The sequence below is a fragment of the Streptomyces sp. NPDC111656 genome, assembly GCF_055656965.1.
Genome location: NZ_JBVKCA010000039.1, coordinates 8,062 through 64,276, shown reverse-complemented (window position 1 = coordinate 64,276; position 56,215 = coordinate 8,062). Strand labels below are relative to the sequence as shown.

The window sequence follows — 56,215 nt, the reverse complement described above, 5'->3', positions numbered from 1 at the left end:
GACCTACGAATGCGACGCCTGCGGCCTGGCCCTCGACCGGGACGCCAACGCCGCACACAACCTCGCCGCCCTCGCGGCGGCCGCAGCAACAGGTACCGGAGTGGCCGGAGACCTGGACACCCCAGCGGTGTCGAAACCTCGTGGAGCCGACCGGAAGACCCGCACCACCCCACTCAGCCGCAAAGCCGGGCGGGGACGGGCAGGTGGCACAACCCTGCCGCACCAGCGGCAGACAGAAACGAGAGACCGTCCTCAAGCCGAAGCCCTCACGCTTTGGTGACGTAACGGACCTTCCAGGCCGAAATGCCCGGAATATTGAGAGCCGCTGAGACTCAAAGCAACGGAATGCACGCGCGCACCGGAGCCGGTGCCCGGGCGGCTGGCGGGCCGGCGCCCGGGGGGCGGGGTGCGTATCCCTCCGGGGGTTGGGCGGGATACGCACCCGAGGCAGACTCGACCAGGCGGACCAGGGCCCCCGGGGAGGGGATGGCTCCCGGGAGCGGGGCCATCCCCTCCCGGCGTGCGGGAGTCGGTCCTGCGGCGGAGCGGGGTCATTCCTTCTACGGACGGGTCACCCCCTCGGGGTGGCGGTGAGCGCCCCGGACGCGGGGCCAGGAGCCCCGGGCCGGGGATCCGGCACCCAGGACCGGGGCCGGACACCCGCAGACCAAGGGGCAGGCCTCCGGGGCCGGGGATCCGGCGCCCGGGTCCGGGGCCGGGCACCCGCGGGCCAGGGGGCAGGCCTCCGGGGCCGGGGTGGGGGTCAGGTCGTGAACTGCGGGAGGCGGGTGGCGGTTTCGGTGGGGGCGGGCATGGAGGCGATCTCGGTGGCGACCTTGCGGGCCGCGTCGCGGTAGGTCTCGTCGCCCAGGATGCGGCGGGCCTGTGCGGTGACCGCGCCGGCCGTCAGGTCGGCGGCGTGGACCAGCTCGCCCGCGCCCGCGTCGCGTACGGCGGCGGCGTTGGCGGGTCCGTCGGCGCCCTGCGGGAGGATCAGCTGGGGCAGTCCGGCCGCGAGCGCGGCCAGGGTGGTGCCGGCGCCGCCGTGCTGGACGACCAGGGCCGCCCGCTTCAGTGCCTCGGGCTGGGCCACCCACGCGGCCGCCACCACCCGCTCGGGCAGTTCGCCCAGGTCGGCGACGTCCACCACCGGGCCGGTGGCCACCAGGACCGGCATCTCGAGCGGCAGCAGCCCCTCGATGACCGTGCGCAGGACGTCCACCGAGCCCAGTGCGGTGCCCAGGGTCAGGTAGACGAAGGGGCCGTCCGCGTCCCGGATGGCCGCGGGCAGTTCGCCCGGCTCGCCGTAGGCGACGGGGCGCTGCTCGACGCGGGGCAGCGGGGCGGCCAGGAAGCCGCGGTCCTGGAGGGAGGGCGGGCAGATGTCGATGTAGGTGCGGGCCAGAGCCAGCAGCTGGCCGCCGGGCACGTGCACGCCCAGGTCGGCGGCGGTGGCCAGCAGTTCCTCCTGGATGCGGGCCTCCTCGGGGCCCATCGCCATCACGCCCACGCCGTGCGCGACGGCGGGCACGCCCGCCAGGTGCGCGGCGAAGGCGGCGCCGGGGTTGAGTGCCTCGTAGACGACGAGGTCGAAGCTCCCGCCGGCCAGGACGGGGGCGAGGTCGGCGGCCACCCAGCGGGGCAGCACCGAGCCGAACACCTTCACGTGCAGGTCGGCCAGTACCTCGGGCGGCACGTCCTGGGCGCCCAGGTCGCCGTCGCCCTCGCCGTGTTCGAGGCCGGCACTGCCGCGTACTGCTTCCATGAACGCCTCGGGAACCGAGCGGCCCGCCGCCACCGGCTCGAGGCCGGCCGCCCGCAGGGCCGGGTGCAGCTGCTCGCCGGTGGCGAAAGCGACCTCGTGGCCCGCGGCGCGCGCGGCCTTCGCCAAGGGAAGCAGGGGATACACGTGCCCGAAGTTGCCCGCGCTGGCAAAGAGGATTCTCATACCGCCCCACGGTAGGGACGCCCCCACCCTTTGTCTAGCAGTGACAGGAGACATAGCAGCGGCAGGTACGGGGGGTCGAGCGGGCGTGCGGGGCGTTTCGAGGCGCTCTCCAGTCACGGCCGATCGCCCTGGCGGATCGTCGTGGCGGCGGCCTGGCCCCGGGCGCGCGGCACACGGCGAAGGAGACTGATGACCATCACCCAGGCGGTGCCCCCGGGCACCCTCACCCGTCCGGGGCGGCGCTTCACGCTGTCGGCCCAGACCCTGGACAGCCCGGTGACGCCCAATCCGGTCTTCCGCGAATGGTTCGCCGAACAGCGCCGCACCAACCGCTACGAGGTGCGGCGCATCCCCTTCCGCGACCTGGCCGGCTGGCACTTTTCGGACTCCACCGGCAACCTCGTGCACGACAGCGGCCGGTTCTTCTCCGTGGAGGGCCTGCAGGTGCGCGCCGAGTGGGAGGGGCACGCCGCGTCCTGGTCGCAGCCGATCATCAACCAGCCCGAGATCGGCATCCTGGGCATCGTCGTCAAGGAGTTCGACGGCGTCCTGCACTGCCTGATGCAGGCCAAGATGGAACCGGGCAACCTCGAGACCGTGCAGCTGTCGCCCACCGTGCAGGCCACCCGCAGCAACTACACCGGCGTGCACAAGGGCGCCCGGGTGAACTACATCGAGTACTTCGCCCCGCCGCGGACCAGCTCCCGGGTGCTGTTCGACTCCCTGCAGTCCGAACAGGGCTCCTGGTTCCTGCGCAAACGCAACCGGAACATGGTGGTCGAGGCCCTCGGCCCGGTCCCCGCGCACGAGGACTTCGTCTGGCTGACCCTCGGCCAGATCCACCAGCTGCTGCGCGAGTCGAACGTGGTCAACATGGACGCCCGCACCGTGCTGTCACTGATCCCCTCGTACGCCGACGAAGGACCCCCGCTGCACAGCATGGAGCACCTCCTCAACCGGCTCACCGAGATCAAGGCCCACCGCGAACTCGTGCAGACCAGCATGCCGCTGGCCGCCGTGCGGAACTGGCGGCGCACCGAGGACGCCATCGCCCACGACAGCGGCCACCACTTCACCGTCATCGCCGCGTCCGTGGCCGCCGCCAACCGCGAGGTCACCCGCTGGACCCAGCCCCTGCTCGCACCGGCCGAACAGGGCCTGTCGGCGTTCCTGGTGCGCCGCATCGGCGGCGTGCCGCACCTGCTCGCCCACGCCCGCTCCGAGGCCGGCGTCCTGGACGTGGCCGAACTCGGCCCCACCGTGCAGTGCCAGCCCGGCCGCGCCCTGACCCTGCCGCTGCCCCGCCGGCCCCGCTACCTCGACCTCGTCCTGCGCGCCGATCCCGGCACGCTGCTGTACGACACCGTGCAGTCCGAGGAGGGCGGCCGCTTCCACCACGCCGGCAACCGCTACGTCCTGATGGAAGTGGGCGGCGAGTTCCCCGTCGACGTACCCGGGGACTTCCTGTGGGTGACCGCCGGCCAGCTGTCCGACCTGCTGCGGCACAGCAACTACCTCAACATCGAGGCCCGGACCCTGCTGAGCGCACTGCGCGCGGCCTGGGCCCGCGGCGGGGCGTACGCCCGGTGAACGGGCCCGTGCGCACACAGCGAGCGGGCGTGCTGCGGATCGGGGTGCTGGGCTGCGCGGACATCGCCGAGCGGCGCATGCTGCCCTCGATGGCCCGCCAGCCGCTCGTCGAGGTGACCGCGATCGCCAGCCGCAGCCTCGCGAAGGCGCGGGCGTTCACCGGCCGGTTCGGCGGCACGCCGGTGGCCGGCTACGCCGGGCTGCTGGAGCGCGACGACGTGGACGCCGTCTACCTGCCGCTGCCGCCCGAACTGCACGTGGAGTGGACCCTGCGGGCGCTTCAGGCCGGCAAGCACGTGCTGTGCGAGAAGCCGTTCGCCGCCCGCCTCGCGGACGCGGACAAGGCGGTGTCCCTCGCCCGCGAGCACGGCCTGCTGCTGATGGAGAGCTTCATGTTCCTCCACCACTCCCAGCACGCCCGCGTCCGGCAGCTGCTCGACGACGGGCTGATCGGCGAACTGCGCCTGTTCGGCTCCGAGTTCGGCATCCCGCTGCGCCGCGACACCGACGGCACCCCGCGGCGGGCCAGCACCCTGCCCGAGGTCGCCGCCTACCCGCTGCGCGCCGCCCAGCTCTTCCTCGGCCCGCACCTGCGGGTGGCCGGCGCCCACGTGAGCCCCGCCACCGCGCACGGGCCGGCGCCCGCCGGCGGCGCCCTGCTGACCGCCGCCTGCGGGGCCACCGCTCAGCTCGCCTACGGCGTCGAACACGCCTACCGCAGCGGCTACGACCTGTGGGGCAGCCAGGGACGGCTGCGCCTGGAACGCGCCTTCAGCACCCCCGACGAGCACGTCCCCGTCCTGCACGTCGAACAGGGCGGCGCCGTCCGCGAGATCCGCCTCGCCCCGGACACCCACTTCACCCACATCGCCGGCGTCTTCGCCCGGGCCGTCCTTAACCGCGAGGACTTCACCCCGCACACCGAGGCCCTCCTCGCCCACGCCCGGCTCACCGACGCCGTCGAACAGGCCGCGGCCCGCCCCGGCCCCGTAGAGCCGCGACCCGCCCCGGTCCCGTAGAGACGACACACGGACGGCCCGGCCCCGTACCAGCTCACGGACGGGCTCACGCACGGGCGGCCCGGCGCGCACACGGTGCGCGCCGGGCCGCCCGCCCGCGTCCGACGACGGCTACCGGCCGTCCTGGCCGGCGTGGATGTCGACGCCGAGCTGGCGGAACAGCCCCGCCATGTCCAGCTGGTCCCAGTGCTCGGCCAGCAGGCCGTCCTCGACCCGCCAGAAGTCGATCGACTGGAAGTTCAGCGGCCGCCCGGTGGCCCCGACGCCGAAGAACGTGCCCTGGTGGGTGCCCGAGTACTCGAAACGCCCGGCGATGCGGTCCCCCTCCACGACCAGGTCGTGGACGGTGACCTTGACATCGGGGAACGCGGCGAAGATCTGCTCCCAGAACGCCGTGTTCGCCTCGATGCCGTCCTCCACAACGGGGTTGTGGTCGATGTGCCCGGGCGCGGTGTGCTCGCTCATGGTGCTCACGTCATGAGCGTTGATCATGTCGACGAAGCGCTGGACGAGTTCACGGTGGTTGTCTGCCATGCCTCAAGCCTTCCTGGGCTCGCGTCACCGAAGCGGGCAGGCGCAGCCGCCCGCCCCGCCGTGTCACCCGAGGATCCCCACCGCCTCTCGAGCCGCCCTGGAGGGGGCCTGTGGGCGCGGCCCATCCCCCATCCCCGCTCAAGCGCCCACTCCTAGCCTCACCTCCATGAAGGCTCTCGTACTCTCCGGCGGGGCCGGAACCCGCCTGCGCCCCCTCACCCACACATCCGCCAAGCAGCTGGTGCCCGTGGCCAACAAGCCGGTGCTCTTCTACGGCCTGGAAGCGATCGCGGACGCGGGCATCACCGAGGTCGGGATCGTCGTCGGGGACACCGCCGACGAGATCAAGCAAGCCGTCGGCGACGGCTCCAAGTTCGGCCTCACCGTCACCTACATCCCCCAGGACGCGCCGCTGGGCCTGGCCCACGCCGTCCTCATCGCCCGCGACTTCCTCGCCGACGACGACTTCGTCATGTACCTGGGCGACAACTTCATCGTGGGCGGCATCTCCTCCCTCGTCGACGCCTTCCGCGCGCAGCGGCCCGCCGCCCAGATCCTGCTCACCCAGGTCCCCGACCCGCGCCAGTTCGGGGTCGCCGAATTCGGCGCGGACGGACGGGTCACAGGGCTGGAGGAGAAGCCCGAGGCCCCCAAGAGCGACCTCGCGCTGGTCGGCGTCTACCTGTTCACCCCGGCCGTGCACGAGGCCGTCCGCGCCATCACGCCCTCCTGGCGCGGCGAACTGGAGATCACCCACGCCCTGCAGTGGCTCATCGACCAGCAGCGCGACGTGCGCTCCACGACGATCTCCGGCTACTGGAAGGACACCGGGAACGTCGGCGACATGCTGGAGGTCAACCGCTCCGTCCTGGAGCACACCGAGCCGCGCATCGAGGGCGACGTCGACGACACCAGTGAGATCATCGGGCGGGTGCAGATCGACGAGGGCGCCCGGGTGAGCGGCTCGCGCATCGTGGGCCCGGCCGTCATCGGCACCGGCAGCGTGATCGCCGGCTCCTACGTCGGCCCGTTCACCTCCATCTCCCACGACTGCCGCATCACCGACAGCGAGATCGAGTTCTCCATCGTCCTGGACGGCTCCTCGGTACGCGGCGCCCGCCGCGTGGAGGCCTCGATCATCGGACGCAACGTGGAGGTGACCCCCGCACCCCGGGTCCCCGCCGCCCACCGGCTCATCCTCGGCGACCACAGCAAGGTGCAGATTTCCTCATGACCACCACACGCATCCTCGTCACCGGCGGAGCGGGGTTCATCGGCTCGCACTACGTACGCACCCTGCTCGGCCCGGCAGGCCCCGGCGACGTCGAAATCACCGTCCTGGACAAACTCACCTACGCCGGCAACCCCGCCAACCTCGACCCGGTCCGCTCCCACCCCGCCTTCCGCTTCGTGCACGGCGACATCTGCGACACCCGCCTCGTGGCCGAACTCGCCGCCGGCCACGAGCAGATCGTGCACTTCGCCGCGGAGTCCCACGTCGACCGCTCCATCCTCGGCGCCGCCGAGTTCATCACCACCAACGTGCTGGGCACCCAGACCCTGCTGGACGCCGCGCTGCGCCGGCCCGGCGGCCCGGCCCGCTTCCTGCACGTCTCCACCGACGAGGTCTACGGCTCCCTCGCCGAGGGCTCCTGGCCCGAGAGCGACCCGCTGCGCCCCAACTCCCCCTACGCCGCCTCCAAGGCCTCCTCCGACCTCGTCGCCCTCTCCTACCACCGCACCCACGGCCTGGACGTCCGGGTGACCCGCTGCTCCAACAACTACGGCCACCACCACTTCCCCGAGAAGGTCATCCCCCTGTTCGTCACCAACCTCCTCGACGGACACCGCGTCCCGCTGTACGGGCAGGGGCTCAACGTCCGGGACTGGCTGCACATCGACGACCACGTGCAGGGCCTGGAACTGGTGCGCACCGGCGGCCGGCCGGGCGAGGTGTACAACATCGGCGGCGGCACCGAGCTGAGCAACAAGGAACTGACCACCCTCCTGCTCGACCTCGCCGGGGCGGCCTGGGACAGCGTCGAGCACGTGCCCGACCGGCTCGGCCACGACCTGCGCTACTCGGTGGACTGCACGAAGATCTCCCGCGAGCTCGGCTACCGCCCCCGCAAGGACTTCGCCCAGGGCCTGGCCGAGACCTTCGCCTGGTACCGCGACCACCGCGCCTGGTGGGAGCCCCTGAAGCACAAGGCCGCGCTGTGAGCCGGTGAGCGCGCCCCGGGGGCGCGACCGGGCCCGGAGAAGACGCGTTCCCTTGCGTTCCTGTCACATCCTGGCGGGCCGGTCCGTCAGGAAGGTGTAACCACCGGCAACGGCACAGGAGCTCACCATGGACGCCCGCTTGAACCTCTTCGGCAACCCGGTCGCAGGCAAGGCCCTGCGGCACATCAACTCGGCAGGCAAGGCGGTCTCTGACTCGGCGCTGCCGGCCGCGACGCAGGAACTGGTGAAGATCCGCGCCAGCCAGATCAACGGCTGCGGTTTCTGCACCGACATGCACACCAAGGACGCCACGCACGCCGGGGAGACCCCGCAGCGCCTCCACCTGGTCGCGGCCTGGCGCGAGGCCACGGTCTTCACCGACGCCGAGCGCGCCGCCCTGGAACTGACCGAGCAGGGCACCCGCATCGCGGACGCGGCCGGCGGGGTCACGGACGAGGCCTGGGCGAACGCCGCCAAGCACTACGACGAGGACCAGCTCGCCGCGCTGGTCTCGCTCATCGCCCTCATCAACGCCTACAACCGCGTGAACGTCCTCGTCCGGCAGCCCGCCGGCGACTACCAGCCCGGCCAGTTCGGATAACCGACCCCAAGACTCCGGCAGACACGCCCGCGCCTCAAAGGCGCGGGCGTGTCACGTGCCCCGGCGGTCAGGCTAGGAGGTCTTGGTCGGCTTGGCGGTCATCGTCGGGTGCGCCGTCTTCGACGGCTTCGGCTTCGGCGTGTACTTGTGGGTCTTCGACGGAGTCGGCTTCGGCTTCGGCGTGTACTTGTGCGTCTTCGACGGAGTCGGCTTCGGCTTCGGCGTGTACTTGTGCGTCTTCGACGGAGTCGGCTTCGGCGAATGCTTGGTGGTCTTCGTCGGCGACGGTTTCGGCGAATGCTTGGTGGTCGTCGTAGGCGACGGCTTGGTGGTCGTCGTCGGCGCGGTGGTCGTCGTCTTCGACGTCTCCGGCGCCGATGCCGAAGGTGTCGCTGCGGGTGCGGCCGGATGCTGGGATCCGGCGGCCGCTATCGCGGTACCGCCCGCTGTTCCCCCGGACAGCAGGGCCGCTGTCAGGGTTCCTACGGCGAAGGTGCGCCCCCAGTGGCTGCGGAATGTGTCATTCACGATGTTCTCCCATCTTGAACAACTGCCCCATTGGTCACTGTCGGCCTCAACCGAGGTTAGGTCGGCACCCCCCGATCGGCGACCGGAGCACATCGGTTCGCACGTTCAACAGAAGTGGCGGGTGCCCGTGCGCGGCCGCACTCCCCGGGCGGGCAGGAGTTGACGCCCTCCTCGCCTCCCGCCTGCGGAACTGCGGCCGCCACCGCAGCGTGCGGGGTCCGTGCCTGATCGGCCGGCCGGATGCTGATCAGCCTGGTTCTCCGCGCGGAGGAGGGGCCCGGGGCGGCATCGGCCTCGCGTTTCCTTCGCCGAGCTCGCTCCAACCTGCGGGCAGGGCAGGCCGGTTCACACCCGGCGGCCGTCGGCGGCCGAGCTCCTGGCGCAGGGGTTCCCGGTGCCGGCCGCCGAACTCAGCGTGCCGGATCTGCCAGGGCGGCCAGGTCGGTCCCGGCCGTCACCGCGTCGCGCAGCAGTGCGGCGATCTCCTGCGGCTCCAGGCTGAGGGCGTCGAGCGCCTGGATGCTCAGCGGGACTTCCTCGAGCCGGTACTCGCCGCGGTCCGGGTCGGCGAACTCCGGTCCGGTGCGGTCCGCCTCGGACCAGGACCGGATGCGGGCCAGGTAGAAGTACTGGCGCTGGTGTGCGTCGGCCAGTACGTGCAGCAGGCCTGTGATCTGCGGCTCGGCGCCGGTCTCTTCGCGTATCTCACGGACCAGGGCCGCGCGCAGGCCCGGATCGTCCGGTTCGACGTGCCCGCCGGGAAAGACCCGGTAGGGCGTGGCGCCCGGCCAGGTGCGGCGGATCAGCAGCAGCCGGCCGGCGGGCGTGAGCAGTACCGCCCGGACACACTCGATCACCGCACCTCCCGCTGCCGGCGCCACCACCCGTCAGGTTACGGGCGCCGGCCGGCGGGGGCCGCGGGCTGGTAGGAGGCGAGGGCCTGTTCGTAGGTGGGCAGCAGGCCGCGGGCCGCGGCCTCGGAGAGGCTGGGGGCGTGGGTGTCCTTGTCGGAGCGGATGAGTTGTCCGGTGGTGTTCCAGGGGATGCCGATGTCGGGGTCGAGGGCCTGGATGTCGACCATGGTGCCGGGCACGTACTCCTCGGAGCACAGGTAGTTCATGCAGGTGTCGTCGCTCAGGGCGAGGAAGGCGTGGCCGAGGCCGTCGGCGAGGTAGACGCCGATGCCGGAGCCGGCTTCCTGCAGGGTGGTGTCGAACATGCCGAACGTCGGGGAGCCGACGCGCAGGTCGACGACCACGTCCAGGGCGGCGCCGCGCACGCAGGTCACCAGTTTCGCCTGGCCCGGCGGCAGGGTGGTGCCGTGGATGCCGCGCAGCGTGCCCCGCCGGGAGACGGAGAAGTTGACCTGCCGGACGGTGAACGGCTGGCCGCTCGCCGCCGTCAGGCCGCCCAGCCGCCAGGCCTCGAAGAACAGGCCCCGGTTGTCCGGCAGCTGCGACGGTGTGATCCGGAAGGCGTCGCGGACCTTCATCTCCTCAATGGCCATGCGTCCTCGGTTCGTCGGGGCGCCGGGGCGCCGGTTCGTGGGACGGCGCCGGGGCCGGCGCCACCCCCACGGGTGGCGCCGGCCCCGGCGTCAGGTCAGTGCAGGGGGGCCGGGGCGCTCTCCTGCGCGGGGGCGGCCTTGGCGACGGGGGTGCTCGCGGCGGCCCGCCGGCGGGAGGGGGCCCCCAGCATGGCGAAGGTGGCGAGGGCCACCGCGGTGGCGCCCACCCACATCGCGGGCACCAGGCCGTCGACGAAGTTGCGCGGTGAGGCGTAGCCGCCGTTGGCGCTGAAGATGGAGGCGAGCAGGGCCACGCCGAGGGCGGCGCCGACCTCGCGGGTGGCGGCGGTGACGCCGGAGGCGATGCCCTGTTCGTGTTCGGCGACCGAGCCCATGGTGAGGTTCATCAGCGGGGCGTAGAACAGGGCCATGCCGGCGCCGCAGATCATCAGGGAGGGCAGCTGGGCGGCGTAGGAGACGTCCGGCTTGAGGACGAAGGCCCAATAGACCATGCCGGCGGTCATCATGGCGAGGCCGAGGGTGACCACGGGTTTGCCGCCGATGCGGTCGGAGACCATGCCGCCGATGGGGGCGACGACCATCGGCATGGCGGTCCAGGCCAGCAGCCGTACGCCGGCCTGCATGGCGGTGTAGCCCTGGATGTTCTGCAGGAACTGGGTCATCAGGAAGATCGCGCCGAACATGCCGACCGACATGAGGGCGCCGGCCAGGTTGATCGCGGTGAAGGCGCGGTTGCGGAACATCCGCATCGGCACCATCGGGTGTTCGGTGCGGTTCTCCCACACCACGAACAGGGCCATCACGGCAGCACCGCCGATCAGTGCGCCCAGGACCTGGGGGGATGTCCAGCCGTCGCCGTGGCCCTTGATGAGGCCCAGCACGATGCCGAACAGGCCGAGGCTGGCCAGGGCGGTGCCGACGGCGTCCAGGCGGGAGTGGGCGATGCGGCTCTCGGCGAGCTTGCGGAAGGACAGCGGGGCGAGCGCCAGGCCGATCGGCACGTTCAGCCAGAAGATCCACTGCCAGGACAGGTGCTCGACGATGGCGCCGCCCACCAGCGGGCCGGCGGCGATGGACAGTCCGTTGACGGCGCCCCAGATGCCCAGGGCCGCGCCGCGTTTCTCGGCGGGCACGGCGGCGGTCAGCAGGGTCACCGACAGCGGCATGATGATGGCCGCGCCGACGCCCTGGACGGCGCGGGCGGCGACGAGTTCGTTGATGCCGGGCGCGAGGGCGGCGGCCGCGGAGGCGGCGGTGAACAGCAGCAGGCCCAGGCTGAAGACCTTGCGGCGGCCGAAGCGGTCGCCGAGGGCGGCGCCGAACATCATCAGGACCGCGAAGGACAGGGTGTAGGCGTTGACCGTCCATTCCAGGTCGGTGAGGCTGCCGCCGAGTTTCTCGCGGATGGTGGGCAGCGCCGTGATGATGACGAGGTTGTCCAGTCCCGCCATGAACGAGGCGAGGCTGGTGGTGAGGATGGCCCAGAAGACCACCCTCTTGGTTTCACCGCCCGGGGATGGGGGGTTGACGGTGCTCATCGAGCATCCTTTCTGGAGGCTGGTCAGTGCGAGATGCTCATCGCCGTGACCGGTCCGGCCCGCGGCGCCCTGGTGCCCGCGCCCGCGCGCGGGCCGGTGGGGCGCCGTCGACGCTACGGACGCCTGCTCAAGTCCTCCTCGAGCCCCGCTCGGCACCCGGGCGCGGGCACGGCGGGGCCCGGGTACCGGCCGCACCGGTATCCGGGCCCCGCCGTGCCGTGCCGCGCCCGTGGAAGGGGGGGTCAGGCGAGCTGGCGCTGGAAGGTGGCGATGTCGAAGTAGAGGGTCTCGTCGATCAGGACGTCGCCGTCGAAGTGGAAGAAGACGGCGACGGGGGCGTCGATGGACTTGCCGCGGTTGGGGATGCCGCGCCAGTCGGCCTCCTGCCTGCCGCGGGCCTGTGCCTCGAGGATCACCGCGGTGGGCGTGTGGTGCACGTGGTGCAGTTCGTGCTCGAGGCCGGGGAAGGCCGCCCTGAGGTCGGCGAAATAGCCCTTCTTGATGGCTTCTTCGCCGATCAGCGGGCCCTCTTCGAAGGCCTGGATGCGGTAGACGCCACCGCGCGGGAAGGTGGCCAGCACGCCGTCGATGTCCCAGGCGATCTCGGCGACCGTGTGCTGCAGGACGACCGCCTCGCGCTTCTTGCGCAATTCGGCGTCGGGCTGCGGGAGATCCGCGCCGGGCAGGGTGAATTCGTGTGCTTCGGTGGCCATGACCATTCCTCCACGCATCGGCCGTATGTCGGTTGGGGCCGACGCTAGGGCGCACGGCTCGCTGCGCCCTTGGGTCCGGCTCGAACTCCGGGCCTTTGCCGGTGTGTTCAGGCGGTGGGCTGGAGGGCCGCGGTGTTCTGGGGCGGGCGGTAGGTGGGGCGGTAGCCGCAGGCCAGGGAGAGCGGGGAGAGCAGCAGGCACAGGGCCGTGTCGAGGGGGTAGGGGCGGCCGGTGACGACGCGGTACTCGTCGCGGAAGGCGAGGGCGAGCAGCGGCATCTGCAGGCGGGGGGTGCCGTCGGGGCGCAGCCGGCCTTCGTTGGTCAGGCCCCAGAGGGTCTCGAAGACGGTTTCGGTCCGGTAGGCGGGGGTGGTGCGCCAGATGACCCGGGTGGGTTCGGGGCCGGGGTTCCACATGGAGTGGACGGCGCCCGGCGGGATGTAGAAGTCGGCGCCTTGTTCGTACTCGTGCAGGACGCCGTCGAGCTGGAGGCTCAGGCGGCCGCTTTGAAGGCGCATGTGTTCGGTCTGGCGGGGGTGGTAGTGCTGGGGCGGTTTGATGACGGCGGGGGCGTATTCGACTTCGACTTCGACGAAGGCGCCGTCGGTTTCGGCGGCGGTGGTCAGGAAGGTGAGCTTGTCCTTGCCGAGGTGGAGGGTGTCTCCGGGGCGTGCCATGGGCCTCTCCGTGTTTGTTGGGGGGCTGGGGGGTTGGGGGGTGGTCAGGCGGTGCGGGGGCCGGCCGGGGCGGGGGCGCCCTGGTGGCGGGGCAGTGCGAAGTAGGCGGTGAGCAGGTTGAGGACGCCGATGCCGGTGGCGATCCAGAAGCCGAGGTGGAGGCCGTCCAGCCAGGCCAGGGCGGGGGCGGTGTGGTGGGTGAGTTCGTGGGTGGTGCGGGTCAGGGCGCTGGTGGCGACGGTGGCCACGCCGAGGGAGGCGCCGACCTGGAAGGCGGCGACCAGGACGCCGGAGGCGATGCCCTGCTGGCGGGCGGGGATGTCGGAGACGCCGTGCACGTTGACGGGGATGCCGCAGCACTGCATGGACGCGCCGAGGATGAGCAGGGCGGGCAGCAGGTGCAGCAGGTAGGTGCCGTCCTGCGGGGCCTGGGTGAGCAGGAGGAGGCCGAGGACGGAGCCGGCGGCGCCGGCGAGGTAGACGGGGCGGGGGCCGGCCTTGTGCATGATGCGGGTGGCGGGGGCGGTGACGAGGATGGCGACGACGCCCAGCGGCAGGAACGCGAACCCGGACCTGAGGGTGGAGTAGCCCAGGGTGCGCTGCAGGTAGTAGCTGCACAGGAAGAGCACGGACGCCTGTACGCCGCTGGTCAGGACGCGGCCCAGGCCGGCGGTGGCCAGGGAGCGGGTGGCGAACAGGTGCAGTGGCATCAGCGGGTCCAGGGTGCGGCGTTCGATCAGGACGAACGCGGCGAGCAGGGCGAGGGAGGCGGCGGCCGGGGCCAGGACGTAGGGCGTGGAGGCGGCGCCGTGGTCCTGGATGTTGACGATGGCGTAGACGAGGGCGGCCAGGCCCGTGGTGACGGTGGCGGCGCCGGCGATGTCGGGGCGCGAGCCGCGGATGCGGGTCTCGGGGCGGCCCCGGGACAGCAGCAGGACGCCGGCGACGGCGACGATCCCGAAGGGCAGGTTGATGTAGAAGATCCAGCGCCAGCTGAGGCTGTCGGTGATCAGGCCGCCGGCGATGACGCCGAGGGTGCCCCCGAGGCCGGCCAGCGCGGCCCACACGGCGAGCGCGGTGGTGCGTTCGCGGCCCTTGGGGAAGGTGGTGGTGACCAGGGACATCGCGGCCGGTGAGAGGAAGGCGGCGCCGCAGCCCTGCAGGGCGCGGGCGGCGATCAGCAGGCCGGCGCCCTGGGCGAGTCCGCACAGCAGGGAGGCGGCGGTGAACAGCAGGGCGCCGAGCAGGAAGGTGCGCCGCCTGCCCCAGCGGTCGGCGGTGCGGCCGCCGAGCAGCATGAGGCCGCCGAAGCACAGGATGTAGGCGGTCAGCACCCATTCGACGGCGGTGGCGCCGGCCTTGAGGTCGGCCTGGATGGCGGGCAGGGCGAGGTTCACCACGGTGGTGTCGAGGAGCACCATGAACTGGGCGAGGGCGACGAAGACGAGCAGGCGCCAGCGGCGGGGATCCGCTGCTGCGCCGGCGGGTGCGGTGTCCGTCGTGCGGGGGGCGGTGTGGTCGGTGGTCATCGTTCCCTCTCGGATGGATCTGCCTCCCGCCCCTCTGCCCCCTTCTTCTTCCGCTGAGGGGTGGGGGCGGGAGGGGCGGCCCGGTCAGGCGGCGGGTGCCTCGATGTAGCTGAGGGCGTTGTAGATGGTGCGGTCGGGGTCGGTGATGGCGCGCCGGCCGTGCATGACGCGGGTGTTGTCGATGACGGCGGCATCTCCGTCCTGCCAGTCGAGGTTCTCGGTGAGGCGGGCGGTGACCTCTTCGACCTCGGCCAGCAGCTGCGGGGACAGGGCGGTGCCGTCGGCGAAGGTGATGGTGGGCTTCTCGTAGTTGAAGGAGGGGCCCAGGATGCTGTTGGCGAAGGAGGGGCGCGGCCCGAACACGGTGGTGCCGGCAGCGGGGGTGGTGAAGGAGTAGCGCACCCCGCCGTCGTCCTGCGGCACGATCTCGGTGCCCGGCAACTGGCCTGCCAGCGCGAGGAGTTCTTCGACGCCGATCTCGTCGGCGGGCTTGGTGCGGCCCAGCAGGTGGTGGGCCATCGCCCGCCACTGCGGCTCGGCGACGTAGCGGCTGTAGACGATGTCCTGGGCCGCGAATGCCGTACGGGCCTTAGGGCTGAGGGCGTCCCAGACGCGGTAGCCGTCGCAGACGGTGGTCTGGGAGCCGGAGGAGGCGGCCTTCTCGCAGAAGAACCAGGCGAGGTGGGAGCGGAAGGGGCTGTTGCCGTTCTCGGTGTGCAGGCCCACCTCGTCGAGGCCCGCGTCGACCTTCTGGGCGACCTCGGAGTAGAAGTCGCGGGCGGGGTCGAGGGTGGTGGAGGTGGAGGTGTGCTGCACCAGGGCGGTGAAGGCGTCCATGTCCGCGCCGAAGCCGCGCAGCAGCAGGAAGCCGGCCTGGGAGAGCAGGTCGCGCAGTTCCTTGGGGTCGACGCCGTCGAGGCCGCCGGGGCCTGCGGCCTCGACCAGCAGGCCGCTGCCGGTGCCGTAGGGGGTGGTCTTCACAGCCGTGCTCATGCCTTCTCCTGGGTCTCGGGGGCCGCGGCCGCGGCGGGGGTGCGGGGCTGGTCGAGGACGTGTGCGCGCACGACGTCGCGGCGGGGGCGTCCGGTGACGGTGAAGCAGGTGGCGTAGGCGGGGTCGTCCTCGGACATGAGGTGGACGACGGCGGCGCGTTCGATGCCGGAGAGTTTGTGCCGGCCGAAGTCGGTGATCTCGCGGCGGGCGGTGTCGTGGTCGAGGGCGGCGTCGATGACGAACAGGCCGTGGACCTGGTCGAGGCCGTCGGCGACGACGGCGGCCTCGCGGACGAAGCCGAGTTCGCGGTAGCGGGCCTCGACCCATTCGGGGGCCACGTTGCGGCCGCCCGCGGTGATGACGAGGTTCTTCTTGCGTCCGGTGATCCGCAGGTAGCCGTCGGCGTCGATCTCGGCGAGGTCGCCGGTGTGCAGGCGGCCCTGGTCGTCGACGACGACGCTGGAGGGGTCCTCGCGGGTGTAGCCGGCGAACAGGGAGGTGCTGCGGATGAGGAGTTCGCCGTCGTCGGCGAGTTCGGCGTGCACGTGGTCCAGGGGGCGGCCGACGGTGCCGAAGCGGACGGCGCCGGGGAAGTTCCAGGACACCACGGAGGAGTTCTCGCTCAGCCCGTAGCCCTCGTGGACGGTCAGTCCGTGGGCGTCGAGGCGCTGGAGGAGCTCCGGGGGGACGGGGGCGCCGCCGCAGGCGATGAAGACCGGCCCGTCGTGTCCGAAGATCCGCCGGTGGCGCTCGGGGACGCTCTCGGCGGGCTGCGCCTCGCACAGGGCGAGGAAGAGGCCGGCGACGGTGGGCGGCACGACCAGGGCGGTGGGGCGGGCCGCCCGCAGCAGGGTGAGCATGCGGGGGGCGGCGTCGGCGGCGGTGCCGACCAGGGCGGTGCCCGGCGGCAGGAAGGACACCGAACCGCCTGCCAGGAAGGGCATGTAGAGGCCGGCGACCTGCTCGATGAGGAGGCTGAGCGGGACGATGGACAGATAGCGCTCGAAGATCTCCGGGCGGGTGCGGGCGCGCAGTGAGGTGAGGAGTTCGTCCAGGCCGTGCCGGCGGATCTGTACGCCTTTGGGGGCGGAGGTGGTGCCGGAGGTGTGGATGACCTTGACGATCTGGTCGTGTGCGGGGATCTGCGGGGGCGCGGCGGAGCGGGGTGCGCGGGCCAGGGCGGGCAGGTCGAGGGGAAGGGCGGGGCAGCCGTCGGGCAGGACGCTCTGGGGGGTGCCGGCGTGCCAGCGGGCCAGGGCTGCTTCGCCTGCGGCGTCGGTGAGGCACAGGTCGGCGCTGTGCAGGAGGGAGGCGGCCTGCTGGGCGGTGAAGGCGGTCGGGACGGGGATCTCGACGGCGCCGGCGAACAGGGCGGCCAGGTCGGCCACGACCCATTCGGGCGAGTTCTCCGCGAGCAGTCCCACCCGGGCCGGCCGGCCCAGTACCTGGGCCTGTTCCTGGAGCCGGGCGGCCAGCGCGAGGGCGGCGCCGGTCAGGTCGCGGTAGCTGAAGGCGGCGGGCGCCGAGCCGTCGGCGGCCAGCACGCGGACCATGACGGCGTCGCTGCCGGCCCGTTCCAGGAGCCCCTGGGCGAGAGAGAGACGGGCGGGGGTGTCAGGCGGCACGGGTGAGCACCCCCTGCTGCGGGCGGTTGCTCAGCAGCCGCATGTCGACCGAGGTGAAGCAGTAGCGGCCGATGGCGGCCAGCAGCAGGGTGGACTGCTCGGCGGCCTCGGCGTAGCCGACGACGGGCCGGGTGTCGTAGTAGGAGCCCCAGGCGGCCCGTTCGCTTTCGGGCAGGCGCTGCGCGCTGGCGTCGGCGAGGGGGTGGAAGACGCAGCCCAGGCGCTGCATGAGGGCGGCGAGCCGGCCGGTCATGGTCATCACCGCGTACGGGCGGCCCAGGCAGGCCATGATCAGCGGGATCGCCTTGATGATCTCGGCGCCGGCGGCGGCGCGTACCGAGGCGATGGAGCCGATCTGCAGGACCTGGGAGCGTTTGACGGGGGCGCCCACGGCCCGGGTGATGACGTCTTCGACGGGGGCGTCGAGGTAGCGCTCGAGCAGGATGCTCTCTTCCTCGGGGAAGGACAGGCCCGCGCAGGCGAGGACTTCCTCCTGGCCGTCGGCGGCGGTCTCGAAGAAGGCGAGGAAGCCGTCCGGGTCGGGCGAGATGCTCGCCTGGTACTGCTTGGCGAACACCAGCCGGGCCAGGTCCGCGGCGGTCTGCCAGTCCGGGGTGCCGCGCTCGGACAGGGTGATTCTCATGTGCTGCGCTCCCTAACAGGGTGGGGTGAAACGCGAAGGGGGACTCATCGCCCGAGCGCTGGGGAACGGTGTGCCGCCGGGCGGGCGTTCACGGCGAGTCGGGCGGCCCGCAGGGCGCTGTTGATGGAGGTCTCGGCGAGGATGCCGGGGGCGGCGACGCTGTCGCCGGCCAGGAACACGCCGTCCCCGCGGTCGACGGCGGGCCGGTCCCGCCAGCTGAGGCCGGGCAGGTCCAGGGCGCCGGTGCGGCCGCGGGAGACGCCTTCGCGGCGCCACAGGAGGCGGGTGCGCCAGCCGGGGGTGGTCAGGTCGAAGAGTTTCTCCAGCCGGGCCAGGGCGTCGGCCTTCGACTCGCCGGGCCTAAGCGGCATCTGTCCCTGGAACAGGGCCTGGCCCTGCGGGGCGAGGGAGGGGTCGTGGTCGGAGTACTGGGAGGTGAAGCCGCCCTCGTCCATGTCGAAGGAGACGTTGCCGTCCTTCTTGGAGTGGGTGACGGCCATGTCCAGCAGGGCGGCGGTGCCGCTGGGCCACTCGAGGCCGGGGTCGCCGAGCAGGCTGCGCGCGGAGGCCAGCGAGGTCGCCACGATCACCGGTCCGCCGGCGGGCAGTTCGCTCAGCCGTGAGCCGGTCTCGATGACCACGCCGCGGGCGCGGGCGACGCGTTCCATGCGGGCGATCAGCGCGCCCCAGCCGCCGAGGAAGTAGCGGCTGGGCAGCGGGAAGCGGGGGGTGCCCACGCGCAGCAGCCGCTCCCACACGAAGGCCGCCGACAGCCGTCCGGGGTCGCCGTCGAAGAGGATCGGGCCGAGGAAGCCGAGGGCCTCGTTCACGGTCTGCTGGGCGAAGCGTTCGCCGGCCCAGTCCTGGAAGGAGCGGTCGACGGGGACCTCGATGCCGCGGTGGCGCCAGGTCATCTTCATGTAGCCGGACGGCAGGGTCATCCGCAGCCGGCCCTGGTGACGGAAGCGCATCCGGGTCCACTCGTGGAAGGACAGCCGTACGTAGCGGCCGGCCAGTCCGCGCTGCAGCAGCCAGTGCCAGGCGTCGCCGTTGTCGAAGAAGGTGTGCGGCCCGTCGTTGGTGACGTAGGGGCCGGCGGCCGAGCGGGCGCGGCCGCCGGTGTGGGAGTGGGCCTCGTGGACGGTGACGCGGGCGCCCTGTTCGGCGGCGGAGATCGCCGCGGTCAGGCCGGCCAGTCCGCCGCCGATGATCGTGATGTTCGCCATGGTTATCGCACTCACTTCGCCTTCGAGGGCCCGCGGGCCGGGGTCGGGGGTCAGCCGTCGAGGGTGGCCATGGCACCGACGGGGTAGCGGTCGCCCGCCGTGGAGCCGTGGGGGGCGATCTCGTCGAGGGCGGCGAGGTCGGCCGCGTTCAGCTCGACGGCGCAGGCGGCGAGGTTCTCTTCCAGGTAGGTGACGCGTTTGGTGCCGGGGATGGCGACGACGTCGTCGCCCTGGGCGAGCACCCAGGCCAGCGCGAGCTGTCCGGCGGTGATGTTCTTGGCGGCGGCCAGCGTCTGCAGCCGCTCCACGACGTGCAGGTTCGTCTCGAGGTTGCCCTGCTGGAAGCGGGGCACGACGCGGCGGAAGTCGTGTGCGGCGAGGGCGTCGAGGCTGCGGATGGCTCCGGTGAGCAGGCCGCGGCCCAGCGGGCTGTAGCCGACGAAGCCGATGCCCAGTTCGCGGACGGCCGCAAGGACGCCGTTGGCCTCGACGTCGCGGGTGGACAGGGAGTACTCGGTCTGTACGGCGGTGAGCGGGTGCACGGCGTGGGCGCGGCGGATGGTGGCGGCGGACGCCTCGCAGATGCCGAGGTGGCGGACCTTGCCGGCGGTGACGAGGTCGGCGAGTGCGCCGGTGGATTCCTCGACGGGGACGGCGGGGTCGACGCGGTGCAGGTAGTACAGGTCGAGGCGGTCGGTGCCCAGCCGGCGCAGGGTGGCGTCGATGGAGGTGCGGATGTAGTCGGGGCGGCCGTTGAGGCGGCCGGTGATGGTGCCGTCGGCGGTGACCTCGTTGCCGACCTTGGAGGAGACGGTGATGCTGTCGCGGCGGCCGGCGATGACGCGGGCGACGAACTCCTCGTTGCTGTGCGGGCCGTAGAAGTCCGCGGTGTCCAGGAGGTTCACGCCCAGTTCCAGGGCGCGGTGCGCGGTGCGCAGGGCTTCCTGGTCGTCGGCGGGCCCGTAGGCGAAGGTCATGCCCATGCAGCCGAGTCCCTGCTCGGAGACCTCCAGCCCCTGGCTGCCGAGTTTTCGTTGCCGCATCATCGGTTCCTTCCTGAGCCGTGCACGGGGCGGTTGTCGTCTGGCAGTGGCTGTCCAGCAGTGCCGTCTAGCAGTGACAGTGTCGGTGTCCTTGCTAGAGAAGTGGTGGGGTGCCGGTCCCCCGGTGCTCGGACGGCGGTCAGCCGGCGGTGGTCAGTTCGCTGGTGACGGACATCCAGGTGTGGTCCGGCCGGGCGGCGCCGGCGGCCAGGTGGGTCCACGGGTCGGTGCCCAGCACCGCGGCCGCTTCCTGGCGCAGCCAGGCGTCGAAGGGGTCGGCGGAGGCCGCGAGGCGGCGTGCGGCGCCCTGCGGGTCGCGGGCCTCGATCCGGTGGACCAGCACGTCCTGGCCGCCCAGCACCTGGAGGGCGAAGGACTCCTGGAGGATGCCCGCGCGGCGCCGGGAGGCCTCGTAGGCGCGCAGCCGCGCTCCGGCGAGCTCGGCCTGGAGGGCGTGCCAGGCGCCGGCGGCGCCGGGCGGCAGCGGCAGCAGGGCGCCGGCGCTCGTGACGGTGCGGCGGGCCGCGGTGCGGGCGGCGTTGCGGGCGGCGGGGGCGAGCCGGCGCAGGCCGAGGACGGCCAGCATGTTGGACTCCACGCCGATGCCCCAGCGTTCGGCGATCAGGCCGTCGGCCAGCAGCCGCCACACCACGACGCCGGTGAACTCGATGGCCTGTCCGGTGGGCGGCGCGCCGAGGAAGTCGCCGAGGTGGGTGCCGCGCCAGGTGTTGTGGATGACGACGTGGTCACCGTGGGCGCTCATGTCCTCGATGGTCACGTGCAGGTCGGGGAAGCCCTCGCGCAGGCCGGCGATGGTGTAGCGGACGCCTTCGAGGCCTTCGGGGGCGCCGGGCAGCGGCTGGTGGTCGACCATGTGGGGGCTGTAGATCTCGTCGACGACGGAGAAGTCGCCCTGGTTGACGAAGGCGTCGAAGACCCGGCGGATGGTCTTCTTGTTGCGTTCCTCCACGCTGCGGGCGGTGCGCTCCGTCTCTTGTATCGACACGTTCTCTCGTCCTCTCGTCCTTCGGTCTCGGCGTCCCGCGGGTGCGGGGGCGCAAGGTCACAGGGGCGGCGGGCGGCTGCCCGGGCGGGTGTCCGGGGCGGTCAGTGGCCGGGGAAGGGGGCGTCCCAGGTGAGGGTGAGGCCCGCGTACAGGTAGCGGCTGGCCTCGATGGCCAGCAGCAGGACCGTGTCGCCGGGGCGGATGCGGCCCTCGCGCCAGCCGGCGTCCAGGGCGAGGGGGACGGCGGCGGAGCCGGTGGCGCCGACGTCGGTGAGGTTTTCCACGATGGTCTTGCTCAGGGTGGCCTGGTCGGCGGGCGAGAGCCCGGCGGCGGCGTACTCGCTCGCGAAGTACTCGGCGTTGCCCTCGGGCAGCACGCACGCGTCGAGGTCGGCCAGGGCCAGGCCGGAGCGGGTGAGCAGGTCGTGGATGCCCTCGACGAAGACGCGGGGGCCGAACTGGGCGGTGCCGGGGATGTCGAGGCGGATGTCCATCAGGCGGGGGCGGCGCTGCTGTTCGGCGAGGGGGGCGTCGGTGCCGCCGCCGACGATGAGCATGCCGGGTTTGCGGGCGCCGCCCAGGGAGCGGGTGGCGAAGACGGGGCGCGGGCGGCCGTGGGCGGAGCCCTCCTCGCCGGCGCGCAGCACCAGGGCGCCGGCGCCGTCGCCGAAGGTGTAGACGGTCAGCCGGTCGCGCATCCGTACGCGTTCGGGGTCGCGGCCCAAAAAGACGGGGGCCAGCAGCGGGGAGACGGCCTCGGCGCCGATGACCAGGGCGGTGGTGTAGGTGCCGTCGGCGAGCAGGCGGCGGGCGATGTCGTGGGCCTGGACGGCGCCCACGCAGCCGGCGCGGACCTCGATGACCGCGCAGTCCTGAAGGCCGAGCTGCTGCTGGACGTAGGTCGCGGCGACGGGCAGGAGGTAGTCGGGGCTGGCGGTGGACAGGACGATCAGGTCGATCTCGCCCGCCTGGACTCCGGCCCGCTCCAGGGCCTGGCGGGCGGCGGCGGTGGCCATCCGCGAGGTGCTGGTGGTGTGGGCGCCGGTGGCCGGGTCGACCATCCAGTGCCGGCGCTGGACCTGGATGCCGTCCAGGACGTCGGCGGGCAGCGGGCCGCAGAAGCGGGCCAGGGCGTCGTTGTCGAGGGCCTCGCCCGGCAGGTGGGCGCCGGTGGCCAGGACCGAGACATGGCGTGCGCGGGGTCCGGCGGGCGGGGCGGTGGTGGTGTGGGGCATGGTCAGTTCTCCGTTGCGGGACGCAGGACGAGGCTGATGTGGGTGCCGCCGAGCGAGGAGCTGTTGATGAGCACCGGCCCCGCCGCCACCCCGCTTCCCGGGGTGGTCCAGGCGGTGAGGGCGAGGAGGGCGGCCAGCTGGGCGCCCGCGCCGACCGGTTCGCCCAGGGTCTGTTTGGGGGTGTGCACCGGGCAGCCGGCCTCGGCGGCCAGCCGGCCGGTGGCAAGGGCTTCGGGGGCGTCCGCGCGGGTGAGGCCGGCGGCGTTGGCCCAGATGCCGGTCAGCTCGCCGGGGGTGAGGCCGGCGTGGGTGAGGGCGGCGCGCATGGCGCGCTCGACGCCCTCGCCCTCGCCGTTCCAGCGGCCGATGCCGGCCGCGTCGCCGGCGGCAGCGTGGCCGGCGAACTCGGCCAGGATGCGGGCGCCGCGGGCGCGGGCGCTGGATTCGCGTTCCAGGACGAGGGCGATGCCGGCCTCGGCCAGGGTGTAGCGGGCGTCGCCGAACAGCGGCAGCTGGCGGTAGGCGGCCAGCACGCCCGGGGAGAGGTCCTCGACCGCCGGGCACAGCACCGCCTCGGCGCGGTGCTGCAGCAGCAGGTCGTGGGCGACGGTCAGGGCGGAGGCGCCGGCGGCGTGGCCGGTGGTGACGGTGGAGGTGGGGCCCTTGGCGCCGACGTGCATGGCGACCTGGCCGGCGGCGGCGTTGAAGACGGTGTTGGGGAAGACGGCGGGGCTGCCGTGGGCGGGGCAGCCGCCCAGCACCGGCAGCAGGAAGTCCTCGATGCTGCGCATCGGGCCCAGTCCGGTGCCCAGGACGACCCCGGTGTGCTCGTCGGCCTTCAGGCCGGCGTGGGCGAGGGCGGCGCGGCAGGAGGCGACGGCGAGCTGGGAGAGGCGGTCCATGCGGCGCCGGTCGCGGGCGCCGATGTGGGCGCCCGCGTCGAAGACGGCGCGGGCCACGCGCAGGCCGTCCTCGTCGGTGCCCAGGCGCCGCCCCTGCCGCCAGGCCTCCCACAGCGCCTTCAGGCCTTCGCCGGCGGGGGTGAGGGCGGCGCCCCCGGTGATGACGACCTTCTCGGCGGCGGGCGGGGCGGGGACGGTGAAGCGCCGTCCCGAGGGCCAGCCGAAGGCGACGCAGGCATTCGCGCCGGCGAAGGCGAAGTTGTTGGACAGGGCGGCGTTCATGGCCAGTTCGCGGCCGGTGTCGGGGACCGCGTCCAGCCCGCACTTGGGGTCGGTGCCGGTGAAGTTGGCGGTCGGCGGGGCGATCTGTTCGACCAGGGCCTTGACGGTGACGATGGCCTCGACCGCGCCGGCCGCACCGAGCAGGTGGCCGATCATCGACTTGGAGCTGCTCAGGGCGGTCTTCTGGGCGGCCTCGCCGAACGCGGCGCGCACCGCGTTGGACTCGGCGGAGTCGTTCTTGGGGGTGCCGGTGCCGTGGCCGTTGATGTAGCCGACGTCCCCCGGGGTGATGCCGGCGGCCTTCAGGGCGCCGCGGATGGCGCGGGCGGCGCCCTCGCCCTCGGGGTGCGGGGCGGTGGCGTGGTAGCCGTCGGCGGACAGGCCGTAGCCGAGGACCTCCGCCAGGACGGGGGCGCCCGCGGCGCGGGCCACCGACTCCTCGGCCAGCACCAGCATGCCCGCGCCCTCGCCCAGGGACAGCCCGTCGCGGTCCTTGGAGTAGGGGGCGGCGGGTTTGGCGGACAGCGACTGGAGGCTGGTGAAGCCGGCGAACGCGGTCTCGGTGAAGGCGTCGCTGCCGCCGGCGAGCATCGCGTCCGCGCGGCCCGCGGCGATCGCCTCGGCGGCGTGCGCGATGGCGTGCGCGCCCGAGGCGCAGGCGGTGTTGACGGACAGGGCCGGCCCCTTGAGAGCGAAGGCGGCGCTGAGTGCCTCGGCGATGGCCTGCGGCGGGACCAGCAGGTAGTGCAGGGCGTCGCCCTGCAGGGTGGTGCCCTCGCGGCTGCGGCGGGCGAGTTTCTCGGCGCTGCGCAGGCCGCCGTTGCAGGAGCCGAACGCCACCCCCCAGCGTTCGGCGGGCAGGCCCGCGAGGCCCGCCTGATGGAGGGCTTCGGCGGCGGCGGTCAGCGCGAAGTCGGCGGCCGGTTCCCGCTCGCTGCCGCCGAAGGCGGCCAGGTAGTCGTAGGCGGGCCGGGGCAGGGGGGGCACTTCGCCGCCGATGGCCGTGCCGTAGCCGTCCATCGGCATGCCGGTGACCGGGCCGATGGCCGAATGCCCGGCCCGGATGCCCTCCCACAGCGCGGCGGCGCCCTCGCCCTGGGCGGTCACGGCGCCGACACCGCAGACCACCACGGTCCGGGGCCGTGCCCCGGTGTCCGGCCGTACGGCGCGGTCGTGGACGTCGGTCATGGCCGCACTCCTTTCGGATAGGGCGGGTGTTGCGGGTGTGTCGGTCATGAGGTCCGTCCCAGGGCGAGGGCGACGGCCTGGCCCTCCAGGCCGCGGGCCAGGGCCAGGGCGCTGTCGGGCCGGGTGTGGCGGGGGGTGAGGGGGACGTAGTCGAGGTCGCACTCGGCGGCGGGGTGGTGGAGGTTGAGGGTGGCGGGCACGGTGCCGCTGTCCAGGGCGAGGGCGGCGACGGCCGCGTTCAGCGCGCCGGCGCCGCCGACGAGGTGTCCGGTCTGCGGTTTGACGCTGCTGATCTGGGCGGACTTGGCGGCCGTGCCGAGGGCGTCGTGCAGGGCGACGGTCTCGCTGGCGTCGCCCTGCAGGGTGGCGCAGCCGTGCGCGGCGATGTAGCTGCCGTCGGGGAAGGGCCGCCCGGCATCGGTGAGGGCGCGGCCGATGGCGCGGGCCAGGCCGCGGGCGCGGGGCTGGGGGCTGGGCGGGCGGACGCAGTCGTTGCCGGCGCCGAAGCCGGTGATCTCGGCGTAGCAGCGGGCGCCGCGGGCCAGGGCGTGTTCGCGTTCCTCCAGGACCAGGAGGGCGGCGCCCTCGCCGAAGACCGAGCCGGAGCGGTCGCGGTCGAAGGGCCTGAAGGCCTCGGCGCCCAGGTCGGTGCGGGTGCTCAGGACGCCCAGGCCGTCCATCTTGGACATCGCCCACCAGCCGGTGGCGTCGTCGTAGCCGCCCGCGAGCACGAGGTCGGCCTCGCCGCGGCGTACGGTGCGCATGCCCCGGCCGATCGCCATCGCGCCGGAGTCGGCGGTGCCGGCGAAGTAGGCGTTGGCGCCGCGGATGCCGTACTTCTCGGAGATGTGGAAGGCGGCGGCGGGCTGCAGTCCCTCGACGAAGAACAGCGGGGCGATCACCGAGGAGGCGCTCTGCCCCAGCCGGTGCAGGTCGGGGGTGCCGTCGTCGGCGCGGACGGCCTGCAGCTGGGCGATGAGTTCGTCCATGCGGGGCATTTCCTTGTTGCTGCCCAGGAACAGGCCCGTGCGCTGTCCCAGGTCGCTCCCGTCGTCCAGGCCCGCGTCCTGCAGGGCGAGGGTGGCGCCGGCCAGGGCGAGCTGGTCGCCGCGGCACAGCATGCGCAGGGTGCGCCGCGAGGCCCACTGGGCGGGGGTGAAGGAGGGGATCTCGGCGCCGATGCCGGTGCGCAGCGGGGCGGGGTCGTAGGCGCGCAGCGGTCCGATGCCGCAGCGGCCCTCCAGCAGGCTGTGCCAGGTCTCGGCGGCGCTCTGGCCGATCGCGGTCATCAGGCCGATGCCGGTGACCATCACGCGGCGGCGCTGCTCGCTCATGCTGTGCCCTCCCGGGTCGTCTCGTCGCTGACCAGGGCCAGGACGCGGGCGGTGGCGACCACCCGGCCGCCGGCCCGGGCGGTGGCCCGGCACTCGGTGCGGTGCGGGCCGTGAGCGGTCACCTCGACGGTGAGGTGGACCTGGTCGCCGGGGCCGACGAAGTGCGTGAAGCGCACGCCGCGCACGGCGGCCAGGCGCCAGGTGCCGGGGCCCGCGGCGGTACGGGCGAGCGCGGCCATGCTCTCCAGCAGCAGCACGCCGGGCAGGACGGGGTGGCGCGGGAAGTGGTCGGTGAAGCAGGTCAGGGTGGCGGGCACGTTGCGCACGGCCGCCGCCCGCTCGCCGACGACGGCCTCCAGCAGCCGGTCGAACCCGCCCAGCCCGCCGCCGGGCACGGCGGCGGCCGCGGATCCCGCGCCCGCAGCGGGGCCGGCCGTGACCGTCACGGAGCCCGAGACAGGAACAGGAACAGGAACGGGGGCGGGTGCGGGGCCGGGTCCCGCGGCGGGGACAGGGGCGGGGGTGGGGGTGGGGGTGGGGGTGGGGGTGGGGGTGGGGGTGGGGGTGGGGGTGGGGGTGGGTCCCGCGGCGGGGACGGTGGTGGTCATGTGTCCTCCCGCGGGGCGCCGACGACGAGGCTGGTGTTGCTGCCGCCGAACGCGAACGCGTTGATCAGGGCCGCCGCCACCGGCATCGGGCGGGCGGTGTGCGGCACGTAGTCGAGGTCCAGGCCGCGGTCGGGCCGCTCGAGGTTGACGGTGGGCGGGACCAGGGAGTGGCGGATCGCGCCGAGCGCGGCCAGCACGCCCAGGCCCAGGCTGGCGGAGGTGAGGTGGCCGGCCATCGACTTGGGGGCGCTGACCACCAGACGGCGGGCGTCGTCGGCGAAGACCTTCTTGATGGCGACCGTCTCGGACTGGTCGTTGCCGTGGGTGCTGGTGCCGTGCGCGACGACGTAGTCGATGCCGGCGGTGCCCAGCCCGGATTCGCCGATCGCCGCCTCCATGGCCTGGACGGCGCCGGAGCCGTCCGGCGGGGAGTCGGTGATGCGCCAGGCGTTGAGGGTGGAGCCGTAGCCGAGGACCTCGCCCAGGACGGGCGCGCCGCGTTCGCGGGCGGCGTCGAGGTCTTCGAGGACGACGGCGACGGCGCCCTCGCCGATCACGAAGCCGGAGCGGTCGGCGTCGAAGGGCCGCGAGGCGTGTGCGGGATCGTCGTTGTGACGGTCGGTCAGCGCGCCCAGCAGGCTGAAGCCGAGCAGGTCGAGCCAGGTGGTCAGGGAGTCGTAGCCGCCGGCGACCATCAGCCGGGCGTCGCCCTCCTGGATGGCGCGGTAGGCCTCCCCGATGGCGTGCCCGGAGCCGGAGCAGGCGGTGGAGATCCCGATCATCGGCCCGGTCGCGGACATCATCCGGGCCATCGCGCTGAGCGGCACGTTCTGGTCGTCGGTGAGGGTGACGGCCGGCGGGTGGCACAAGAACGCGTCCGCGCGGCCGGTGGTGGCGCGCAGGTGGCCGACGTCCAGGAGGGCCTGCAGCTCGGGGCGGCCGACGCTCGCGCCCATCGCCACCCCGCGCTCGCCAAAGTCGTACACCTCCTCCCCCAGGTCCTCGGCCCGCGCGGAGCGCAGCGCCTCCCAGGCGGCCGCGACACCGAACAGGCCCACCCGGGAGAGGTGTTTGCGCCCGATGCGGGCCGGGATCGCCGCGGCCGGGTCGAAGTCCTTGACCTGGGCGGCGATACGCACCGGGAAGCCGGCCGCGTCGAAGGTGGTCAGCGGCCCGACGCCGCTGCGGCCGGCGGCCAGGCCCTGCCAGGTGGTGCCGGCGTCGTTGCCCAGCGGGGTGACGGCGCCGACGCCGGTGATGGCTACGCGGGTCATGCCACCGGCCCCCCGCCCTGCAGCTGGTGCGCCATGCGCCGGGTGGCGGCCGGGTCGTCGAGGCGTTCGGCGTCGATGAGCGCGCACAGGATGCCGCTCGCCTCGAGGACGTTCTCGCCGTCCACGGTGACGGTGCCGTCCAGCAGGGCGGCCTCCTCGGTCATCGACTCGACGGTGGCGTGCATGCGCAGCACCTCGCCGGGGCGCACCGGGCGGTGCGCGGTGGCCTCGCCGACCGCCAGCAGCGCGGCGCGCCGCCGGTGGTCGGTGGAGAGCATGATCAGCCAGGTGGCGGACTGGCACAGGGCCTCCAGGGCCAGCCCGAAGGGCAGCGCGGGTCCGTCGCCGGTGTCCTGCCAGTAGGTCTCCTCGGCGGAGGTGACCTTGCGCGCGGTGATGTGCTCGCGGGGCGCGCAGGTCTCGATCCGGTCGATCAGATGGAATCGCATCGTCGTCTCTTCTTCCGTGTCCCTCACGCGTCCGTTACGGGCGGCCGATGCCCAGCTGGGCGGAGAACCCGCCGTCCACACAGAGCAGTTCGCCGGTGGTGTAGCCGGAGTCGGGGCCGGCCAGGAACACCGCGGCCGCAGCGACCTGATCGGTGGTGGCGAACCGGCGCAGCGGGATCTGCCGCTTGATGCTCTTGCCGCCGTCGCGCTGCAGCACGCCGTCCACGAGTTCGGTCGGGGTGAACCCGGCCAGGACCGCGTTGACCCGTATGCCGAAGCGGGCGAGTTCGACGGCGGCGCAGCGGGTGAAGGAGTTCAGCGCGCCCTTGGAGGCCGAGTAGTTGGCCTGGCCGATCCAGCCGCGTTCGCCCATCGCGGAGGAGATGTTGACGATGGTGGCGTCGCCGCGGGCCATGAACTGTTCCAGGACGGCGTGGGTGCAGTGCCAGGCGCCGCCGAAGTTGGTCTTCATGACGTTCAGCCAGGCGTCCGGCGGCGCGTCGTAGATGAGGCCGTCGTCGCTGGTGCCCGCGTTGTTGACGAGGATGTCGAGGGGACCCAGGAGGCGGGCGGCCTCCTGGACCAGGCGGGCGGCCTGCTGCGGGTCGGCGACGTCGGCGGCGACGGCCGCGGCCCGGCCGCCCGCCGTCTCGATCTCCTTGACGACCGCGGCGGCGTCCTCCTGGCGGGAGCGGTAGTTGACGGCGACGGCCGCCCCCTGCTCGGCCAGGGCCAGGGCGATGGCCCGGCCGATGCCGCGTGAGGCACCGGTGACCAGGGCGGTGCGGTCCTTCAGCTTCATCTGGATTCCTCCGTGGATACCCCAGCCTTCAGGATGGGGAGGAAACGGACTCCTGCGGAGCAGGGCAAGGGAGGACGATGCGCCGCCAGGGCGGATCGTCGTTCACCGGCAACTGCCCGCGGGCGTAGTAGCGTTGCCAGGCCCAGTCGGTGATAACCAGGCCGGCCGGGCCTACCGCCGGGCTGGCGGGATGTCAGGTCTGTGGAGCCGGCGTAAGACTGCTGGGCGTACCCACGTCCCCCGCCGTTGATTGGGGGCAGCTGCTGTCTGAGAAGCAGAAAGCTCAACCCGCGAGGGAAGAATCCCCCTGCTTCAGCTGGGGGAGATGTCAACTGTCTCTTCCCGTTTCTGCTACGAGGGGGCGGTGGCCGGCCGGGGCCCGCGCGGGCGCCAGGGGCGGCGGGGGTGCGGGACGCCGTTGGCCCGCACCACCACCGGCCCCCGGGAGGAGGGAGCCGGGTTCAGGCGGCGTGCTGGGCCGCAGCCCGCTCGGTCAGCAGGTCGGTGAGGTTCTGCACGGTGAACAGGCCCAGCACGCCCTCGGCGGTCAGCGGCTCGCTGAGCTGGCTGCGGTCGAACTGCGGCAGGACCTTCTCCAGGTGGGTGAGGCCGGTGTCGTTGACGACCTCGTTCTCGTCGCCGAACTCCTCGTCGGGGATGCCGCCCTGCAGCAGGGCGGCGATGTCGGCCACGGTGATCTTCACCTTGGTGGCGCGCTCGATACGGAAGAGGATGTCGAGCAGGTCGATCGACTCGGCACCCAGCTGCCCGAGCAGGGTCGCCTCGGGCACGGCCTCGGCCTCGTCGATGCCCAGGGCGTCGGCGATGGCGGCCTGGACCGCGCAGAAGTAGTCGGTCGAGGTGGGGGTCAGGGTTTCGGACACCGTTGGCTGCCTTTCGGATGGGTCGTTCCGCCGGTACCGGGCCGGGGGCCCGCACCGGACGGACGGGAGAGGAAAAAGAAAAGGAAGAGGAAGAGAAGGGGAGGGAAGGGAGGGGGAGGTGGAGGGTGCGGGCCGGGGGCGGGCCGCGCGCCGGGTCAGGCGGCGGCGCCAGGGGCGGGCTCCTGCCCGAGCTCGCGCAGAGTTGCGAAGATCCGGCGCGCGTCGTGGGTGCTGCGCACCACGGAGTGGACGCCGGTGCGGTTGGCGAAGCCGCTGAGCACCCGGCCGGGGCCGACCTCCAGGCAGCCGTCCACGGCGTGCGCGGCCGCGGCGTCCAGCACGTCCACCCACCGCACCGGCCCGGCCAGCTGACGGCGCAGCAGATCGCGGGCGTGGCCGCCGTCGCGCACCAGGGTGCCGGTCACCGAGCTGATCACGGGCAGCCGGGGCGCGCTGAAGGACACGCGCTCCAGTTCGGCGGCGAACTCGTCCTCGATCGCCCGCATCAGCGAGCAGTGGAAGGGCGCGGAGACCTTCAGTGCCACCGCCCGCTCGGCGCCCGCGGCCAGTGCCCGGCGGGCGGCCTCCTCGACCGCGGGGCGCTGTCCGGAGATCACGGTCTGGCCCGGCTCGTTGTAGTTGGCGATCTCCACCACGCCCAGGGGGGCGCAGTCCGCGCAGATCTCCTCGATCCGGGCGGCGGCAAGGCCCAGTACGGCCGTCATCGCGCCGCCGGCCCGGCGGGAGACCCCCGCCATCAGCTCGCCCCGGCGGCGCACCAGCCGCAGCGCCGCCTCGGCCTCCAGCACCCCGGCGGCCACCAGCGCGGGGTACTCCCCCAGGCTGTGCCCGGCCACCACGGCGGGCACGAAACCCGCCTCATCGCGCAGTACCTCAAGGACCGCGAGGCTGGTGGCGACGATGGCGGGCTGGGCGATCTCGGTCGGGGCCAGCTCCTCCTCCGGCGCGGTGCTGCACAGCGCGGTCAGCGGCAGGCCGGTCGCCTCCTCGGCGCGGGCCAGGACGCGTCCGGCGGTGCGGGGGTGGTCACGCAGCAGATGCCCGGCCATGCCCGCGCGCTGCGAGCCCTGCCCGGGAAACATCGTGAAGAGATTGTCGATCATCCCCGTTCCTGCCTCACTGAGTTGTCGGAAGAACCGTCGGAAAAACTGCCGGAAGAGCTACCGGAAGAGCTGTCCCGAAGAGCTGTTTCCAGAGCCGGAGAAAGGTCATCGAGCGGCCGGCGGGCGGTACTCGATTCTGTGAATCTGCCACGGGGTTCTGGCGCATTCCTTGAATGCGTCTGGACCGGCACTACGGCGCCCGGCAATCAGCCACTAACGTGCTGGCATGGTGAGGATGAGTGCAGACGAGCGGCGCCGCAGCGTCATCCGCGCGGCCGTGAGCGAATTCGCCCGGGGCGGGTACGACGGCACGTCCACCGAGGCCATCGCCCGGCGTGCGGGGGTGTCGCAGCCGTACCTCTTCCGGCTCTTCGCGGGCAAGCGGGCGCTCTTCCTCGCGGCGGCGCGGTGCTGTCTGGCCGACACCGCCCGGCTGTTCACCGAGGCCACCGAGGGCCTGGCGGGCGAGGAGGCACTGCGCGCCATGGCCAACGCGTACACCCGCGTCATCGTCAAGGAGCCGGAGCGGCTGCTGATGCAGATGCAGGTGTATGTCGCGGTGGCGGCGGGCGAGGCGGACGGTGACGCGGCGTTCGGGGAGGCGGTGCGGGCCGAGTGGCGGCGGCTGTGGGACACCGTCCACCGGCCGCTCGGCGCGGACACCGGCCAGACCACCACGTTCATGGCGTACGGGATGCTGGTCAACGTCCTGGTCTGCCTGGGGTTTCCGCCCGAGGACCCGCTCTGGGACGGGCTGTATCCGGCGGCGCGGGCCGGGGCACGGCAGCCGGGCGCCCTGCAGCAGCGGCCGGCACCCGGCTGACGCCCGCCGGGCGGGCTGGACCGGCGGGACGGTACGGCGGCCGGGCCGGGGCCAGCCCGGCCTGGGCTGGACCGGCCTGGGCTGGACCGGCCTGGGCTGGACCGGCCTGGGCTGGACCGAAAACCGAGGGGCCGGATCCGGGCCGGGGCCGCGGGGTGCGGCCGGGACCGCCAAGCCCAGGGCCGAGGACCCAGGCCCACGGTCCGTGCTCGTGACCCATGGCCCATGGCCCGTCGCCCGTGGCTCGGGGGCCGTGGCCCGTCGCGTGGCCCGCGCCCGTGGCCCGGGGCCGGGGGCCACGGCCCGGGGCCGGGGGCCAGAGGCGGTGGGTACGGTGTCGGGATCGGGGCCGGTCCGCCGGACCCGGAACCCGGAACCCGGCCCCCAGACCACCCTGCCCGTGAACCGGGGCCGCGGGCAGGACCGCCGGGGCTTGATCTCCGGTCCGGGACCGGGCCCCGGGCCCGTGGCTCAGGGGCCATGGGCCCAGTCCGTCCGCGGGGCCCCGGCCCACGTACGGCAGCCGGAGCCGGGGCCCGCAACCGGGCCTGGAACAGGGGGTTCCGGGGCGGGCGTCAGTCCACGGTGGCGGCCGGGGCGGTGGCCGGGCGGCGGGCCGGGGCCCAGCGGGTGCCGTAGGCGACCTGGCCCTTCTCCGCGGCGGCGAAGGCCTTCGTGTTCCAGTTCTTGCGCATGAACGCCTCGCGCGCCCGGATCAGCAGCGGATTGCGCACCGCGCCCATCCGCCCGATCCGCCAGGCGATGCGCTGCAGCGGCGCGGTACGGGCGCGGCGTTCACGCTCGTAGCGGCGCAGCGCGGCGATGGGGTCGTCGGCGTGCTCCAGGTGCTCGGCGAGGACCAGGGCGTCCTCCAGGGCCTGGCAGGCGCCCTGGCCGATGTTGAAGGTGATGGGGTGCGCGGCGTCGCCGAGCAGGGTGACGCGGCCCTGGCCCCACCGGCGTTCGGGGCTGCGGCCCTCGACGTCGCCGCGGATGATGTCCTCCTGCGGGGTGGCGGCGAGGATGTCGGCCACCGGGCCGCCCCAGCCGCGGTGGCGGCGCAGCAGCATCTCCCGCACGCCGGGCGCGTCCCGGCCGCCCGCGGGCCCGTTGGCCACGCTCATCCAGTGGACCAGGCCGGGTGCGACGTCGTAGTAGGTGAAGCGGGTGCCGGGCCCGAACATCGCGTTGAAGGTGCCCGGCGGGATGTCCGGGTGCTGCAGGGGGGAGCGGCCGCGCCAGGCGATGTAGCCGCTGTAGCGGTTGCGGGCGGGGCCGAAGAGCGCGTCGCGGACCGTGCCGTGGATGCCGTCGGCGCCGATCAGCAGGTCGCCCCGTTCGCTGCCGCCGTCCGCGAACCGTACGGTGACCCCGTCCTCGTCCTGCTCGAAGCCACTCACGTGGGCCCCGGTGCGCACCGGGGAGCCGTGCAGGGCCTCGCGCAGCACGCCGTGCAGGACGGAGCGCTCGACGGCGATGGTGGGCGCGCCGTAGCGCTCGACGAAGTCGCCGACCGGCCAGGCGCCCAGCACCTCGCCGCGGTGGGTGCTGAAGTGCGCGACCTGCTGGGCCGGGGCCGTGCGCAGGACCTGTCCGGCCACGCCCAGGCAGTCCAGTGCGAGCACGCCGTTGGTCCAGATGTGCAGGCCCGCGCCGCCGTCGCGCAGTGCCTCGGCCCGTTCGAAGACGACGGGCTCAAGACCGGCGCGCTGGAGCGCGAGGGCCGCGGCCAGGCCGCCGATCCCTCCGCCGGCGATGAGTACGCGACGGGCACGTCCAAGGGCCATGGGTCTGTCTCCTCGTGGGTGTCCGGGCGGATGTCCCCGCGGGGAGGGGACGGCGCTCCGCTGCGGCCCGGGGTGCTCCCTCGTCCTTGCGGAATCCCCTGCGGACCACTGGAGTTGTCAACGCTAGCATTCGAAGCACTGAACTTGATAGTGTCGGCAGTACATCTAGCGTTGATAAATCCACGTGGCGGCAGGCCATGTGGCAACCGGCAGACGGACAAGGGTGGTTGTGATGGAAACCCTCGTACAGACCCTGGCCGTGGTGGCCACGATGGCCAACGCGGTGGTCTACGGCACCGACGTCTTCTCCGCGATCGTCCAGCGGCCGGCCCTCGCGCACGTCGACGACGCGGTGCTGACCAGCACCATGGGGCAGATCCACCGTTTCGGGGACCGCCGGATGCCCGTCCCGGGCGTCTTCGGCCTGCTCGCCACGGTGGCCACGGCCGTCGCGGCCGGGTTCGGCGGCCGCGTGACGGCGGCCGCCGCGGCCGCCGTCGCTGCGGCCGCCCTGGTGGTGTGGCTGGCCGTCTACAACAAGGTCAGCGCGCCGGTGAACAAGGAGCTGACCGACGCGGCCCTCGACTGCCGCACCGCGCCCAACGCGCGGGGCCTGCAGCGCACCTGGGACAGCGTCATCAACGCCCGGGTCGTGCTGCAGGCGGTGGCGCTGGGCGCGATGTGCGTGGCACTCGTGGCGTCCTGACACCGCGGAAGGCGGCCGCCGCAAAGACGGGCGGGGGGCGGGGAAGGGAAACCCGCGGGTCTCCCGCCCCACCCCCTTCCCGCTTCCCGCTTCCCGCTTGCCGCTTGCCGTCCGCGGCGGCCCCTACTGCAGGGCGATGCTGCCCAGGACGGACGTCTCGGTGTCCTCGTCCGGGCCGTCGGTGATCTCACTGCCGAATGCGGGGCCGAGCTCCGGCTCGTTTCCTGCGGGATTCTTCTTCTTGCTGTTCTTGCTGACCACGGTGGTGTCCCTTCGGGCGTGAGCGGCCAATACCGTACTGAGATTCACGAAGGTCCGCACCGCGCGTCAAGGCGCATTGCGCCGCGTCCACCGGAATGCGAGGCGCCCTCGAGAAATCCGGTAAAGGAAATACGCATTCCGCACCGCGCTCCCCCGCGGCCGGCGGGAATCAGCGCGCCGCCCCCGCCCCGCCCGAATTCCCCCCACTCCCCCGCTCTCCCTCTCCTGCCTTCCCCGCCCCTTTTTCCTCCCGCAGTGGTCCGGCCGGGCGCGGGCGGCGGGTCACGCCGGTTCGGCCGGGGCGGGCCGGGACTGGGCGAGGGCGTCCGCGAGGGTCCGCCAGATCTCCGCCGCGAGGTCGATGTTGGCGTCCGCCTGGGCCTGCTGCGCCAGGGTGCGCAGCCCCTCCACGCCGGAGGCGTCGCCGCCCAGGATCAGCAGCTGCTGGCGCAGGATCTCCAGCCGCACCCGGTCGCGGTAGGTCATCCTCGGCTCGTCCCCGGCCAGGTCGCCCAGCAGGGCGCGGGCATCGTCGTAGCGGCCGGTGGCGAACGCCAGATCGGCCTTCAGCGCGGTCAGGTCCTGGCGCAGGGCGGGCGTGCCGACGAAGGCGAGGGCGGCCTCGGCCTGAGCGGCGCAGGCCTCGGCCCGCGCGGGGTCGGGGGGCAGGGTCTGCAGGTGCAGCCGGCCCGCGGCCAGCCGCAGCCTGAGCCACAGCACCAGGTCCTCCTGGCTGCTGAAACGCTCCAGGGCCGCGTCCAAAAAGGCCTGCGCCCCGGTGTGGTCGCCCTGGCGCACCCGGACGGCGGCGGCCGTCCACATGGCCTCGGCCCACAGCGCGTCGGTGCGGCCGGCGACCAGCGCGGCCAGTTCGTCGGCGTGCACCCGCGCCTCCGGCACCTGCCCGGCCTCCGCCTGCACCGACACCAGCGCCAGCAGCGCGGCGGCCCGGTCCTCCACGCCCAGGTCCTCGCCCAGGGCGAGGCGGTGGGCGGCGACGGCCGCGTCCAGGGCGGGGGTGATCTCACCGAGCGAGCGCAGGCAGCGGGCCAGCCGGGTCAGCCCGCGCACCCGCAGCTCGGCCGATCCCACCTCGTCGCCGAGCGCCACCAGCCGGCCGAGGTCCGCGCGTTCGGCGGCGTGGTCGCCCTGCAGCCGGGCGGCCCTCGCCAGCAGCCACAGCGCCTGCCAGCGCAGCACCGCGCTCTCATGGCCCTCGGCGGCCAGCGCCGCGCGCAGCGCCCCGATGGCGTCCGCGGAACCGGTGGAGGACGCCAGCGTCAGCGCGTGCGCCAGGGAACCGGTGGCCGGCTCCTCGAAGTCGGCGACGTCCAGGCCCAGCCGGCCCGCCAGATAGCCCACGGCCCGGTCGGTGGGCTGGCGCGCCCCCGATTCCAGGCGGGAGAGATAGCCGGTGGACATGCCCTCGCCGGCCAGCGCCGTCTGCGACAGCCCCTGGGCCGTCCGGAGCTTTTTCAGGCGGTGTCCGAACGCGGGCTGTCGCAGCATGACCGAATCCCCTGGGGTGAGCGGGCAAGAAAGTTTCGCCGGGAGCCGCCTTGAGCGTAGGGCGCCGGGCAACACGCGGGCAAACCTTTGCCAGGCCCCCGCCGGGAATCTCGTGCCGCTCTCACGCGTCTCTCACGCGTCTCTCACGCGCCTCTCGTGGACTCCTCCAGCGTTCCTCCAGCGCGGCGGGGCACGCTCGGCAGGACCCGGCCGGCGCACCCGGCCGGGTGCGGAGTCCTTGTGCAGGTCAACGCCCGGGAGTCGACGATGAGGCCATCGGTGTGCGCACCACGGTGGGCGGCGTGGACGGCCACCGCGGGATGCGGCGGCGGCCCCTCCCCGGCGGCGGACACCGGCCACCCCGCCCCGCCCGCGCCGGACACGCCGTCCGACGAGGACATCGGCTGGCCCAGACGCTGCGCCCCGCCCGGCCCGTAACCCACGTAGCCCCGTGCCCCTTTGCACCCCTTGCACCCCGTGCCCCGCCCAACGGCACGGCCGGGCGACCGGGCCGCTGCATGAGCCGATGGGCGCGATCGGGCTGGTCCCGGGCCGCAGCCCGGCTCGCACCGCTGACGGGGACCGAAGCGAGCCACAACCCTCTGCTGCGCCGGGTGTGGACCTGCGTCACCGTCCCTGCCGGAGCCGTGGCCCGGAGGCTGAGGCGCCGAGAAACCCCCTGTCTCCTCAACTTCCCCGGCCACTGGCACGTTTTGATCCAGCAGACCCCATGACGATCTACGGCCGACTGCCGACGGTGAGCTGCGTGATACCGGCCCGCACACGAGCGGCCGCAGCATCAGATCTCGTGGTCGTCTGCGCCGAGCCGCTGGTCGAGGTCGCTTGCCCAATGCTGGGCCCAGACCCGTAGACGTGAGGTCTCGTCCTCGGTGAGTCCGTAGGCGGCGAACTCCTCGTCGTCGTACCACTCGGCGCCGGCAAGACGGTCGTGGAGGTCCTGGAGGCGGAACTCGTCGCGGCCGTGCCGCTCGCCGAGCCGTTCGAGCTCGTTCGTGGTGTGATGCTCGGCGGCGGCGTGCACGTCGATGAGATCTCTTACCGCGCCCCGGTCAGCCAGGGCGCGGACCTTGGTGCCTATGACGTCAGGAAGAGCGAGGACCAGGCCGTACTCCGTTTCCACGGGCGGTGCCCAGAGGTTCTCTTTGAGGATGTCCACTTCGCAGTCCTCGCCGGTTGCGGGGACCGCGGCCACAAGGCGTGCGGAGAGCGGGTCCACGCTGACTACCGTGACGGCCCAGCCACGTTGGAGCAGACCGTGCTCTACAGCGTGGACGATGTCCGTCAGGGGGGCCGGATTCTCGGTGGCGACGTCGAGGTCCTGACTCAGCCGGTCGACCAGCCCATGGGCCTGGACCGCGTATCCACCCGTGATGATCAAGGGGTACGGCGTGCCGATCGCGAGGACATCGGCCAAGAGCCGCCGGTGGAGCTCGCTGAGGTTCACGCGGCGGTCGGCGTCCGCCTGGCGAGCGCGGGAAAAGCGTCCTCCCACACCAGGCGGATGTGCCTGCTGACCAGGGTGCGCAGCACGGGCCACTGGGCGACCAGCAGGTCCCGGTCGAGCAGGGTGGTCAGGTCGTCACGCTGCCCCTCGGCAAGGACCGTGCGGTACAGGCTCATGCGCTGGCGCGGCCGGTCCAGGTCGTAGGCGCGAAGCCCGGACCAGGCGACGTGCAGCGGCAGTTCGACCCGGCCCTGCGCGGGTCCGGAAAGCTCGTCGAGCGAGGCGGGCAGGCGACCCGCGTACCGCTCCCGCAGAACTTCGGCGGCGGACGGCAAGGACACGGGTGAGGACGGTGAAGCCATGCGGCCGATTATCCCCGCTCTGCCCGCCCCCGGTCACGCAGACGCGGTATCTGCCGCTCCCTCTGGGGCAGATGTGCATCACGACGGCGGCTGCCTCCAACGGAAAGCCGGCGGTACCCGGGTGAGCGCGGTGGATGGTGACCAGCACACGCCATCCGCCCTCGGATGACCTGTTCTCTGACGAGCCCGCCCGGGGCAGGTCCTCGAGAACGACGGCGTCCAGGCGATGTGGTCCGCATCGCCGTCCCGCGGACCGGGGCGACGGACGCAGCAGCCTGCTCCACGGCCGCTACCACTCAACGGCGTTTCGCCGCGCCGCTGTGTGCCGTGGCCCAAAAGTTGGCGTGAGCCGGGGAAATGACCCGGGAACGGAGTCAGGTCAGGAGTGCCGTTCTTCGTGGACGGTGTGGTGTGTGCGGGCGGAGGAGGTCAGCCGGAGGGGGCGTCGGGCGTGGGGGCGGCCGGGCGCGGGGGGGCGGCCGCAGGGCGCAGGCCGGATTCGAAGGCGTAGATCGCGGCGTGGACGCGGTTGCGCAGCCGCAGCTTGTGCAGCAGGTTCTGCACGTGGGTCTTCACGGTGTGCTCGGAGAGGGTCAGCGCCCGGGCTATCTCGCCGTTGGACAGGCCGCGGGCCAGCAGGTCCAGGACCTGGCACTCGCGGTCGGTGAGCCGGTCGGGGCTGACGGGCGAGATGGGTGCCAGGGGCCCGGCGGGCGGCCGGCGCCCGGGCGGGGGCGGGGTGGGGCCGTGCACCAGGGTGTATCCGGCGGCGGCCAGGACGACCGCGGAGGCCAGCTGCCCGGCGGTGGCGGTGGCCGGCAGGTGGCCGCCTGCCGCCCGGCCGGCGGCGTCGGTGCGGCCCGGGCCGCCGAGGGTCAGCAGCGGCAGATCACCGCCGCCGAAGGCCGGCACGGCAAGCTGTCCGCCGCCGGGCGCGCCGTGGGCGACCAGGACGTGCGGGGGCCGGGCGGCCAGCGCGCGCAGCAGCGGCGGTCCTGGTTCGCTCTCGCCGGTGACGCGGATGTCGGGGTGGCCCTCGAGGAGGGCGGTGATACCGCGGCGGGCGAGCGGGTCCTCGCCGATCACGTGCACGCGCACGCCCGGCCCCGCGCCCGGGCGGGGGGCCGGAGCCGGGGCCGGGCCGGCCGCCTCGCCGGGAACGGGGGCCGGTGCGGGGAGCACGCGGAGTGTGGCGTGCCGCTCGTCCATGGCGCTCTCCTCCCTGTCTCCCGGGATGTCCCGCCGGTCCTGGGTTGTCCTGCCGGGTCCTGGGATGTCCCGCCCTGTTCACCGTAGGCGGCGGGCGCGGCCGTGTCCGGTGCGCTCCAGCGGGCCACGACCCGTCCGCTATCCGTTGCTCAGAGCCTCAGCGGCTCTCGGCATTCCGGGGTTTTCTGCCCGGAAGGTCCGTCACATCACCCAAGCGTTGGGGCTTCGGCTTGAGGACGGTCTTTCGTTTCCGTCCGCCGCTGGTGCGGCAGGGTTGCGCCACCTGGCCGCCCTGTCCCCGCCGTGCGGCGGGGACGGGTGGTGCGGGTCTTCTGGTCGGCTCCACGAGGCTTCGACACCTTGACGGCGTCCGGGTCTCCGGCCACTGCGGTACCTGTTACTGCGGCTGCCGCGAGTGCGGCGAGGTTGTGTGCGGCGTTGGCGTCCCGGTCGAGGACCAGGCCGCAGGCGTCGCCGGGGGCAGGGATCAGGCGGCGGCCTCCACGGCGGCCAGGGCGTGCAGCCGGCGGCGCAGTTCACGGCGGGCGGGCCGGCCGCCCGGCCGGCGGGGGACGGTGTCGAGGGCCTCCAGGCGGCGGATCTGCTCGCCGGGGCCGAGCCGGGCGTTGGCCTGTTCGGCGACCGAGTCGAGGATGTCGAGCAGGCCGCGGCCGTCGCCGGGGGGCCTCTCGCGCAGGACCACGCCGGCCCAGACCAGGGCGCCGCGTGCCGGGTCGGGCCAGTCCGCGACGATGCAGTCGGCCACCCGCGGGTCCTGGCCGATGACCCGTTCCACCACGGCCGGGGCGACCAGAGCGTCGTCGCAGGCGAACACGGCCCCGGGCGCGTCGACCAGGTGCAGTCCGCCGTCCGCGTCGAGATAGCCCGTGTCGCCGGTGGACAGCCAGCCGTCCGCGTCCGGCACCGCCCCGGCCGGGGCGGTGGGGCTCAGCTGCGGTCCGCGGATCTGCACCTCGCCGGTCGACCACACCGGCGCGGGCAGCGTGCCGCCCGGCAGGACGACCCGGCACTCGGTGCCCGGCAGCGGCACCCCGACCGCGCCCAGACCGGGCCGCGAGCCGGGCGGCTGGTGGTGGGAGAGGGTGCACACCTCGGTGAGGCCGTAGCCCTGCAGGACCGGCACGCGCAGCGCGTCGCGCAGCCGGCGGGCGCGGCCGGGCTCCAGCGCGCCGCCGCTGACGTGCAGGGCGCTCAGCCGGCCGCCGCCCGCCCGGGCACCGGCCCCGCCCAGCCGGGTGTCGCCGGCGAGGCGGTGCAGCCGGGCGGGCGGAGCGTAGAAGTGGGTGGCCCCCGCCCGCACGGCTGCTTCCAGCGCCCCGAAGGGATCCGGGCCGGGGCACAGCACCTGCCGGGCCCCGGCGTGCACGGCCGAGTTGAGGTGCACGGCGTGGTAGTGCGGCAGATGGTTGAGGACGACGGAGGAGGGGCCCAGGCGGTGGGCCAGCGCGGTCTGGGCGGCGCCCGCGAGGAGGTTGCGGTGCGTCAGCCGCACCCCGTTCAGCCGGCCCGCACCGTCCGGGGCGAACTGCAGGCACGCCACCGCGTCCACCCCCGGCGCCGGTGTCCGTACGGGCACACCGGCGGGCACCGGCGCCAGCGCCCGCGCCAGCGGCACACCCCCGCCCGCACCCGCCGGCCTGTCCGTGGCCGTATCCGCCGGGGTGTCCGTGAGGACGACGGTGTGCAGCAGGGGCAGCCGGTCACCGAGCCCGGCGAGCAGCCCGGCCAGCGCGGCGGGGACGAAGGCGATCTCTACCCCGGCCGCCGAGCACACCTCGTACAGGGCGGCCGGCCCCATCAGCGGGTCGAGCAGGGCGAGCGGGTGGCCGCTGCGGACGGTGCCGTAGTACACGGCGGGGAAGACCGTATCGAGGGTGGTGACCGCGGCGACGACGGCGCCGGCCCGGCGTGCGGCGCGCCGCACGTAGTGGGCGACCCGGTCCGCCTCCCGGTCCAGGGCCGCGAACGTCACCCCGGCCCCCGTCCCGGCCACGGTGACGGCCGGGGCGTCCGCGTCACGGGCCGCGGCCCGCCGCAGCAGGTCGTCCAGCGGGCTCTCCAGATACCTGAGGATGGGCACGGCACGACCTCCCGGCGGCAGACAGCAAAAACAGCGGATGTCCGGATGCCCCACGGTCGGCGCCCGGGCTCGAGACCCCTTCGAAACCCGCTGGAGATCGGCGCGCCCCACGCCCCCCGCACCGGCCTCAACCCGTACAGGCGGTGCGGGCGGTGCGAACGGGGGCCGTGCCAGCGGCGGCAGCGGGTCCGGGCTGATGTCGCGGTGCCGTCGGCCCGGACCCGGTAGGGGGCCCTGCCGCAGCACGGTGTCGGGGGGCGGCAACGGCCAGGCCGACCGCTTGACTGCTCTCCCTGCTGAACCAGGGAGATTCGCCTCGTGTCTTATGCGGGGAGCGCCGAGGGGTGTCCGCCCACCGGGCGGGGCAGCGGGAAGCTGCGCAGGGCCGCGCGGCTCCAGGGGAAGCCGTAGCCGAGGTGCACGACCGGGTCCTGCGCCTCGTCGGCGGGGACGGCGACGGCGACCAGCACGCCCGGCACCGGCTCCAGTTCGGCGAACCGCCACGGGCGGGCCGTGTCGTCGGCCGGCGGGGTGAAGGCGCGTACGCCGCGTTCGTCGTCCAGCGTGAAGACGAACGCGTCGAAGGGCAGCCCGAGACCCAGGCCGCGGGCCTTGGAGTAGGCCTCCTTGAGGGTCCACACGCGCAGCGCGCGCCGGTCGCGGGCCGGCCCCTCGGCGGCGCGCGCGACCCATTCCCGCTCCGGGGCGGCGAAGGTGCGCACGATGGTGGTGATGGCCCGCTCGTCCCGGTCCTCCAGCCGTTCCACGTCCACGCCGATGCGGTGCCGGCGCACGATGCCCAGCAGGCTGTAGCCGCCCGCGTGGGAGAGGTTGAAGTCCAGCTGGGACCCGCCGCGCGGCCCTCCCGCGGCGGCGGGCCGCAAGAAGGGCCGTCCCCGCGCGGAACGCCAGATGACCAGCTCCGCCTCGGCCAGGCCCGCCTCCAGCGCCAGCGCGCGCCGCACCAGGGTGTGGGCCAGGAGGTACTGGCGCCGGTCGCGTTCGAACAGGAAGCGGCTCGCGGTCTTCTGCTCCTGCGCGTCCAGCCAGTGCGTGGCGAGCAGGAGCGCGACCTCGGGCGGCAGGCCGTCGTTGGGACACAGCCACAGCTTGACCGGCTCCCCGCCCCCCGCCCCGGAAGCAGGGGCAGGCTCGGGTCCGGGGGCGGGGGTGGCCGGGGGTGCGGGGCGGGTGGTCACTGCGGTGCTCCGTCCGTGCCGGGGCCGGGCTGAAGCGGGCGGGGCCGCAGCACGGTGGCGGGCAGCTCGACGGCGGCCGGGCCGGGATGCGCGGGCAGTACGGCGCAGACGTCGGCCCCGGCCAGCCACAGCCGTGTCAGCTGCTCCAGGCGGCCGCCCTGCCACAGGGCGGCCACATAGGCGCGGGTCTCCTCGAGTCCCTCGATCAGCGGCGGGCCCACGGCGCCGCGCAGGTCGGCGCTGCGCACGCCCGCCGGGCCGGTGCCCGGGCCGGGGTGCGCGGCGAAGCCGGCCAGCGCGTCGGCCAGTTCGGCGACCGTGCGGACGGTCACCGCCAGACGGCAGCGCAACACCGCCCGCCCCAGGCGCAGTTCGTGCGCGACCGCGGCGAGATCCGGGGCCGCCGGGCCGCCGTCCCGGCCGCCGCTGTCGGACAGGCGGGCCGCGAGCCGGCCGGCGGTGGCCGCCAGGTGCGCGGGCGTCGCGGCGGACAGCAGCACCAGTTCCGCGGGACGCGTGCCCGGCGGCGGGCCCGTACGGGCCGGGGCGCGGGGGACGGCAGGCGCCTCCTCCACGACCAGCACCGCACCCACACCCTCCCCACCGTCCACACCCTCCTCACCGTCCACACCGTCCGTGACGGCCGCGCCGTCCGTGACGGCCGTGTCCTGCGCGCCGTCCGCAGTGTCTGCCGCGTCCACTGCGTCTGCGGGGCCTGCGGCGTCCACGGCGTCCGGGGGGCCTGCGGGGTCTGCAGGGGCTGCGGGTCCGGGCACGCTGACCAGCGCCCTGCGGGGCAGCACGGTGCCGTCGTCGCGGCGGACCGGCTCCCAGGCGGCGGGCGCGGGGCGGTCCGGGCCGGCCAGCAGCACGGCATGGCGCAGCTGCCCCACGGCGCGGACCAGGGCCGCCGCCCCGGTCACCGCCCCGGCATCACCCACCAGCGCCGCCACCGTCCGGGAACTCTCCTCCAGAGCGATCCCCACAGCCTCCAGGCCGGCGTCCGGCACCTCCGACTGCCCGCCGGCGTCCGGGCCTTGCGGGCCCGTGCCCGGAGGCCGCAGGCCGGCCGCGGCCAGCGCCCGGCCGACCAGCCGGCCGTGTTGCGGGCCGGGGGCGGCGCGGCCCGGGTGGCCGACCGCGCTGGAGCGGATCACGGCGTGCACGCGGTCGCCGTCGGCACGGGCCGCGGCCAGCGGCTTGAGCAGCACGGCCGCCACCCCCTCACCGGCGCCGGGCCGCTGGCACGCCGGATGCAGGCGCAGCTCGACCGCGCCGACCAGCGCCGCGGCGCACTCGCCCGCGCGCAGCGCACCGAGCGCGAGGTGCAGCGCGGTCAGGAAGGAGGAGTCACCGCTGTCCACGCTCAGACTGGGCCCGCGCAGATCGAGCAGCCGCGACAGCCGCGCGGCCGGACCGGGCCGAAAAGCCGGAGGGGCGGTGTGCCGGTGCCCGGCGGGCGGCAGCGCACCGCCGGCCGGGCCGAGAGCGGCATACACCCCCACGCTGCGCGCCGTGCCGTCGGGAGCGGTGAGGTGCTGCAGACGCGCTCCGGCGTATCCGGCGCTCTCCAGCGTCTGCCACGCGCTCTGCGCCAGCAGCCGCTCCCGCAGGTCCAGCCCCGCCGCCTCCCGGGCACCGAGCCCGAACAGGTCCGGGTCGAACTCCTCCACACCGTCCAGGAAATGCCCCCGCCAGCCCGCACACGCCGACCGCCGGCCGCCCGGGAGCGCGGCCTCGGCGATCCGCCCCTGCAGCCCGTTGCGCCAGAACGCCTCCAGATCCCCCGCCTGCGGGAAACGGCCCTGGATCCCCACGACCGCACACGGCACGCCCGCACCGGCCCCGGCCCCGACACCAGCACCGGTACCGGGAACAGGGCCAGGACCGGGGCCGGGAACGGGCAGCGGCTCACGGTCCGCCGTCACCGGCAGGGCCACGACCGGCGGGGCCACGGCCGGCGAAGTGCCGGCCAGCAGGGCCACGGCGTGCTCACGCCGCAGGGTGCCGCCCTTGAACCGCGTCAGGATCTCCCGGGTGTCCATCCTCGTGCGCCCTTCGTCTGGGACGGTCCGTCAGGCGGAGCGGGCCGCCAGCAGGGCGGCCGCCTCGTCGATGCTGAGCACCTCGTCACGTACCGCGTCGAGCAGCGCGTCCAGATCGACCCCCGCCGCCGGCAGACCCTGGGCGCCGCCCGGCGCCGGGCCCGCCGGAAAGGGCCCCGCCTGCCCGGCCGGGACGGCAGAAGCCGCGCCACGGCGGCCCGGCGCGGGCGCGCGGTGCGCCGCCCGCGCGCTGACGTACGCCGCCATGGCCCCCAGGTCGGGCTGGTCGTAGAGCAGGTCGGCCTGCTCGCTGAGGCCGTAGGTGCGGTTGATGCCGGCCAAAAACTCCGCGGCCAGGATCGAGTCCAGCCCCAGCGCGGCGAACGGCGCGCTCACCTCGATGTCCCCCGGCCCGCAGTGCAGGATCCCGGCGAGCTGCTCCCGCAGCGTGTCCGTGACCGCCTCCACACCCACATCGGCCGCATCCGTATCCGTATCCGCATCCGCGGCCGCGTCTGCCTCCGCGGCTGTGGCTGTGTCCGTGTCTGTGGGTGCGGGTGTGGGTGTGGGTGTGGGTGCGGCGGGGCGGGGGGTGCCGAGTTCGGCCGCGACGTGCCGGGCCAGTGCCTGGGGCGTCGGGTGCTCATACAGTGCGGTGGCCGCGATCCGGGTGCCGTAGCGGGCGTTGAGCGCCGCGACGAACTCGACCGACAGCATCGAGTCCAGGCCCAGCAGCCGGAAGGGCTCCTGCGCGTCGAGCGTCTGCGGCTCGACGCGCATCATGCCCGCCAGCACCGCGGTGAGCTCGGCGAGCACGTCGGCCACGGGCGTCGGCGCAGCCGCGGGCGGCTGGGGGACGGATGTCATGGTGGGCGTCTCCAAGGGTCGTGTCCCGGGTGGCCGTTGTGGCATTGTGGGCGCCGCCGGCACCCCGCCGCATCCCCGGCCGTGGTGATCTGCGCCGGCGGTGACTGGCTCCCGGGAACCAGCCGCCGCCGCGGCCCTCCGCCCAAAGAATGAGCCGCCCCGCGAAGGCCGCCCTGCCGTGCGGGTCCGCGGCGTGTCAGCGCACCCGCGCGGGTGCGGGCGGGCCCGCGCCGTCGGCGGGGGCGGGCGCCGGTGCCGCCTCCGGCGCCGCGGTCTGGATCGAGTGCTGCAGCCGCCGCAGCCGCGGCGAGGGCTCCAGGCCCAGGTCCGCATCGAGGGTGGCGCGCAGCTGGTGGTAGACGCTGAGCGACTCGCTGCGCCGCCCCGAGCGGTGCAGGGCCAGCATGAACTGCGCGTGCAGATTCTCGTGGGTGCGGTAACGGCTGGTCAGCACGGTCAGTTCGGGCAGCAGTTCGCGGTGGCGGCCCAGCCGCAGATCGGCCTCGATGCGCTGGTCCAGCGCGCACAGCCGGCTCTCCTCCAGCCGCCGGGCCTCCATCGCCAGCTGCGCCCCCCTCTGGACGTCGGCGAACGCGGTCCCCGTCCACAGCGCCAGCGCCCGGCCCAGGGTGCGGGCCGCCTCGGCGAAGGCGCCCTGGTCCATGGACCGGTAGCCCTCCCCCGCGAGCCGCTCGAAGGCGCGCACGTCACTGCTGCCGCCGCCGGAGGCGAGCAGATAGCCGCCCGGCAGGGTCATCAGGACGTCCTTGGCGGCGGCCCGGTCGTCCCCCAGCGCCTGCGCGAGGAGCTCGCGCAGCTGCAGCACGTACGTCTGCAGCGTGGTGCGGGCGCTGCGCGGCGGGGCCGCGCCCCACAGCTCCTCGGTGAGGGCCGCGACCGGCACCACCTGGTCGGCGTGGAGCGCCAGCAGAGCCAGGACCTGCCGCGGTTTCGGCGCGGTCGGGGTGATGGACACCCCGTTCTCCCGCACCGCCAGTGCGCCCAGTACGTCGATGTCCACGCCGTCTCCCCTGGTCGGTGTGCCGTGCCGCACCCACGATTACAAAACAGCACGTCCGGTCTGTCAATACTAGACCGTTCATGCTGTTTCTGTCGGGTGGCGGACGGGCGGCAGGCCGCCGGGGCGCCGGAATCCCCCGGTCCGCGCCCTCCGGGGAGGGGCCGGGCCCCGGCTCCGCCCGCCGCGCCCGGCGGCCCGCAAAGCAGACCGCCGGGTCTGCTCCCGGCACGGGAAGAGGCGGAAGGGGGGAAGGGGGCGGAAAGAAGGGGAAGTCCGGGGCGGGGAAGTCCGGGACGGGGCGGGGGGCTGGGGTTACTGCGGGGGGTTGCCGTGTTTGCGGGAGGGCAGGTCGGCGTGTTTGGCGTGCAGCATGGCCAGGGAGCGGATGAGGACCTCGCGGGTGGCGGCGGGGTCGATGACGTCGTCGACCAGGCCGCGTTCGGCGGCGTAGTAGGGGTGCATGAGTTCGGCCCTGTACTCCTTGACCATGCGGGCGCGCATGGCCCCGGGGTCGGCGGCCTGGGCGATCTGCCGGCGGAAGATGACGCCTGCCGCGCCTTCCGCGCCCATCACGGCGATCTCGTTGGTGGGCCAGGCGTAGGTGAGGTCGGCGCCGATGGACTGGGAGTCCATGACGATGTAGGCGCCGCCGTAGGCCTTGCGCAGGATGAGCGAGATCCGCGGCACGGTCGCGTTGCAGTACGCGTACAGCAGTTTGGCGCCGTGCCGGATGATCCCGCCGTGCTCCTGGTCCACCCCGGGCAAAAACCCGGGAACGTCCAGCAGGGTGACGATCGGGATGTTGAAGGCGTCGCACATCTGCACGAACCGGGCGGCCTTCTCGGAGGCCTCGATGTCCAGCACGCCGGCCAGGGACTGCGGCTGGTTGGCGACGATGCCCACCACCTGGCCGTCCAGGCGGGCCAGCGCGCAGATGATGTTGCGGGCCCAGCGCTCGTGGACCTCCAGGCAGTCGCCGTCATCGACGATCTCCTCTATGACCTTCGCCATGTCGTAGGGGCGGTTGCCGTCCGCGGGGACCAGGTCCAGGAGGGACTCGCCGCGCCGCCCGGGCGGGTCGTGGGGGGTGGCGTGCGGGGGGTTCTCGCGGTTGTTCTGCGGGAGCATCGACAGGAGGTAGCGCACCTCCGCGAGGCAGGTCTCCTCGTCGTCGTAGGCGAAGTGCGCCACGCCGGAGGTCTCCGCGTGGACGTCGGCGCCGCCGAGCCCGTTCTGGGTGATCTCCTCGCCGGTGACCGCCTTGACGACGTCGGGGCCGGTGATGAACATCTGCGAGGTCTCACGGACCATGAACACGAAGTCCGTCAGCGCGGGGCTGTAGGCGGCGCCGCCCGCGCACGGGCCGAGCATCACCGAGATCTGCGGGATGACACCGGACGCCTTCGTGTTGCGCTGGAAGATGCCGCCGTAGCCGGCGAGCGCCAAGACGCCCTCCTGGATGCGGGCGCCCGCACCGTCGTTGAGGGAGACCAGCGGCGCGCCGGCCGCGATGGCCATGTCCATGACCTTGTGGATCTTCGTGGCGTGCGCCTCGCCCAGCGCGCCGCCGAAGATACGGAAGTCGTGCGCGTAGACGAAGACCGTACGGCCCTCCACCGTGCCCCAGCCGGTGACGACACCGTCGGTGTACGGCTTCCTGGCCTCCAGGCCGAACCCGGTCGCCCGGTGCCGGCGCAACTGCTCGACCTCCTGGAAGCTGCCTTCGTCCAGCAGCAGGGCGATGCGTTCCCGGGCGGTCAGCTTGCCCTTGGCGTGCTGCGCGGCGGTCGCCTTCTCCCCCGGGCCCAGCCGGGCCGCCTCGCGGATCGCGTGCAGTTCAGCCACGCGTCCGCGGATGTCAGCCGGGCCCTGGGCGGGGGCCGGGTCCTGGGCGGGGGTGGGGGCGGGGCTCTGGGTGCGGGCGGGGGCGGTGGTCATCTGTTCCCTCCGTGGATACTCCGTCCTTCAGGGCGGAGAGGAATCGGACTCCTGCGGAGCAGGGCAGGGAAAGACGATCCGCCGCCAGGGCGGACCGTCGATCGCGGCCAACTACCAGCAGATAGCCACTAGTTGATGCGACAGTTTGTGAGTTGTGAGCACTCACGTGAAGCGGGCGTATCGGTACCGCTTCTGTCCGACGGATGCGCAGGCGGCGGAGCTGTCGCGCACGTTCGGCTGCGTGCGGAAGGTCTACAACCTGGCGCTCGCCGCCCGTACCGAGGGGTGGGCGCGGCAGGAGCGGGTCAGCTACCACCAGACCTCGGCCATGCTGACGGAGTGGAAGAAGACCTGGGAACTGGCCTACCTCAACGAGGTGCCCTCGGTCCCCCTCCAGCAGACGCTGCGGCACGTGCAGACGGCATGGAGCGAGTTCCGGAGCATGCTGGAATACAAAGCCCAGTGGTACGGACGCGAAGTGATCGCGGTGGACCGGTGGTTCCCCTCCTCCAGTCTGTGCTCCGCCTGCAACACCCTGCAGGACAAGATGCCGCTGAACGTCCGCACCTGGACGTGCGCCTGCGGGACGACCCACGACCGCAACGTGAACGCGGCACACAACCTTCTGGCCGCCGGGCTGGCGGTGACTGGTGTAAGACCTCAACGCAGTACTCCGGACGGGCAGTCGACAACGAAGCAGAAACCCTCACGGCGCGAGCCGTAAGAATCCCCCTCCCTTCAAGAAGGGGAGAAGTCAAGTCAGGTCCCTTTCTGGGGCGGGGAGTTCCGCATCACGGCCGGCCGCGCCGGACCCCGGCAGGTGCCGGGGGCGGTGTCACTGCCAGCTGCGCGGGGCCCGGCGGGTGCGGGGCCGCCACCAGCGGGAGCCGTTGACCGGCCTGCCCCGGCGGGGGAACGCGCCGCCCGCGCGCAGTGCGAGCAGCACCACGGTCAGTGCGGCCAGTTCCTCGTCGCTGGCCTGCCCGCGTTCCACGCGCAGGACGGGCTCGTGGTGCTCCGGCGTTCCCATACCCCCTCCTTCGGTCGTGGGGACACCGTCGGCCACCGGGCTCAAGAACCGCTCTCACTGCGCTCGAAGAGCACTGCACACGGCGGGGCGGGGGCGTGTGCGGGAGCGGGGGTTCTCAACTGCTGTGGGCTTCGTCATCGAATCTCAGCGTTTGTCAACTTCCGTTGGTGGTCGGGGTGTTGTCGGTGGCGGCCGGTAGCCTGATCGGGTGATCGTCACGCACGCCTACCGGTTTGCACTGGACCCGACGCCTGGTCAGGCCAGGGCGCTGCTGCGGCATGCCGGTGCGGCCCGGGTGGCGTTCAACTGGGGTATCGCGCAGGTGAAAGCGAACCTCGGGCAGCGGGAGGCGGAACGGTCCTACGGCATTGCCGAGGACGGTCTGACGCCGTCGTTCGGCTGGTCGATGTATTCCCTGCGCAAGGCCTGGAACGCAGCGAAGAGGGAGGTGGCGCCGTGGTGGGCGGAGTGCTCGAAGGAGGCGTACGCCACCGGGCTGGATCAGCTCGCCCGGGCCTTGAAGAACTGGTCCGGTTCCAAGCGCGGCAAGCGCAAGGGGCCGCGTATGGGCTTTCCTCGCTACAAGTCGAAGCGGAAGACCACGCCGTCGGTCCGGTTCACCACCGGCACGATCCGCTTGGAAGACGACCGCAGGCATGTCACGCTCCCGGTCCTGGGAACGATCAGAGCGCATGAGTCCACACGGAAGCTGCACCGCCGGATCGCGGCCGGCACGGCGGTGGTGAAGTCGGCGACCGTCCGCCGCGAGGCGGGCCGCTGGTTCGTGTCCTTCACCTGCGAAGTCGAGCGCACCGACCGTACCCCGTCCCGAGCGGATACGGTGATCGGCGTCGACCTGGGCATCAAGCACCTCGCGGTGTTCTCCGACGGCCGCCCGAGGGCCGAGAACCCCAAACACTACGACACCGCGCGCCGCAAGCTCGGCCGCCTGTCCCGTACGGCCGCCCGCCGTCCGGGCCCTGACCGGCGCACCGGGCAGCAGCCTTCGAAGCGTTGGCAGCGCGCGGATGCGGCCCGCAACCGGGTGCACTACCGCACCGCGAACCTGCGGCGGGACGCGCTCCACAAGCTCACCACCAGCCTGGCCCGCGAGTACGGCACGATCGTGGTGGAAGACCTCAACGTCTCGGGGATGCTCAAGAACCGCAGACTCGCCCGCGTCGTGGCCGACGCCGGGTTCGGCGAGATCCGGCGTCAACTCGCCTGCAAAACCCGGTGGAACGGCGGAACGCTCGAAGTGGCGGACCGCTGGTTCCCCAGCAGCAAGACGTGTTCCCGATGCCAGGCAGTGACACCCAAACTGCCTCTCCGGATACGGATGTACGTGTGCGAACACTGCGGACTCGTCCTCGACCGGGATGAGAACGCGGCACTGAACCTCGCCGCGCTCGTGAAGCGGCACGTCGCCGGGAGTGGCCCGGAGACAGAAAACGGACGTGGAGCCGACCGTAAGACCCCGTCCTGCGGGGCCGGTGGCATGGAAGCGTCTACCCCGCATTGATACCTCCTGGTATTGAGTGAGACGGGGACCTTCGCCCAGCAATGGGCGAATCACTGAGATTCGTAGAAACTCGGTGAACGGGAAACGCTTCGGCCAGCTGCCGCCCGTGCGGGCGGGCGGAGGGGCGGCGGGGCCGGGGGCGGCGCGGGCGGCGCGCGGTGCGGCGCGTATGCGGCGGGGGCGGGGACATGGTGTCTTGACTGCGCCGGTGGCGGTGATTACGGATCCGGCCGGCGCCGCGCCGGCGCGCGGGAAAGGGGGCCGACGGTAGCCGTCTGGAGTGCGGCGACAGCGGAACCAGGAGTTCTCCTCGAGCGGCCGTACACACGTTCTCCAGCGCACCGGACGCCGTACGCGGCACCGGACTTGGAAGTCCGCTCGAGAACGGATCCAGGAAAACGCTGGACGGGGACGGCCGCGGCTAGCGTGAGCGGCGGCGCGGATTTCCGGCCAACAAAGTGGAACGGGACAAGGAGCTCGACGACATACGGAATGCGGAATACGGAGGAGACCGTGAGGATTCAGGTTCTGGGTCCGTTGAGTGCCGAGGTCAACGGGGGATCCATCGTTCCGAGCGCGGGCAAGCCGCGGCAGATCCTGTCGCTGCTGGCGTTGTATCCCGGGCGGGTGATGCCCGTCCCGACCCTCATGGAGGAGATCTGGGCGACACAGCCGCCGCAGAGCGCGCTGACCACGCTGCAGACCTACATCCTGCAGCTGCGCCGGCGGCTGGGCACCGCGATGGGGCCCGGTGCGCCGGGCGGCGCCAAGGAGGTGCTGGCCACCCGGCACGGCGGCTATCTGCTGCAGATCCCGCCCGACTGCGTCGACGTGCACCAGTACGACCGGCTGACGAGGGAGGGCCAGAGCGCTTTCGAGAGCGGTGACGACGAGGTCTCCGCCGCCCGTTTCAAGGCGGCCCTGGGCCTGTGGCAGGGCCCCGCCCTGGTCGACGTACGGCTGGGGCCGGTCCTGGAGATCGAGGTGGTACGGCTGGAGGAGAGCCGCCTGGTCACCGTGGAACGGCGCATCGACGCCGACCTGCGGCTGGGCCGGCACGCCGAACTCATCGCCGAACTCATCGAACTGACCGCCCGTCACCCCCAGCACGAGGGACTGCACTCCCAGGCCATGGTGGCGCTCTACCGCTCCGGCCGGCAGGCCTCCGCGCTGGAGGTCTACCGCCGGCTGCGGGTGCGGCTGATCGAGGACCTGGGCGTGGAACCCTCCCCCCAGCTGCAACGCCTCCACCAGGCCGTCCTGACCGTCGACCCCCAGCTGGACGTCCTGGCAGGCCCACGCCACAGCTCCACCTACGACCTGTTCACGGCCTGACAGACCCGCCCCCGCCCCCCGCCACTGCCCTCTGCCCACTGCCCGCTGCCCGTTGCGGCGGGCAGCGGCGGGCGGGATGCTGCGGGCCGGCGGCGGCCGGGCACCGCGGTGTCCGGGGTGACCGCACAGCTGGAGGCGTGCACGGCACCGGATGGTCCCCACACTCGTGGACACCCGTTGCGGGACGCCGGGTCCACCCCTGCACCGTCGGCGCAGGCCGGCCCGTCCGGACGCCCGTGCAACCGCGCCGGTGGCCGCCGGGCTGTATGCGGTGCATGACCCCGGCCACCGCGGTGGCCCAGGCGGCGTTCAGCGGCCCCGCCGGGGCGGCGGAGGTGCGGTGCGGAACGCGGTGAGGACCAAGGGGTGCGCCCCTCGCGCGGATGACGTTGCCGGCCGGACCACAGCACAATGCGCGGGTGGACAACGACATCACCATCCGTCCGGCCGCTCCTCATGAGCTGGACGCCGTGGCCGGGCTCCGATGGCAGTGGATCCTCGAGAACGAAGGTGTGCCCGTCACCGAGCGGGAAGAGTTCGTGCGGCACTTCATCACGTGGGCGGGGCAGAACACGTCCTCGCATCGCTGCATGGTCCTGGTCCGCGATGAGGTGATCATCGCAATGGCCTGGCTGGCGGTTCTTCAGCGGGTGCCAAGTCCGCGCGCTCTGCAGCGGGCATCAGGCGACCTGCAGTGCGTATACGTAGTTCCCGGTGAGCGTGACGGCGGCCTGGGCGGCCGGCTCATCGACGCCGTCTTGACCAGGGCCGGGGAACTCGGACTCGAACGAGTCGCCGTGCACTCCAGTCCGCGCGCGATCCCGGCCTACTCCCGCCACGGTTTTGAATCCTCCCCCCGTCTGCTCCACGCCCACGTCGCCCGCACCACCTCCTGTCCCTGACGGCCGACGGCCATCCCGCTGCTTCGTCCCGTTGCCCCTGTTCGCCCTGGCGCGGCCCGGACGGCAGGACGTTCGCCTTGGCGCGGGCCAGGCGGCAGGACGCGGTGCCGGTCTCGGCCAGGGGGCGTTGAAGGCGAGCCGGTCCACAGCCACCGTCGCACCGCAGGGCCCGGGCGGGGCCGCTTCGCCTCGCCGCCACCCCTCAGTGCGCCCGAACACCCCTCCCGCCGGGGCCGGTTGGAGTCGCCTCGGCGGGGCCGCTGAACGCCGCCCCGGCCACCGCAGCCGATGGCGGCCGGATGCGCTCCCCGGGCTCGCTGTCCGGATACGCGCTGGAAGCCGGATACACCCTGGCGCCGGTGCGAGGAACCCCGCCGGCGGTGATCTGGGGATGCAGCTGAACGCCGTGATGGCAGGCCGGTGTCAGCCTCGCGGGCGGCGGCCAGGCTCCCGGTATCCGGTACCGGCCGCAGGGATGGCGCTCCGTACGCCGGCCGGGTGCCTGGCCGGCGTACGGGTGAGCGGGGAACTCCTCGCACGCCGCCTGCCGGAGGGGCGGGGCACCGGCAGGGGCCCGCCGGGGAAGGGGAGAGCGCCACCACCGGCGGGACGGATGCGCAACGGCGAGCGGACGTACGCCCGGCTCCGGCGGGAGCAGTTCCGGCACGGGGCGGGGCGGGTTCAGGGGGGCGGGGTGAGGACGGAGCGCACCCCGCGGGCGAGGGCGGACGCGCTGGCGGCGGCGTCGCCGATGCCGGTCATGACCACGGCCAAAGCCGTGCCGGGAGCATGCGGCGTGCGCTGGGCGAGTTCGTAGGCCGCCCTCCCCCCGGGCCCGCACCCGCACAGCACCAGGCGCCGGCCCGGCCCGGGTGCCCGGTCCAGTGCGGCCGGCAGCACGCCCGGCGCGCCGTCACCGTGCACGGCCACGATCTTCTCCGGGCCGCGGTGGCCGCGGACGAACAGGTCGTAGCTGCCCGCCGGCACACCCGGGGCGGTGACCAGGCAGATCACGTCCGCGTGCGGATGCCCGGGCCGCAGCACGGTCAGGGCGTGCTGCGGCGCGGGCGGCACGGGCCGGGCCATGCGCGGTATCGCGGCCCGGGCCAGCAGCTCCAGCAGCGCTCCCGCACTGGCCTGGGCCTGCCGGTAGTCGGGCAGCGCGCGCAGCAGGCGTACGCACTGGGAGTGCAGGGCGGCGGCGTCCTCGTCCGCCAGCTGCGCCCGGTCGTGGAACAGGCCCAGGACCAGGCCGCCCGCGCTGTCGTGCCGGGCGGCGAGGGTGAGGGGCCCGCCGGCGCTGCCGGCCGCGCTGCGGGGGGTGTCCGCGTGGACGCCCTGGGCGGCGAGTTCGCTGCGCAGGACCTTCGGCAGCACAAGCGGGCCGTCGAAACGCACCAGAGTGCCGCCGGCACCGCAGACCGCACCCGCACCCGCACCCGCAACGGGACCCGCAGCAGGACCGGCAGCGGGACCGGGGGCGGGGCCGGCAGCGGGGCCGGGGGCGGCGGGCGGGCGGGGCGCCCACGCACGGATCGTCTCGGTGCTGGCCCACGGGTAGGCGGCCAGGTCCAGCAGCGTGTCGCGGACCTGGTGCAGCAGGTCCGCCAGCGGGGCGGCCGGATCGACGGTCACGGTCATCGGCAGCGGGCTGTCCAGCAGGCCGGGAATGCCCGCGGCACCCGGCAGGGCGATGTCCCGGCCCGACAGCTGCACCCCGAAACTCACCGGCAGCGGCCCTTTGGCGCCCGCCGCCCGGTACAGCAGCAGCGCCCACACCAGGTGCAGCGCGCTGGACTCGGCGGCCCCGCGCAGCGCGGCCCAGGAACGCAGCCGGAAGGTCTCCGGCGCCCGCAGCCGGGTGTGCAGCAGACCGGGCCCGCTCTGCCCGGTGGCGCCGCCCGGCCGCCCCGGACGGGTGGCGGCCCGCGGCGGCGGCACCGCGCGGGCCCAGAACTGCCGTGCGGCCGTGGTGTCCTGGCCGGCCAGCCAGCGGGCATGGTCACGCAGATCGGGACGGCGTTCCCCGCCCGGCAGGACGCCGCCGCCGGCATAGGCGCGGTAGAACTCCCGCAGCAGCAGGTGCACACCCCGCTCGTCGAGGAGAGCCGGGTGATAGGTCAGCAGCACCCGCGGCGGCGCCGCGCCCGCGCCGGGCTCCGCCTCCAGCAGGGTCAGGCGCAGCAGCCCCGGCCGGTGCAGCGCGAACCCCCGCGCCCGGTCCCGCCGCAGCAGCTGGGACCAGGTGACGGCAGCCGGGGAACACACCGCGATGTCCGCCCCGGCCCGGGCGTGCAGCACCAGACGCGGCGCGGCGACCCAGTCGAAACACGCCCGCAGCACACACTCCCGGTCGACGACGGACTGCCACGCCGCGGCGAACCGCGCCACGTCCAAAGGCCCGGACCAGTCCCAGTACAACTGCTCGACCCCGCCACCGACACCGCTGCCGCCACCGTCACTGCTGTCGCCACCGTCACTGCTGCCGCTGCTGGTGCTGCCGTCGCTGCTGTCGCCGGTGCTGGTGCTGGTGCCGGCGGGGGTGAGGGCGGCGCGCAGCAGGGTCTGCTGGTGTCCGGTGACCGGGAGGACCTCCCCGCCCGGCGGGGGCGGCGCCAGCAGGTCGGCCAGCAGGTCCGCGGGCAGCGCGGCGAACCCGCCCGCCGGGGGCGGGGTCAGGCGCAGCGTGTGGTGACCGGGCCGGTGACTGTCCAGCGCGACACCGAAGGCACGGTGGCGCTGCGCGAGCCGGGCGGCGACCGTCTCGGCGTCCGCCGGGCCCAGCGGGCCGCGCAGTTCCAGGACCAGCGGACCGCCCGGCGACAGCGCCACCGGCTCATGGACCACGGCAAGAACAGCGCCCTGCGGCACGTCCTGGCTGCTCATCCGCCCTCCCCGACCCCAGAACCCGCCCCCGCGGCACGGCGGACCGGCCCCCCGCACCCCTTACCCGGCCGCCAGGGGCGCGGGGAGGACAGACACGGCAGACACGGCAGGCCCGGCAGGCCCGGCCACTGCGGGTGCGGGTGCGGGTGCGGCAGCCGCGGGCGCGGGCGGGACGGCATCGGGCGGGGTGACGGCGCACGG

General features: G+C 73.8%; 50 protein-coding genes (1 of these 50 cut by a window edge). 13 read left to right on the top strand and 37 right to left on the bottom strand.

Annotated elements, in window-relative coordinates:
• Window positions 1-280 carry part of the coding region annotated (gene tnpB / locus ACZ7M3_RS50075) for an IS607 family element RNA-guided endonuclease TnpB (RefSeq protein WP_472073132.1) on the top strand (this coding region is incomplete at its 5' end). Its footprint begins 799 nt before the window's first position, so 280 of the 1,079 annotated nt are shown.
• Window positions 281-763: 483 nt separating this feature from the next.
• On the opposite strand, the gene ACZ7M3_RS50070 is transcribed toward tnpB (ACZ7M3_RS50075), so the two are convergent.
• Entirely contained in the window at window positions 764-1,948 is a 1,185-nt protein-coding gene (locus tag ACZ7M3_RS50070; RefSeq protein WP_472073130.1) for a glycosyltransferase, read from the bottom strand.
• Between the two features lie 189 nt (window positions 1,949-2,137).
• Between ACZ7M3_RS50070 and ACZ7M3_RS50065 the strand changes: the two genes are divergently transcribed.
• A complete protein-coding gene (locus ACZ7M3_RS50065) occupies window positions 2,138-3,538 on the top strand; it encodes an NDP-hexose 2,3-dehydratase family protein (RefSeq protein WP_472073128.1) in 1,401 nt (466 codons plus the stop codon).
• Window positions 3,539-3,546: 8 nt separating this feature from the next.
• Window positions 3,547-4,557, top strand: a complete 1,011-nt coding sequence (locus ACZ7M3_RS50060; RefSeq protein WP_472073126.1) for a Gfo/Idh/MocA family protein — start codon at window positions 3,547-3,549, stop codon at window positions 4,555-4,557.
• Window positions 4,558-4,668: 111 nt separating this feature from the next.
• Here the strand turns inward: ACZ7M3_RS50060 and ACZ7M3_RS50055 are convergent, their stop codons facing one another.
• Window positions 4,669-5,091, bottom strand: a complete 423-nt coding sequence (locus tag ACZ7M3_RS50055; protein WP_352053035.1) for an ester cyclase — start codon at window positions 5,089-5,091, stop codon at window positions 4,669-4,671.
• Between the two features lie 166 nt (window positions 5,092-5,257).
• On the opposite strand from ACZ7M3_RS50055, the gene ACZ7M3_RS50050 reads away from it, so the two are divergent.
• From ACZ7M3_RS50050 to ACZ7M3_RS50035, 4 genes are all read left to right on the top strand, one after another.
• On the top strand, window positions 5,258-6,325 hold the full coding sequence (locus ACZ7M3_RS50050; protein ID WP_472073124.1) for a glucose-1-phosphate thymidylyltransferase: 1,068 nt from the start codon (window positions 5,258-5,260) through the stop codon (window positions 6,323-6,325).
• Window positions 6,322-7,314, top strand: coding sequence for a dTDP-glucose 4,6-dehydratase (rfbB, locus tag ACZ7M3_RS50045; RefSeq protein WP_472073122.1), 993 nt, complete (start codon window positions 6,322-6,324; stop codon window positions 7,312-7,314). Before ACZ7M3_RS50050 ends, rfbB begins: the two co-directional genes overlap by 4 nt.
• Window positions 7,315-7,441: 127 nt before the next feature.
• Entirely contained in the window at window positions 7,442-7,915 is a 474-nt protein-coding gene (locus ACZ7M3_RS50040) for a carboxymuconolactone decarboxylase family protein (protein WP_472073120.1), read from the top strand.
• Window positions 7,916-8,006: 91 nt separating this feature from the next.
• Window positions 8,007-8,606, top strand: a complete 600-nt coding sequence (locus ACZ7M3_RS50035) for a hypothetical protein (RefSeq protein WP_472073118.1) — start codon at window positions 8,007-8,009, stop codon at window positions 8,604-8,606.
• A 247-nt stretch (window positions 8,607-8,853) separates the two neighbouring features.
• Here the strand turns inward: ACZ7M3_RS50035 and ACZ7M3_RS50030 are convergent, their stop codons facing one another.
• The 21 genes from ACZ7M3_RS50030 to fabD form a co-directional block, all read right to left on the bottom strand.
• Window positions 8,854-9,300: an NUDIX domain-containing protein gene (locus ACZ7M3_RS50030; RefSeq protein WP_472073116.1), complete on the bottom strand. Its 447-nt coding sequence runs from the start codon at window positions 9,298-9,300 to the stop codon at window positions 8,854-8,856.
• 35 nt (window positions 9,301-9,335) lie between these two features.
• Window positions 9,336-9,950 carry a dTDP-4-dehydrorhamnose 3,5-epimerase family protein gene (locus ACZ7M3_RS50025; protein ID WP_472073114.1) on the bottom strand — a complete coding sequence of 205 codons (615 nt, stop codon included), beginning with the start codon at window positions 9,948-9,950 and terminating at the stop codon, window positions 9,336-9,338.
• 95 nt (window positions 9,951-10,045) lie between these two features.
• Window positions 10,046-11,509 carry a DHA2 family efflux MFS transporter permease subunit gene (locus ACZ7M3_RS50020; RefSeq protein WP_472073112.1) on the bottom strand — a complete coding sequence of 488 codons (1,464 nt, stop codon included), beginning with the start codon at window positions 11,507-11,509 and terminating at the stop codon, window positions 10,046-10,048.
• Between the two features lie 242 nt (window positions 11,510-11,751).
• On the bottom strand, window positions 11,752-12,222 hold the full coding sequence (locus ACZ7M3_RS50015; RefSeq protein ID WP_472073110.1) for a nuclear transport factor 2 family protein: 471 nt from the start codon (window positions 12,220-12,222) through the stop codon (window positions 11,752-11,754).
• A 107-nt stretch (window positions 12,223-12,329) separates the two neighbouring features.
• A complete protein-coding gene (locus ACZ7M3_RS50010) occupies window positions 12,330-12,899 on the bottom strand; it encodes a cupin domain-containing protein (protein WP_351314486.1) in 570 nt (189 codons plus the stop codon).
• A gap of 44 nt (window positions 12,900-12,943) precedes the next feature.
• Window positions 12,944-14,428: an MFS transporter gene (locus tag ACZ7M3_RS50005; RefSeq protein ID WP_472073108.1), complete on the bottom strand. Its 1,485-nt coding sequence runs from the start codon at window positions 14,426-14,428 to the stop codon at window positions 12,944-12,946.
• Between the two features lie 84 nt (window positions 14,429-14,512).
• Window positions 14,513-15,421: a TauD/TfdA family dioxygenase gene (locus ACZ7M3_RS50000; RefSeq protein ID WP_472073106.1), complete on the bottom strand. Its 909-nt coding sequence runs from the start codon at window positions 15,419-15,421 to the stop codon at window positions 14,513-14,515.
• Window positions 15,418-17,046 (bottom strand): AMP-binding protein, encoded by a 1,629-nt coding sequence (locus ACZ7M3_RS49995; RefSeq protein ID WP_472073104.1) that lies wholly within the window; start codon window positions 17,044-17,046, stop codon window positions 15,418-15,420. The genes ACZ7M3_RS50000 and ACZ7M3_RS49995 overlap by 4 nt, the downstream gene beginning before the upstream one ends.
• Window positions 17,036-17,689 carry a thermostable hemolysin gene (locus ACZ7M3_RS49990; protein WP_355434108.1) on the bottom strand — a complete coding sequence of 218 codons (654 nt, stop codon included), beginning with the start codon at window positions 17,687-17,689 and terminating at the stop codon, window positions 17,036-17,038. The genes ACZ7M3_RS49995 and ACZ7M3_RS49990 overlap by 11 nt, the downstream gene beginning before the upstream one ends.
• Window positions 17,690-17,733: 44 nt before the next feature.
• On the bottom strand, window positions 17,734-18,915 hold the full coding sequence (locus ACZ7M3_RS49985) for an FAD-dependent oxidoreductase (protein WP_472073102.1): 1,182 nt from the start codon (window positions 18,913-18,915) through the stop codon (window positions 17,734-17,736).
• Window positions 18,916-18,965: 50 nt separating this feature from the next.
• Window positions 18,966-19,958: an aldo/keto reductase gene (locus ACZ7M3_RS49980; RefSeq protein WP_472073134.1), complete on the bottom strand. Its 993-nt coding sequence runs from the start codon at window positions 19,956-19,958 to the stop codon at window positions 18,966-18,968.
• Between the two features lie 139 nt (window positions 19,959-20,097).
• Window positions 20,098-20,964, bottom strand: coding sequence for an ester cyclase (locus tag ACZ7M3_RS49975; RefSeq protein WP_472073100.1), 867 nt, complete (start codon window positions 20,962-20,964; stop codon window positions 20,098-20,100).
• A 101-nt stretch (window positions 20,965-21,065) separates the two neighbouring features.
• Window positions 21,066-22,199, bottom strand: a complete 1,134-nt coding sequence (locus tag ACZ7M3_RS49970; RefSeq protein ID WP_472073098.1) for a 3-oxoacyl-ACP synthase III family protein — start codon at window positions 22,197-22,199, stop codon at window positions 21,066-21,068.
• Between the two features lie 2 nt (window positions 22,200-22,201).
• A complete protein-coding gene (locus tag ACZ7M3_RS49965; RefSeq protein ID WP_472073096.1) occupies window positions 22,202-24,571 on the bottom strand; it encodes a beta-ketoacyl synthase N-terminal-like domain-containing protein in 2,370 nt (789 codons plus the stop codon).
• Between the two features lie 44 nt (window positions 24,572-24,615).
• Entirely contained in the window at window positions 24,616-25,905 is a 1,290-nt protein-coding gene (locus ACZ7M3_RS49960; protein WP_472073094.1) for a beta-ketoacyl-[acyl-carrier-protein] synthase family protein, read from the bottom strand.
• Window positions 25,902-26,513 carry a 3-hydroxyacyl-ACP dehydratase FabZ family protein gene (locus ACZ7M3_RS49955; RefSeq protein WP_472073092.1) on the bottom strand — a complete coding sequence of 204 codons (612 nt, stop codon included), beginning with the start codon at window positions 26,511-26,513 and terminating at the stop codon, window positions 25,902-25,904. The genes ACZ7M3_RS49960 and ACZ7M3_RS49955 overlap by 4 nt, the downstream gene beginning before the upstream one ends.
• Window positions 26,510-27,787, bottom strand: coding sequence for a beta-ketoacyl-[acyl-carrier-protein] synthase family protein (locus tag ACZ7M3_RS49950; protein WP_472073090.1), 1,278 nt, complete (start codon window positions 27,785-27,787; stop codon window positions 26,510-26,512). Before ACZ7M3_RS49950 ends, ACZ7M3_RS49955 begins: the two co-directional genes overlap by 4 nt.
• The gene (locus tag ACZ7M3_RS49945) at window positions 27,784-28,236 is read right to left on the bottom strand and encodes a hotdog family protein (protein WP_382128061.1); all 453 of its coding nucleotides are present in this window, start codon (window positions 28,234-28,236) and stop codon (window positions 27,784-27,786) included. Before ACZ7M3_RS49945 ends, ACZ7M3_RS49950 begins: the two co-directional genes overlap by 4 nt.
• A gap of 34 nt (window positions 28,237-28,270) precedes the next feature.
• On the bottom strand, window positions 28,271-29,038 hold the full coding sequence (locus ACZ7M3_RS49940; protein WP_099918208.1) for a glucose 1-dehydrogenase: 768 nt from the start codon (window positions 29,036-29,038) through the stop codon (window positions 28,271-28,273).
• 461 nt (window positions 29,039-29,499) lie between these two features.
• Entirely contained in the window at window positions 29,500-29,922 is a 423-nt protein-coding gene (locus ACZ7M3_RS49935; RefSeq protein WP_257016084.1) for an acyl carrier protein, read from the bottom strand.
• A 155-nt stretch (window positions 29,923-30,077) separates the two neighbouring features.
• On the bottom strand, window positions 30,078-31,046 hold the full coding sequence (gene fabD / locus ACZ7M3_RS49930; protein WP_472073087.1) for an ACP S-malonyltransferase: 969 nt from the start codon (window positions 31,044-31,046) through the stop codon (window positions 30,078-30,080).
• A 226-nt stretch (window positions 31,047-31,272) separates the two neighbouring features.
• Between fabD and ACZ7M3_RS49925 the strand changes: the two genes are divergently transcribed.
• Complete coding sequence (locus ACZ7M3_RS49925) at window positions 31,273-31,869, top strand: TetR/AcrR family transcriptional regulator (protein ID WP_177324284.1); 597 nt, start codon at window positions 31,273-31,275, stop codon at window positions 31,867-31,869.
• A 575-nt stretch (window positions 31,870-32,444) separates the two neighbouring features.
• Here the strand turns inward: ACZ7M3_RS49925 and ACZ7M3_RS49920 are convergent.
• The gene (locus tag ACZ7M3_RS49920) at window positions 32,445-33,656 is read right to left on the bottom strand and encodes an FAD-dependent monooxygenase (RefSeq protein ID WP_355311758.1); all 1,212 of its coding nucleotides are present in this window, start codon (window positions 33,654-33,656) and stop codon (window positions 32,445-32,447) included.
• 232 nt (window positions 33,657-33,888) lie between these two features.
• Between ACZ7M3_RS49920 and ACZ7M3_RS49915 the strand changes: the two genes are divergently transcribed.
• Entirely contained in the window at window positions 33,889-34,362 is a 474-nt protein-coding gene (locus ACZ7M3_RS49915; protein WP_054229246.1) for a DUF1772 domain-containing protein, read from the top strand.
• A 123-nt stretch (window positions 34,363-34,485) separates the two neighbouring features.
• On the opposite strand, the gene ACZ7M3_RS49910 is transcribed toward ACZ7M3_RS49915, so the two are convergent.
• The 11 genes from ACZ7M3_RS49910 to ACZ7M3_RS49860 form a co-directional block, all read right to left on the bottom strand.
• Window positions 34,486-34,623, bottom strand: a complete 138-nt coding sequence (locus ACZ7M3_RS49910; RefSeq protein ID WP_472073085.1) for a hypothetical protein — start codon at window positions 34,621-34,623, stop codon at window positions 34,486-34,488.
• 282 nt (window positions 34,624-34,905) lie between these two features.
• A complete protein-coding gene (locus ACZ7M3_RS49905; protein WP_355311756.1) occupies window positions 34,906-36,132 on the bottom strand; it encodes a helix-turn-helix transcriptional regulator in 1,227 nt (408 codons plus the stop codon).
• Between the two features lie 799 nt (window positions 36,133-36,931).
• Window positions 36,932-37,597: a nucleotidyl transferase AbiEii/AbiGii toxin family protein gene (locus ACZ7M3_RS49900; RefSeq protein WP_358739868.1), complete on the bottom strand. Its 666-nt coding sequence runs from the start codon at window positions 37,595-37,597 to the stop codon at window positions 36,932-36,934.
• A complete protein-coding gene (locus tag ACZ7M3_RS49895; protein WP_358739870.1) occupies window positions 37,594-37,959 on the bottom strand; it encodes a hypothetical protein in 366 nt (121 codons plus the stop codon). The genes ACZ7M3_RS49900 and ACZ7M3_RS49895 overlap by 4 nt, the downstream gene beginning before the upstream one ends.
• A 429-nt stretch (window positions 37,960-38,388) precedes the next feature.
• Window positions 38,389-39,168, bottom strand: a complete 780-nt coding sequence (locus ACZ7M3_RS49890; RefSeq protein ID WP_472073083.1) for a response regulator transcription factor — start codon at window positions 39,166-39,168, stop codon at window positions 38,389-38,391.
• A gap of 487 nt (window positions 39,169-39,655) precedes the next feature.
• Window positions 39,656-41,269: an ANL family adenylate-forming protein gene (locus tag ACZ7M3_RS49885; protein ID WP_472073081.1), complete on the bottom strand. Its 1,614-nt coding sequence runs from the start codon at window positions 41,267-41,269 to the stop codon at window positions 39,656-39,658.
• Between the two features lie 323 nt (window positions 41,270-41,592).
• Entirely contained in the window at window positions 41,593-42,468 is an 876-nt protein-coding gene (locus ACZ7M3_RS49880; RefSeq protein ID WP_472073079.1) for a 4'-phosphopantetheinyl transferase family protein, read from the bottom strand.
• Window positions 42,465-44,513 carry a beta-ketoacyl [acyl carrier protein] synthase domain-containing protein gene (locus tag ACZ7M3_RS49875; protein ID WP_472073077.1) on the bottom strand — a complete coding sequence of 683 codons (2,049 nt, stop codon included), beginning with the start codon at window positions 44,511-44,513 and terminating at the stop codon, window positions 42,465-42,467. Before ACZ7M3_RS49875 ends, ACZ7M3_RS49880 begins: the two co-directional genes overlap by 4 nt.
• 30 nt (window positions 44,514-44,543) lie before the next feature.
• Window positions 44,544-45,380, bottom strand: a complete 837-nt coding sequence (locus ACZ7M3_RS49870; protein ID WP_472073075.1) for a phosphopantetheine-binding protein — start codon at window positions 45,378-45,380, stop codon at window positions 44,544-44,546.
• 196 nt (window positions 45,381-45,576) lie between these two features.
• Window positions 45,577-46,401 (bottom strand): AfsR/SARP family transcriptional regulator, encoded by an 825-nt coding sequence (locus ACZ7M3_RS49865; RefSeq protein ID WP_472073073.1) that lies wholly within the window; start codon window positions 46,399-46,401, stop codon window positions 45,577-45,579.
• A 312-nt stretch (window positions 46,402-46,713) separates the two neighbouring features.
• Entirely contained in the window at window positions 46,714-48,339 is a 1,626-nt protein-coding gene (locus ACZ7M3_RS49860) for an acyl-CoA carboxylase subunit beta (RefSeq protein ID WP_472073071.1), read from the bottom strand.
• Window positions 48,340-48,493: 154 nt separating this feature from the next.
• On the opposite strand from ACZ7M3_RS49860, the gene ACZ7M3_RS49855 reads away from it, so the two are divergent.
• Complete coding sequence (locus tag ACZ7M3_RS49855; RefSeq protein ID WP_472073069.1) at window positions 48,494-49,063, top strand: zinc ribbon domain-containing protein; 570 nt, start codon at window positions 48,494-48,496, stop codon at window positions 49,061-49,063.
• A 111-nt stretch (window positions 49,064-49,174) separates the two neighbouring features.
• Here ACZ7M3_RS49855 and ACZ7M3_RS49850 read toward each other — a convergent pair whose 3' ends face one another.
• Window positions 49,175-49,369 carry an acyl-CoA carboxylase subunit epsilon gene (locus tag ACZ7M3_RS49850; RefSeq protein WP_067383529.1) on the bottom strand — a complete coding sequence of 65 codons (195 nt, stop codon included), beginning with the start codon at window positions 49,367-49,369 and terminating at the stop codon, window positions 49,175-49,177.
• Window positions 49,370-49,577: 208 nt separating this feature from the next.
• Between ACZ7M3_RS49850 and tnpB (ACZ7M3_RS49845) the strand changes: the two genes are divergently transcribed.
• From tnpB (ACZ7M3_RS49845) to ACZ7M3_RS49835, 3 genes are all read left to right on the top strand, one after another.
• On the top strand, window positions 49,578-50,891 hold the full coding sequence (gene tnpB / locus ACZ7M3_RS49845) for an IS607 family element RNA-guided endonuclease TnpB (protein WP_472073067.1): 1,314 nt from the start codon (window positions 49,578-49,580) through the stop codon (window positions 50,889-50,891).
• Between the two features lie 513 nt (window positions 50,892-51,404).
• Window positions 51,405-52,226, top strand: coding sequence for an AfsR/SARP family transcriptional regulator (locus tag ACZ7M3_RS49840; protein ID WP_351313756.1), 822 nt, complete (start codon window positions 51,405-51,407; stop codon window positions 52,224-52,226).
• A gap of 419 nt (window positions 52,227-52,645) precedes the next feature.
• A complete protein-coding gene (locus ACZ7M3_RS49835) occupies window positions 52,646-53,128 on the top strand; it encodes a GNAT family N-acetyltransferase (RefSeq protein ID WP_472073065.1) in 483 nt (160 codons plus the stop codon).
• A 681-nt stretch (window positions 53,129-53,809) separates the two neighbouring features.
• On the opposite strand, the gene ACZ7M3_RS49830 is transcribed toward ACZ7M3_RS49835, so the two are convergent.
• Window positions 53,810-56,014, bottom strand: a complete 2,205-nt coding sequence (locus ACZ7M3_RS49830) for a condensation domain-containing protein (RefSeq protein WP_472073063.1) — start codon at window positions 56,012-56,014, stop codon at window positions 53,810-53,812.
• Window positions 56,015-56,215 lie beyond the last annotated feature (201 nt).

What these genes read in the sequence shown, in the direction of transcription:
- ACZ7M3_RS50070 (WP_472073130.1), bottom strand. Translation starts at nt 1,948, where the DNA reads ATGAGAATCCTCTTTGCCAGCGCGGGCAACTTCGGGCACGTGTATCCC.
- ACZ7M3_RS50065 (WP_472073128.1), top strand. Translation starts at nt 2,138, where the DNA reads ATGACCATCACCCAGGCGGTGCCCCCGGGCACCCTCACCCGTCCGGGG.
- ACZ7M3_RS50055 (WP_352053035.1), bottom strand. Translation starts at nt 5,091, where the DNA reads ATGGCAGACAACCACCGTGAACTCGTCCAGCGCTTCGTCGACATGATC.
- ACZ7M3_RS50050 (WP_472073124.1), top strand. Translation starts at nt 5,258, where the DNA reads ATGAAGGCTCTCGTACTCTCCGGCGGGGCCGGAACCCGCCTGCGCCCC.
- rfbB (WP_472073122.1), top strand. Translation starts at nt 6,322, where the DNA reads ATGACCACCACACGCATCCTCGTCACCGGCGGAGCGGGGTTCATCGGC.
- ACZ7M3_RS50040 (WP_472073120.1), top strand. Translation starts at nt 7,442, where the DNA reads ATGGACGCCCGCTTGAACCTCTTCGGCAACCCGGTCGCAGGCAAGGCC.
- ACZ7M3_RS50025 (WP_472073114.1), bottom strand. Translation starts at nt 9,950, where the DNA reads ATGGCCATTGAGGAGATGAAGGTCCGCGACGCCTTCCGGATCACACCG.
- ACZ7M3_RS50020 (WP_472073112.1), bottom strand. Translation starts at nt 11,509, where the DNA reads ATGAGCACCGTCAACCCCCCATCCCCGGGCGGTGAAACCAAGAGGGTG.
- ACZ7M3_RS50015 (WP_472073110.1), bottom strand. Translation starts at nt 12,222, where the DNA reads ATGGCCACCGAAGCACACGAATTCACCCTGCCCGGCGCGGATCTCCCG.
- ACZ7M3_RS50010 (WP_351314486.1), bottom strand. Translation starts at nt 12,899, where the DNA reads ATGGCACGCCCCGGAGACACCCTCCACCTCGGCAAGGACAAGCTCACC.
- ACZ7M3_RS50005 (WP_472073108.1), bottom strand. Translation starts at nt 14,428, where the DNA reads ATGACCACCGACCACACCGCCCCCCGCACGACGGACACCGCACCCGCC.
- ACZ7M3_RS50000 (WP_472073106.1), bottom strand. Translation starts at nt 15,421, where the DNA reads ATGAGCACGGCTGTGAAGACCACCCCCTACGGCACCGGCAGCGGCCTG.
- ACZ7M3_RS49990 (WP_355434108.1), bottom strand. Translation starts at nt 17,689, where the DNA reads ATGAGAATCACCCTGTCCGAGCGCGGCACCCCGGACTGGCAGACCGCC.
- ACZ7M3_RS49985 (WP_472073102.1), bottom strand. Translation starts at nt 18,915, where the DNA reads ATGGCGAACATCACGATCATCGGCGGCGGACTGGCCGGCCTGACCGCG.
- ACZ7M3_RS49980 (WP_472073134.1), bottom strand. Translation starts at nt 19,958, where the DNA reads ATGCGGCAACGAAAACTCGGCAGCCAGGGGCTGGAGGTCTCCGAGCAG.
- ACZ7M3_RS49970 (WP_472073098.1), bottom strand. Translation starts at nt 22,199, where the DNA reads ATGCCCCACACCACCACCGCCCCGCCCGCCGGACCCCGCGCACGCCAT.
- ACZ7M3_RS49965 (WP_472073096.1), bottom strand. Translation starts at nt 24,571, where the DNA reads ATGACCGACGTCCACGACCGCGCCGTACGGCCGGACACCGGGGCACGG.
- ACZ7M3_RS49960 (WP_472073094.1), bottom strand. Translation starts at nt 25,905, where the DNA reads ATGAGCGAGCAGCGCCGCCGCGTGATGGTCACCGGCATCGGCCTGATG.
- ACZ7M3_RS49955 (WP_472073092.1), bottom strand. Translation starts at nt 26,513, where the DNA reads ATGACCACCACCGTCCCCGCCGCGGGACCCACCCCCACCCCCACCCCC.
- ACZ7M3_RS49950 (WP_472073090.1), bottom strand. Translation starts at nt 27,787, where the DNA reads ATGACCCGCGTAGCCATCACCGGCGTCGGCGCCGTCACCCCGCTGGGC.
- ACZ7M3_RS49945 (WP_382128061.1), bottom strand. Translation starts at nt 28,236, where the DNA reads ATGCGATTCCATCTGATCGACCGGATCGAGACCTGCGCGCCCCGCGAG.
- ACZ7M3_RS49940 (WP_099918208.1), bottom strand. Translation starts at nt 29,038, where the DNA reads ATGAAGCTGAAGGACCGCACCGCCCTGGTCACCGGTGCCTCACGCGGC.
- fabD (WP_472073087.1), bottom strand. Translation starts at nt 31,046, where the DNA reads ATGATCGACAATCTCTTCACGATGTTTCCCGGGCAGGGCTCGCAGCGC.
- ACZ7M3_RS49925 (WP_177324284.1), top strand. Translation starts at nt 31,273, where the DNA reads ATGGTGAGGATGAGTGCAGACGAGCGGCGCCGCAGCGTCATCCGCGCG.
- ACZ7M3_RS49920 (WP_355311758.1), bottom strand. Translation starts at nt 33,656, where the DNA reads ATGGCCCTTGGACGTGCCCGTCGCGTACTCATCGCCGGCGGAGGGATC.
- ACZ7M3_RS49915 (WP_054229246.1), top strand. Translation starts at nt 33,889, where the DNA reads ATGGAAACCCTCGTACAGACCCTGGCCGTGGTGGCCACGATGGCCAAC.
- ACZ7M3_RS49905 (WP_355311756.1), bottom strand. Translation starts at nt 36,132, where the DNA reads ATGCTGCGACAGCCCGCGTTCGGACACCGCCTGAAAAAGCTCCGGACG.
- ACZ7M3_RS49895 (WP_358739870.1), bottom strand. Translation starts at nt 37,959, where the DNA reads ATGGCTTCACCGTCCTCACCCGTGTCCTTGCCGTCCGCCGCCGAAGTT.
- ACZ7M3_RS49890 (WP_472073083.1), bottom strand. Translation starts at nt 39,168, where the DNA reads ATGGACGAGCGGCACGCCACACTCCGCGTGCTCCCCGCACCGGCCCCC.
- ACZ7M3_RS49875 (WP_472073077.1), bottom strand. Translation starts at nt 44,513, where the DNA reads ATGGACACCCGGGAGATCCTGACGCGGTTCAAGGGCGGCACCCTGCGG.
- ACZ7M3_RS49870 (WP_472073075.1), bottom strand. Translation starts at nt 45,380, where the DNA reads ATGACATCCGTCCCCCAGCCGCCCGCGGCTGCGCCGACGCCCGTGGCC.
- ACZ7M3_RS49860 (WP_472073071.1), bottom strand. Translation starts at nt 48,339, where the DNA reads ATGACCACCGCCCCCGCCCGCACCCAGAGCCCCGCCCCCACCCCCGCC.
- ACZ7M3_RS49850 (WP_067383529.1), bottom strand. Translation starts at nt 49,369, where the DNA reads ATGGGAACGCCGGAGCACCACGAGCCCGTCCTGCGCGTGGAACGCGGG.
- ACZ7M3_RS49830 (WP_472073063.1), bottom strand. Translation starts at nt 56,014, where the DNA reads ATGAGCAGCCAGGACGTGCCGCAGGGCGCTGTTCTTGCCGTGGTCCAT.